General features: G+C 40.8%; 55 protein-coding genes and 1 other RNA gene (2 of these 56 running past the window's edge). 31 read left to right on the top strand and 25 right to left on the bottom strand.

Translation table 11 applies throughout. The features are described from left to right. The 7 genes from ABJD64_RS01200 to ABJD64_RS01170 all read left to right on the top strand — a co-directional run. Nucleotides 1-550: the 3' end of an acyl-CoA dehydrogenase gene (locus ABJD64_RS01200; RefSeq protein WP_348182221.1), read on the top strand. Its footprint begins 1,235 nt before the window's first position; only the last 550 of its 1,785 coding nucleotides appear in the window; its start codon lies off the left edge, out of view; the stop codon is at nt 548-550. Nucleotides 551-613: 63 nt separating this feature from the next. Beyond that, nucleotides 614-1,228, top strand: a complete 615-nt coding sequence (locus tag ABJD64_RS01195) for an RNA polymerase sigma-70 factor (RefSeq protein WP_348182220.1) — start codon at nt 614-616, stop codon at nt 1,226-1,228. 1 nt (nt 1,229) lies between these two features. Beyond that, entirely contained in the window at nt 1,230-2,267 is a 1,038-nt protein-coding gene (locus ABJD64_RS01190; RefSeq protein WP_348182219.1) for a FecR domain-containing protein, read from the top strand. Nucleotides 2,268-2,365: 98 nt separating this feature from the next. Beyond that, nucleotides 2,366-5,002 carry a TonB-dependent receptor gene (locus tag ABJD64_RS01185; RefSeq protein ID WP_348182218.1) on the top strand — a complete coding sequence of 879 codons (2,637 nt, stop codon included), beginning with the start codon at nt 2,366-2,368 and terminating at the stop codon, nt 5,000-5,002. A 45-nt stretch (nt 5,003-5,047) separates the two neighbouring features. Then, nucleotides 5,048-5,800 (top strand): DUF4249 family protein, encoded by a 753-nt coding sequence (locus tag ABJD64_RS01180; protein WP_348182217.1) that lies wholly within the window; start codon nt 5,048-5,050, stop codon nt 5,798-5,800. 175 nt (nt 5,801-5,975) lie between these two features. Further along, complete coding sequence (locus tag ABJD64_RS01175; RefSeq protein ID WP_348182216.1) at nt 5,976-8,378, top strand: TonB-dependent receptor; 2,403 nt, start codon at nt 5,976-5,978, stop codon at nt 8,376-8,378. 16 nt (nt 8,379-8,394) lie between these two features. Then, on the top strand, nt 8,395-9,192 hold the full coding sequence (locus ABJD64_RS01170; RefSeq protein ID WP_348182215.1) for a DUF4249 domain-containing protein: 798 nt from the start codon (nt 8,395-8,397) through the stop codon (nt 9,190-9,192). A gap of 107 nt (nt 9,193-9,299) precedes the next feature. Here ABJD64_RS01170 and ABJD64_RS01165 read toward each other — a convergent pair whose 3' ends face one another. Then, nucleotides 9,300-9,956, bottom strand: coding sequence for a hypothetical protein (locus ABJD64_RS01165; protein ID WP_348182214.1), 657 nt, complete (start codon nt 9,954-9,956; stop codon nt 9,300-9,302). Between the two features lie 107 nt (nt 9,957-10,063). Here ABJD64_RS01165 and ABJD64_RS01160 point away from each other — a divergent pair, with 107 nt between their 5' ends. The 3 genes from ABJD64_RS01160 to ABJD64_RS01150 all read left to right on the top strand — a co-directional run bounded on the left by ABJD64_RS01160 (nt 10,064) and on the right by ABJD64_RS01150 (nt 11,509). Then, nucleotides 10,064-10,633 carry a hypothetical protein gene (locus tag ABJD64_RS01160; protein ID WP_348182213.1) on the top strand — a complete coding sequence of 190 codons (570 nt, stop codon included), beginning with the start codon at nt 10,064-10,066 and terminating at the stop codon, nt 10,631-10,633. Beyond that, nucleotides 10,630-10,917: a transcriptional regulator gene (locus ABJD64_RS01155; RefSeq protein WP_348182212.1), complete on the top strand. Its 288-nt coding sequence runs from the start codon at nt 10,630-10,632 to the stop codon at nt 10,915-10,917. Before ABJD64_RS01160 ends, ABJD64_RS01155 begins: the two co-directional genes overlap by 4 nt. Nucleotides 10,918-10,978: 61 nt before the next feature. Continuing rightward, nucleotides 10,979-11,509, top strand: a complete 531-nt coding sequence (locus tag ABJD64_RS01150; protein WP_348182211.1) for a hypothetical protein — start codon at nt 10,979-10,981, stop codon at nt 11,507-11,509. A gap of 100 nt (nt 11,510-11,609) precedes the next feature. Here the strand turns inward: ABJD64_RS01150 and ABJD64_RS01145 are convergent, their stop codons facing one another. The 4 genes from ABJD64_RS01145 to ABJD64_RS01130 all read right to left on the bottom strand — a co-directional run bounded on the left by ABJD64_RS01145 (nt 11,610) and on the right by ABJD64_RS01130 (nt 16,413). Continuing rightward, on the bottom strand, nt 11,610-11,786 hold the full coding sequence (locus ABJD64_RS01145) for a hypothetical protein (protein ID WP_348182210.1): 177 nt from the start codon (nt 11,784-11,786) through the stop codon (nt 11,610-11,612). A 56-nt stretch (nt 11,787-11,842) separates the two neighbouring features. Continuing rightward, a complete protein-coding gene (locus tag ABJD64_RS01140; protein WP_348182209.1) occupies nt 11,843-12,481 on the bottom strand; it encodes an outer membrane beta-barrel protein in 639 nt (212 codons plus the stop codon). A 415-nt stretch (nt 12,482-12,896) separates the two neighbouring features. Next, nucleotides 12,897-15,581 carry a carboxypeptidase regulatory-like domain-containing protein gene (locus ABJD64_RS01135; protein WP_348182208.1) on the bottom strand — a complete coding sequence of 895 codons (2,685 nt, stop codon included), beginning with the start codon at nt 15,579-15,581 and terminating at the stop codon, nt 12,897-12,899. Between the two features lie 10 nt (nt 15,582-15,591). Further along, entirely contained in the window at nt 15,592-16,413 is an 822-nt protein-coding gene (locus ABJD64_RS01130) for a GLPGLI family protein (protein ID WP_348182207.1), read from the bottom strand. Between the two features lie 116 nt (nt 16,414-16,529). Between ABJD64_RS01130 and ABJD64_RS01125 the strand changes: the two genes are divergently transcribed. Beyond that, entirely contained in the window at nt 16,530-17,957 is a 1,428-nt protein-coding gene (locus ABJD64_RS01125; protein ID WP_348182206.1) for an ATP-binding protein, read from the top strand. Continuing rightward, nucleotides 17,954-18,634 (top strand): response regulator transcription factor, encoded by a 681-nt coding sequence (locus ABJD64_RS01120; RefSeq protein ID WP_348182205.1) that lies wholly within the window; start codon nt 17,954-17,956, stop codon nt 18,632-18,634. Before ABJD64_RS01125 ends, ABJD64_RS01120 begins: the two co-directional genes overlap by 4 nt. 27 nt (nt 18,635-18,661) lie before the next feature. Here the strand turns inward: ABJD64_RS01120 and ABJD64_RS01115 are convergent, their stop codons facing one another. The 7 genes from ABJD64_RS01115 to ABJD64_RS01085 form a co-directional block, all read right to left on the bottom strand. After that, nucleotides 18,662-19,234 (bottom strand): hypothetical protein, encoded by a 573-nt coding sequence (locus tag ABJD64_RS01115; RefSeq protein WP_348182204.1) that lies wholly within the window; start codon nt 19,232-19,234, stop codon nt 18,662-18,664. Nucleotides 19,235-19,432: 198 nt separating this feature from the next. Next, a complete protein-coding gene (locus ABJD64_RS01110; RefSeq protein ID WP_348182203.1) occupies nt 19,433-20,047 on the bottom strand; it encodes an START domain-containing protein in 615 nt (204 codons plus the stop codon). 12 nt (nt 20,048-20,059) lie between these two features. After that, nucleotides 20,060-20,470, bottom strand: a complete 411-nt coding sequence (locus ABJD64_RS01105) for a hypothetical protein (RefSeq protein WP_348182202.1) — start codon at nt 20,468-20,470, stop codon at nt 20,060-20,062. A 79-nt stretch (nt 20,471-20,549) separates the two neighbouring features. Next, nucleotides 20,550-21,122, bottom strand: a complete 573-nt coding sequence (locus tag ABJD64_RS01100; RefSeq protein ID WP_348182201.1) for a Crp/Fnr family transcriptional regulator — start codon at nt 21,120-21,122, stop codon at nt 20,550-20,552. A gap of 146 nt (nt 21,123-21,268) precedes the next feature. Continuing rightward, a complete protein-coding gene (locus tag ABJD64_RS01095) occupies nt 21,269-21,718 on the bottom strand; it encodes a hypothetical protein (protein WP_348182200.1) in 450 nt (149 codons plus the stop codon). Between the two features lie 217 nt (nt 21,719-21,935). Continuing rightward, a complete protein-coding gene (locus ABJD64_RS01090; protein WP_348182199.1) occupies nt 21,936-24,266 on the bottom strand; it encodes a DNA topoisomerase 3 in 2,331 nt (776 codons plus the stop codon). 113 nt (nt 24,267-24,379) lie between these two features. Next, nucleotides 24,380-24,865: a YchJ family protein gene (locus ABJD64_RS01085; RefSeq protein WP_348182198.1), complete on the bottom strand. Its 486-nt coding sequence runs from the start codon at nt 24,863-24,865 to the stop codon at nt 24,380-24,382. A 1,276-nt stretch (nt 24,866-26,141) separates the two neighbouring features. Here ABJD64_RS01085 and ABJD64_RS01080 point away from each other — a divergent pair. Both ABJD64_RS01080 and ABJD64_RS01075 read left to right on the top strand, forming a co-directional pair. Further along, a complete protein-coding gene (locus ABJD64_RS01080) occupies nt 26,142-26,306 on the top strand; it encodes a hypothetical protein (RefSeq protein ID WP_348182197.1) in 165 nt (54 codons plus the stop codon). Nucleotides 26,307-26,373: 67 nt separating this feature from the next. Then, the gene (locus ABJD64_RS01075; protein ID WP_348182196.1) at nt 26,374-27,666 is read left to right on the top strand and encodes a tetratricopeptide repeat protein; all 1,293 of its coding nucleotides are present in this window, start codon (nt 26,374-26,376) and stop codon (nt 27,664-27,666) included. A gap of 12 nt (nt 27,667-27,678) precedes the next feature. Here the strand turns inward: ABJD64_RS01075 and ABJD64_RS01070 are convergent, their stop codons facing one another. After that, on the bottom strand, nt 27,679-28,074 hold the full coding sequence (locus tag ABJD64_RS01070; RefSeq protein ID WP_348182195.1) for a hypothetical protein: 396 nt from the start codon (nt 28,072-28,074) through the stop codon (nt 27,679-27,681). 469 nt (nt 28,075-28,543) lie between these two features. Between ABJD64_RS01070 and ABJD64_RS01065 the strand changes: the two genes are divergently transcribed. The 3 genes from ABJD64_RS01065 to ABJD64_RS01055 all read left to right on the top strand — a co-directional run bounded on the left by ABJD64_RS01065 (nt 28,544) and on the right by ABJD64_RS01055 (nt 32,869). Further along, entirely contained in the window at nt 28,544-28,759 is a 216-nt protein-coding gene (locus ABJD64_RS01065; protein ID WP_348182194.1) for a hypothetical protein, read from the top strand. A gap of 325 nt (nt 28,760-29,084) precedes the next feature. Beyond that, nucleotides 29,085-31,487, top strand: a complete 2,403-nt coding sequence (locus ABJD64_RS01060) for an ABC transporter permease (RefSeq protein WP_348182193.1) — start codon at nt 29,085-29,087, stop codon at nt 31,485-31,487. Between the two features lie 137 nt (nt 31,488-31,624). Further along, nucleotides 31,625-32,869: a hypothetical protein gene (locus ABJD64_RS01055; RefSeq protein WP_348182192.1), complete on the top strand. Its 1,245-nt coding sequence runs from the start codon at nt 31,625-31,627 to the stop codon at nt 32,867-32,869. Nucleotides 32,870-32,962: 93 nt separating this feature from the next. Here ABJD64_RS01055 and ABJD64_RS01050 read toward each other — a convergent pair whose 3' ends face one another. Further along, the gene (locus ABJD64_RS01050; RefSeq protein WP_348182191.1) at nt 32,963-33,511 is read right to left on the bottom strand and encodes a DUF2911 domain-containing protein; all 549 of its coding nucleotides are present in this window, start codon (nt 33,509-33,511) and stop codon (nt 32,963-32,965) included. 18 nt (nt 33,512-33,529) lie between these two features. Beyond that, nucleotides 33,530-34,678: a family 16 glycoside hydrolase gene (locus ABJD64_RS01045; RefSeq protein ID WP_348182190.1), complete on the bottom strand. Its 1,149-nt coding sequence runs from the start codon at nt 34,676-34,678 to the stop codon at nt 33,530-33,532. A 184-nt stretch (nt 34,679-34,862) separates the two neighbouring features. Between ABJD64_RS01045 and rpe the strand changes: the two genes are divergently transcribed. The 3 genes from rpe (at nt 34,863) to ABJD64_RS01030 (ending at nt 38,106) form a co-directional block, all read left to right on the top strand. Next, nucleotides 34,863-35,522 (top strand): ribulose-phosphate 3-epimerase, encoded by a 660-nt coding sequence (rpe, locus tag ABJD64_RS01040; RefSeq protein ID WP_348182189.1) that lies wholly within the window; start codon nt 34,863-34,865, stop codon nt 35,520-35,522. Nucleotides 35,523-35,651: 129 nt separating this feature from the next. Continuing rightward, a complete protein-coding gene (locus ABJD64_RS01035) occupies nt 35,652-37,322 on the top strand; it encodes a glutamine--tRNA ligase/YqeY domain fusion protein (RefSeq protein WP_348182188.1) in 1,671 nt (556 codons plus the stop codon). Between the two features lie 79 nt (nt 37,323-37,401). Further along, nucleotides 37,402-38,106 carry a hypothetical protein gene (locus tag ABJD64_RS01030; RefSeq protein ID WP_348182187.1) on the top strand — a complete coding sequence of 235 codons (705 nt, stop codon included), beginning with the start codon at nt 37,402-37,404 and terminating at the stop codon, nt 38,104-38,106. Between the two features lie 5 nt (nt 38,107-38,111). Here ABJD64_RS01030 and ABJD64_RS01025 read toward each other — a convergent pair whose 3' ends face one another. The 3 genes from ABJD64_RS01025 to ABJD64_RS01015 all read right to left on the bottom strand — a co-directional run bounded on the left by ABJD64_RS01025 (nt 38,112) and on the right by ABJD64_RS01015 (nt 39,656). Next, nucleotides 38,112-38,477: a hypothetical protein gene (locus ABJD64_RS01025; RefSeq protein ID WP_348182186.1), complete on the bottom strand. Its 366-nt coding sequence runs from the start codon at nt 38,475-38,477 to the stop codon at nt 38,112-38,114. A gap of 185 nt (nt 38,478-38,662) precedes the next feature. After that, nucleotides 38,663-39,025 (bottom strand): response regulator, encoded by a 363-nt coding sequence (locus ABJD64_RS01020; RefSeq protein ID WP_348182185.1) that lies wholly within the window; start codon nt 39,023-39,025, stop codon nt 38,663-38,665. 22 nt (nt 39,026-39,047) lie between these two features. Further along, nucleotides 39,048-39,656, bottom strand: a complete 609-nt coding sequence (locus ABJD64_RS01015) for a hypothetical protein (RefSeq protein WP_348182184.1) — start codon at nt 39,654-39,656, stop codon at nt 39,048-39,050. A 300-nt stretch (nt 39,657-39,956) separates the two neighbouring features. On the opposite strand from ABJD64_RS01015, the gene ABJD64_RS01010 reads away from it, so the two are divergent. Further along, nucleotides 39,957-40,529 carry a DUF1572 family protein gene (locus tag ABJD64_RS01010; RefSeq protein ID WP_348182183.1) on the top strand — a complete coding sequence of 191 codons (573 nt, stop codon included), beginning with the start codon at nt 39,957-39,959 and terminating at the stop codon, nt 40,527-40,529. Between the two features lie 10 nt (nt 40,530-40,539). Here the strand turns inward: ABJD64_RS01010 and ABJD64_RS01005 are convergent, their stop codons facing one another. Continuing rightward, on the bottom strand, nt 40,540-42,123 hold the full coding sequence (locus ABJD64_RS01005) for an amidase (RefSeq protein WP_348182182.1): 1,584 nt from the start codon (nt 42,121-42,123) through the stop codon (nt 40,540-40,542). 139 nt (nt 42,124-42,262) lie between these two features. Further along, nucleotides 42,263-45,493 carry a TonB-dependent receptor gene (locus tag ABJD64_RS01000; protein WP_348182181.1) on the bottom strand — a complete coding sequence of 1,077 codons (3,231 nt, stop codon included), beginning with the start codon at nt 45,491-45,493 and terminating at the stop codon, nt 42,263-42,265. Nucleotides 45,494-45,834: 341 nt separating this feature from the next. On the opposite strand from ABJD64_RS01000, the gene ABJD64_RS00995 reads away from it, so the two are divergent. Next, nucleotides 45,835-46,386, top strand: coding sequence for a hypothetical protein (locus tag ABJD64_RS00995; RefSeq protein WP_348182180.1), 552 nt, complete (start codon nt 45,835-45,837; stop codon nt 46,384-46,386). 1 nt (nt 46,387) lies between these two features. Here the strand turns inward: ABJD64_RS00995 and ABJD64_RS00990 are convergent, their stop codons facing one another. The 3 genes from ABJD64_RS00990 to ABJD64_RS00980 are packed head-to-tail and all read right to left on the bottom strand — an operon-like array spanning nt 46,388 to nt 47,690. Continuing rightward, nucleotides 46,388-46,657, bottom strand: coding sequence for an acylphosphatase (locus tag ABJD64_RS00990; protein ID WP_348182179.1), 270 nt, complete (start codon nt 46,655-46,657; stop codon nt 46,388-46,390). 1 nt (nt 46,658) lies between these two features. After that, nucleotides 46,659-47,321, bottom strand: a complete 663-nt coding sequence (gene deoC / locus ABJD64_RS00985) for a deoxyribose-phosphate aldolase (protein WP_348182178.1) — start codon at nt 47,319-47,321, stop codon at nt 46,659-46,661. An 18-nt stretch (nt 47,322-47,339) separates the two neighbouring features. Continuing rightward, nucleotides 47,340-47,690, bottom strand: coding sequence for a hypothetical protein (locus tag ABJD64_RS00980; protein WP_348182177.1), 351 nt, complete (start codon nt 47,688-47,690; stop codon nt 47,340-47,342). Nucleotides 47,691-47,792: 102 nt separating this feature from the next. Between ABJD64_RS00980 and ABJD64_RS00975 the strand changes: the two genes are divergently transcribed. Genes ABJD64_RS00975 through ABJD64_RS00960 form a run of 4 tightly spaced genes read left to right on the top strand, consistent with a single transcriptional unit; the run spans nt 47,793 to nt 51,350 of the window. Continuing rightward, nucleotides 47,793-48,887: an amidohydrolase family protein gene (locus ABJD64_RS00975; RefSeq protein ID WP_348182176.1), complete on the top strand. Its 1,095-nt coding sequence runs from the start codon at nt 47,793-47,795 to the stop codon at nt 48,885-48,887. Nucleotides 48,888-48,929: 42 nt separating this feature from the next. Next, nucleotides 48,930-49,817: a sugar phosphate nucleotidyltransferase gene (locus ABJD64_RS00970; protein ID WP_348182175.1), complete on the top strand. Its 888-nt coding sequence runs from the start codon at nt 48,930-48,932 to the stop codon at nt 49,815-49,817. Next, the gene (locus ABJD64_RS00965) at nt 49,786-50,883 is read left to right on the top strand and encodes an aminoglycoside phosphotransferase family protein (RefSeq protein WP_348182174.1); all 1,098 of its coding nucleotides are present in this window, start codon (nt 49,786-49,788) and stop codon (nt 50,881-50,883) included. The genes ABJD64_RS00970 and ABJD64_RS00965 overlap by 32 nt, the downstream gene beginning before the upstream one ends. Before the next feature lie 2 nt (nt 50,884-50,885). Beyond that, complete coding sequence (locus tag ABJD64_RS00960) at nt 50,886-51,350, top strand: peroxiredoxin (protein ID WP_348182173.1); 465 nt, start codon at nt 50,886-50,888, stop codon at nt 51,348-51,350. 13 nt (nt 51,351-51,363) lie between these two features. Here ABJD64_RS00960 and ABJD64_RS00955 read toward each other — a convergent pair whose 3' ends face one another. Further along, the gene (locus tag ABJD64_RS00955; RefSeq protein WP_348182172.1) at nt 51,364-52,218 is read right to left on the bottom strand and encodes a hypothetical protein; all 855 of its coding nucleotides are present in this window, start codon (nt 52,216-52,218) and stop codon (nt 51,364-51,366) included. A 123-nt stretch (nt 52,219-52,341) separates the two neighbouring features. Here ABJD64_RS00955 and ffs point away from each other — a divergent pair. The 5 genes from ffs (at nt 52,342) to ABJD64_RS00930 (ending at nt 54,890) form a co-directional block, all read left to right on the top strand. After that, nucleotides 52,342-52,439, top strand: an RNA gene (gene ffs, locus ABJD64_RS00950) — signal recognition particle sRNA small type. A 136-nt stretch (nt 52,440-52,575) separates the two neighbouring features. Beyond that, nucleotides 52,576-53,232 (top strand): fructose-6-phosphate aldolase, encoded by a 657-nt coding sequence (gene fsa, locus ABJD64_RS00945; RefSeq protein ID WP_348182171.1) that lies wholly within the window; start codon nt 52,576-52,578, stop codon nt 53,230-53,232. Nucleotides 53,233-53,268: 36 nt separating this feature from the next. Further along, on the top strand, nt 53,269-53,472 hold the full coding sequence (locus ABJD64_RS00940; RefSeq protein ID WP_348182170.1) for a fructose-6-phosphate aldolase: 204 nt from the start codon (nt 53,269-53,271) through the stop codon (nt 53,470-53,472). A 5-nt stretch (nt 53,473-53,477) separates the two neighbouring features. Beyond that, nucleotides 53,478-54,188 (top strand): ATP-binding cassette domain-containing protein, encoded by a 711-nt coding sequence (locus ABJD64_RS00935; protein ID WP_348182169.1) that lies wholly within the window; start codon nt 53,478-53,480, stop codon nt 54,186-54,188. Nucleotides 54,189-54,365: 177 nt separating this feature from the next. Continuing rightward, a complete protein-coding gene (locus ABJD64_RS00930) occupies nt 54,366-54,890 on the top strand; it encodes a hypothetical protein (protein WP_348182168.1) in 525 nt (174 codons plus the stop codon). Between the two features lie 13 nt (nt 54,891-54,903). On the opposite strand, the gene ABJD64_RS00925 is transcribed toward ABJD64_RS00930, so the two are convergent. Beyond that, nucleotides 54,904-57,671, bottom strand: the 3' portion of a protein-coding gene (locus ABJD64_RS00925; protein ID WP_348182167.1) for a glycosyl hydrolase. Its footprint extends 91 nt past the window's final position; 2,768 of the gene's 2,859 nt are visible here — the last part of the coding sequence; its start codon lies off the right edge, out of view; its stop codon occupies nt 54,904-54,906.

Raw genomic sequence — 57,671 nt, 5'->3', positions numbered from 1 at the left:
CGGCCTGCAAGTATTAGGCGGCTATGGATATATGATGGATTTTATTCTGCAGCAATACCTTCGCGATATCCGTATCATTTCGATATATGAAGGGACTACTGGTATCCAGTCCTTGGACCTGCTCGGTAGGAAAATATCCATAGAGGATGGCGCTGCGCTGAAGCTACTAGCCAAAGAAATGGAGACGACCATTAAAGCCGCCATGCAAAAAGGGGAATTAAAAAATTATGCCATGGAGCTTGCAGAAAATTCAAAACTGATCGAAGCAAGTCTTGCGCATTTGATGCCATTTGCGATGAAGGGAAATCATGAAAGATACCTCGCAGATGCAACTATCTTTATGGAGCTTTTCGGAACCGTCGTCATTGGTTGGCAATGGCTCAAAATGGGAATTGCTGCATTGGACCAAACTGAAGATGCTTTCAAAGAAAGCAAGCTGCATACACTGGACTATTTCTATAAATATGAAATGTCAAAATGCAAAGGATTGCAAAAGACCATCTGCCATGATTCAGAGGTTACTATCAACATGAAAGCCGAACTATTTTAAGGAGCCAATTTCTTTTTAAAAAAGATCAGCTTCAATTCAATTTAGGCTTTTATCTTTGGCGCAATGCACCTACAAGACCAATTAGATGACGCCTCTTTTGAGACCCTTTTCAGAGACAGCTTTGAGGTGCTGAACAACATTGCCTACACGGTGGTAAAAGACAAAGATGTATCCAAAGACATTGTTCAACAAGTCTTTTACAAGCTCTGGAATAGCAGAGGTCATTTGACCATTAATACATCGATCAGATCCTACTTGCACAGAGCAGTTATCAATACGGCTTTGAACCACTTGGAAAAGCATAAGCGCATGATTCCTTCCCAGGAGGAGCAATTGATCAATTCTGGCGGTGCATCTCATACCAATGTACTGGATCAGTTAGATCACGACGAGCTTGAGTCTGCTTTGCATGAGGCCATCGATGAATTACCCCCGCGTTGTCGGTTGGTATTTACCCTTAGTCGATTCGAAGGATTAACCAACAATGAAATTGCTGACCGAATGGACACCACGACCAAAACGGTCGAAAATCAAATGGGAAAAGCACTCAAGCACTTACGTGGAAGCTTAAAGCCGTTTTTGAGCAACAATCTCATTTCCATCACAGGACTCATTAATTATTTTTTGGTTGGCGTGGGTGTTAACGATTACTTGTCTGTCATAAACCAAATGCTATAACATGGATACCCAAATCTGGAACATATTAGGCAATCATCTCAAAGGAGAATCTGATAAGGACGAAGAGGCCAGGCTTAAGCAATGGCTTGAGCAAAGTCCTGAAAACCAACAAATTCTGGAGGATGTAAAGCAGATCTGGGAAAAGACAGGAAACCTGGATACTTCCAAATGGGCTCCTAAGGTCGACTTGGATGAAGAATGGGGCGCCTTCAAAAACTTAACAGAAGAAAATGATAAAGTAGAAAAATCCGAACCGCTTGAAAACGACTCGTCAAAAGGAAAAACCCTTGCATTTCCCGCATGGATCTATAGAGTGGCGGCCGCATTAGTATTAGGTTTAGGCTTGGCCTATTATCTCAACTACACCGGAGGGCCAACGTTGAACAAGAGCATGATTGTACATAACAGTCATCTGGAGAAAATCAAAGTTCTTCTACCCGACCAGTCAGAAATTTGGCTCAACCAGCAAAGCGAGATTTCCTATGATTCTGATTTTGGTATTTCGCATAGAATACTATCACTGCAAGGTGAGGCCTTTTTTGATATTCAAAAAAGTGAGATTCCCTTTGTCATTAATACTAATCAGACTAAAACTGAAGTCCTGGGTACTGCCTTCAACTTAAGGTCCTTCGCTGAAGAAACCGAGCTCACCCTGATTCGTGGTAGTGTAGCCTTCTCGGAAAAAGACAACCCCAGCAACAAAGTAATACTGATCCCCGGAGAAAGGGCCATTCATCAAGTCGGATCCGATCAGATACTTAAGTCCGAAAATTCAGACGCTAATTTCATAGCCTGGAAGGAAGAGGTACTTGTATTTGACAAGACAGAATTAGACGAGGTTATTACAGCCTTGGAAAAGTACTTCGATATCAAAGTCGAGGTAAATAATCTCCAATTATACAACTGTCGTTTTACAGGCAGATTCTATAATCCCAACCTTGATATAATTTTGGAAGTGTTGTCAGCTTCCCTGAATATAAAGTATACTTTGAAGGATAACAACGTATCTCTAACCGGAGCGGGATGCCCCTCAAACTAATCTTTGTCCTCTTTTCCTAAAATGCAGGTACAATTGCTAAATCGCTTCTGAGACCCTGCTATATTTGTATTATGCCCTCGCAGAGAATTCTTTTTTGGATGCTTTTATTGCTGCCCTCACTGGCCATTTGCCAAACCGATATTCTCTCCCAGCAAGTTTCTCTTAGAGTGGAAGACACTTTGTTAGAAGAAGTCCTAAATAGGTTATCAGATGAATTCTCGGTTGAAATTTCTTACAGCGACAACCATGTGCCTTTGAGGAAAAATGTGAGTCTTTCATTTGACGGATCACTTGGAAATGCGCTCAAATTATTGCTGGCTGACAGTGGAGTAAGTTTTAAGTTAATTGGCGGACAGGTCGTACTCATCCCGGAATCTCAGTTTGTGAGACAAACACATGTATTGAGCGGTTATGTCAGGGATTCATTGAATGGAGAAGATCTTATTGGCGTTAGTATCAAGGTCAAAGATGCAGACACAGGAGTGATAACCAATAATTATGGTTTCTACTCTCTCAGCCTTCCTGAAGGATCGTATGAAATCGTTTACTCTTATCTGGGCTTCCAACAGTTATCCAAAAAAATTGATCTGACCTCTGACAAGGAACTCAGTATAGGCCTACCTCAAAGTGCACTGCAACTCAATGAGCTCGTCATTGAGTCGGATACTGAAGCGGATGTCATAAGCAGTGTCGAAATGAACAATGCAGTATTGACCGTCCAGCGACTAAAACAGATGCCAGCCTTGTTAGGCGAAGTAGATATCGTACAGAGTCTGCTATTATTGCCCGGCGTGCAATCTGTTGGGGAAGGCAAAACCGGACTATATGTCCGTGGGGGAAGTGCGGATCAAACCCTCATACAACTGGATGAAGCCACCATATTTAATGCTTTCCACATTGGTGGGCTCTTCTCGGTGTTCAACCCGGACGTGCTAAAAGATGTCAAACTGCATAAAGGAGGAGCCCCCGTTCAGTATGGCGGTCGTTTATCTTCCGTACTGGATGTCAGGATGAAAGAAGGCAATAAGCAAAAATTCTCTAGTTCCGGAGGGATAGGTACCATTTCGAGTCGGCTAAGTATCGAGGGGCCGTTGTCAAAGACCAAAGGTGAACTAAAAACCAATAAAGGATCATTTATCCTTTCAGGGAGAAGAACTTATTTGGACCTCCTGTTGGGACTTTCAGGAGATTCAGAAGTCAACGGAAACAAACTCTTTTTCTACGATCTGAATGGAAAAATCAACTACTCGATTAACAAAAACAACAGAATATTCGCATCAAGCTACGTAGGTCGTGATGTCTTCAGACTCAAAGATGACGTCAGTTTGAAATGGGGCAATTTTATTACTTCACTCCGCTGGAACCACTTGTTCAATTCCAAGCTGTTCTTAAATACCACTTTCCTATATAGCAATTTCAACTACGGGTTTTCTCTCGAAGACAACCTATTTGGGATCAATTGGGAATCAAGCCTAAAGAATTACTCACTTAAAACTGACTTTTACTACTACATCAATCCTACACTAGAGCTTGACTTTGGTTATTCTATCATATGGCATCACTTTTCTCCCGCCGATATTGTGCCTCTTGAAAACTTCGCTGCCTTTGAACCGATAGAAATTACTACCGAAAATGCACTGGAACAAGGACTATATACTTCTTTAAAAAAGAAAGTATCAGATAAACTCGAAGTCAATCTTGGCTTGAGATTTTCATTGTTCCAGAATTATGGGCCGGGAGAGTATTATGTCTATGAAGATGGGTCATCAAAGGTGAATTCGAATATCACAGATACACTTCGAGCCTCCAAATACGAATTGATCAATACCTCCTTTGGTTTCGAACCTAGAATCAATGCTCGGTTTTTAATAAACAGCTCTACTTCAGTCAAAGGTTCCTACAACAGAAACAAGCAATACATTCACGTGCTGGCCAACAATACTGTGGGATTTCCAACCGATCGGTACAAACCCAGCAATCCTAATTTAAGCCCACAAACCAGCGACCAGTTTTCATTGGGTATCTTTAAGAAGATTAGAAATCTCACCTGGTCTGCAGAAGGCTACTATAGAATTATGCAAGACCTTGCTCAAATCAATAGCGACCCCAATGCGATCATAAGTAACTCATTAGAACAAAAACTATATACCGGGAAAGGTTGGTCTTATGGTCTGGAAATGTCTCTACGGAAGGAAAAAGGAAAAACCACCGGATGGGTAAGTTATACCTGGTCTCGCACCTGGCATCAACTGGCCAATCTAAACGGAGGCAAGAGGTTCAACCCCTTCTATGATAGAACACATGACGTCAACGTTGCAGTAAGTCATATGCTCAAACCTAGAATATCAATATCGACCAACTGGGTATTTAGCTCAGGACAAGCCTTGTCCTTACCGATCGGAAAGTATGAAGTAGACGGCAAGTCAATTCCCTTGTTTGACGATACTAACCTGAACGGTGACAGAGGACCTGCCTATCACAGGTTAGACCTATCCTTCGAGATAAAAGGCAAAAACAAAAAAAAGCGTAGGTGGCAAGGGAGTTGGAACATTGCCTTTTACAACTTGTATTTTAGAAAAAATCTGATTGGGTTTCAGTACAGAGATGTCATCAACGGAGACCCGGAATTCTCGGGTTCTGAAAAGGGTTTAAACATTGAAAGTCGTGAATTCAGAGCTGTAGGAAGTTACCTATTCCAGTTCATACCATCGGTTACCTATAATTTTAAATTTTAGCGCATCAGAAGACAACTCCTACATATCGGCTTTTTTTTCCTGCTCTTGTCTTGTCAGGAAGTATCTACCTTGGATGTTTCGGATGCTCCTCCGCAGTTGGTCATCGAGGGTAAAATCACAGATCAGCCTGGGCCCTATACAGTTAAACTGCATCTATCCACTTCATTTGAAGAGCCTGTGGATAAGAACCTCATCGAAAATGCTCAAATTCGAATTTTTGATGATCAGGGAAGCGAAGAAATCCTTTCTCAGTCAGCTCCCGGAATCTTTCAAACAGCAACACTGCAAGGTGTGGTTGGGGCGAATTATACGCTGGAAGTCACTTACGAAAATGTGACCTATACAGCCACCTCCTATTTGGGACCTGTCGGTGAAATCGATTCTCTTATCAGCACTTTCAATCAGGAAAGCACCATAAAAGACGAAGGCTATTACGTCTCCCTATTTGCACAAAAAAGCTCAGAAGAAGAGGTGAACTACTATCGATGGCGCTTATTCAAAAATGATTCCTTATTCAATGGAAGAAGCTTTCTTTATGTCGACTCTGATGAGTTCGGCGCTACACTAGAGGGCATTGAATTTGACTATGCTTTTGATGTTGGTGACACGGTAAAATGTGAGATGGAATCTCTGACCAAAGAGGCCTACAACTACTACGTGCAACTCAATTCAATACTTAACAACGATGCCATCGTAAACAAATCCAGATACTTCAATCCACCGACTAATTTTACTCCAACCACCCTGGGTATTTTTCAAACCTCAGCGGTAAGTACCGAGGAAATCATAGTAAAATAGTCATTGATCAACTGCATAATTAATTGATTTTGGGACATATTTAAAATACACAACATACTGTTGTTCAGTCGATTAACAAAATAAATTTAAACAAAAATCATTTTTTTTCATATCCACGTGGGTGCTGACAAGGACTTCTCGGTCATAAGCACGAATTCAAAAAACATAACAGGATATGAAGAAAATAATATGGATCTATCTGCTCGTGATTTTCACTGGGATAGCGTTTCCAAAATCAATTTGGGCCCAAAAGGGAACCTTCACCATCAGCGGTTACATTAAGGATGTTCAGGATGGAGAAAGTATCATCGGTGCAACGATATATGTACCGGCTTTAGAAAAAGGAGCAGTCACGAACATCTATGGTTTCTACTCTCTGACCTTACCCCAAGGCACCTACGACGTGAAATATTCCTACCTGGGATATCAGTTGCAACAAAAAAGTATCTCTTTCGATCAGGATCAAACTTTGGATGTCGAACTCAAATCTGAGATTCTTGAGATGGACGAACTTGTCATTACCGGTGAGCGGATGGACAAAAATGTAAGTGAAGTGAAAATGAGCACGGAACGGCTGGAAATCAAACAAATCAAAAATATTCCAGCGCTCATGGGCGAAGTAGACATCATTCGTGGGGTACAACTACTTCCCGGTGTACAATCTGCCGGAGAAGGTACCACAGGCGTATTAGTGCGAGGCGGATCGGCGGACCAGACCCTAATCCAAATGGATGAAGCTACGGTCTTTAATCCTTCTCATTTCATGGGGTTTTTCTCAGTATTTAACCCGGACGCAATCAAGGACTTGGAAATATACAAAGGAGGCATTCCATCAAGATACGGTGGCAGACTTTCATCGATTATGGATGTCCGGATGAAAGAAGGCAACAAAAAGAAGTTTGCAGCCTCTGGCGGAATAGGTATGATTTCCAGTCGCCTGACTGTAGAAGCACCCATCATAAAGGACAAGTCTTCTTTTATCATTTCAGGCCGAAGGACTTATGCGGATATGTTTGCTAAATTATCAAAAGACACTTCAGTAAGAAAAAACAAGCTCTTTTTCTACGATCTCAATTCAAAAATCAACTATACCATCAATGACAAAAACAAGGTTTTTGTTTCAGGATATTTCGGGCGAGACGTTTTTGACTTTGATGACGAATTCAGGTTGGAATGGGGAAATAAAACTGCCACAGTGCGCTGGAATCACCTTTTTAATAATCGTTTGTTTCTCAACACGACAGTGCTGTATAGCAACTTTGATTACCTGATCAATATCGACGATCCCGCAGAAAGCTTCAACTGGACTTCCCAGCTGCAAGAATACAGTGGTAAACTTGACTTTACCTTCTTCGCCAATCCAAACAATCAGATAGACTTCGGCTATCATACGATCTACCATAAATTCTCCCCTGCGGATATTAAACCGACAAAGAAGTCATTGATTGGCGCATTCAAGCTTGCCGACCAATTCGCGCTGGAACATGCTTTGTATGTGGGTAACAAACAAAAAATCAATGATAAGCTATCTGTTGAATATGGTGTAAGATATTCTCTGTTTCAGAATTTTGGTAAAGCAGATGTTTATACCTACAGCAATCCAAACGACCGGAAAAGAAACGAAATCACAGATACCGTCAGATATGAAAGCAGAGAGTTGATCAACTATCACGGGGGCTTCGAACCAAGAATTGCAGCTCGATATTTACTCAATGAAACCAGCTCGCTGAAGGCCTCATACAACAGAACCCGACAATATCTTCAGATCGCTTCCAACTCTACCGCCGGGCTACCTATTGACAGATGGATACCTAGTGATAGTTACATAAAACCTCAAATTGCCGATCAGATCGCATTGGGCTACTTCAGAAATCTGAACGAAAACAAATTCGAAATCTCGGTTGAGGCCTATTACAAAAAGATGCAAAACCAGATCGACTTCAAGGACGGCGCCGAGCTCTTACTAAGTGAAAATATCGAAACCGAGATACTCTCAGGAAAAGCCTGGTCCTATGGAGCAGAATTCCTCATCAAAAAGAATCAGGGAAGAACGACTGGGTGGATAGGCTATACCTTGTCCAAAACCAGAAGGCAAGTGCCTGGAATCAACGGTGGCAAGGCCTATAGCCCGAGATACGACAGAACACACGATATTTCGGTGGTCGTATCTCATGAGCTTAACGATAGAATCACACTATCCGGAAACTGGGTTTTCACAACGGGCAGTGCCGTTTCCAGACCTAAGGGAAAGTATACATATGAAGGACACTCTGTAGCCTACTACGACCCATTGGATAGAAATGGAGCTAGGATGCCCAACTATCACCGAATGGACTTGTCCGTCAATATTGAAAGCAAGAAGAATAAAACCAGAAGATGGCAGGGCAGCTGGAATTTTTCGATCTACAACGCCTATATGAAAAAGAACCCTTGGTCTATTCAATACAAGGACGTAATCAATGGCAATCCGAATCTTGACGAAACCGATAATGTGACGGTACAATCCAAAGAATTCAGACCTGTCAGTACTATCCTATTCAAAATTGTACCCTCTGTTAGCTACAATTTCAGATTTTAATTAAATGACTATTACGATGCAAAATATCATATATACATTCTTGATTGTCTGCCTGCTGAGCTCATGCCTGGAGGTAATAGACTTAAAACACGACGATAACGCTCCGGTATTGATCGTAGATGGGCTAATCACTGACCAGCCCGGTCCACACTTTGTAAAACTAAGCACGACCATTAGTTTCAATTCGAGTGAGCGATCATTTGCGGTAGAAGATGCCACAGTTACCCTATCCAATGACTTGGGAGAAGAGGAACAATTACTCCATATTGGTTCGGGAACTTACCAAATCACAACCATACAGGGTGTGGTAGGTCGGACCTACGATCTCAACATTGACTACGATGGACGGACGTATACCTCGCGATCGACCATGCTCCCCGTGAGCGAGATTGCCGAAATGGCTTCAACCTTCCGAAATGCTACAAGCCTGTCTGACGCGGGTTATTATGTATCAATGGCAGCACTTGTCTCTGTTCCGGACAAGATCAATTACTATCGCTGGAAAGTATATAAAAGCGACTCCTTGTTCAGTGGAAAGGAAGATATCATTGTCGCTGAAGACGAATACGCAGATGGCTCCTTCGAATTTGAGTTTGAATACCCTTTTGAACTGAATGACGAAGTAAAAGTGGAGATGTCTTCACTAAACAAAGATGCCTATGAGTACTACAATGGACTAGCAGAGGTGCTATCAAGTGATGGTGGGTTGTTTAGCCCACCGCCGGTCAACGCACCTTCGAATATCAGTAATGGTGCACTGGGGCTGTTTCAAGCCAATGCGGTTTCTTCGGATGTCATCACCATTACAGAATAAAAAAACTCTCGTGAGTGATTTAGGTTTCAGTCGTGGGTCAGGAGTGGCCCACGACTTATTTTTTCAGCAACACATCAGTTACAGTCAATGCAGGCATTTTTGAGTACTCATGCATTCTTTTTCAAATGATACTGAATGTCCAATTGCTGGTTTTGTAATCGAAGTTCCTCGCCCCAAAACCATACATCCCAATGCATGTTATCTTTCACAAAGATGACCTTTCGATGTCTCGTATTAATGATTGATCGACCCTGATCCTGAATGCCCGTATCATCATAAATGGTATAAGCACCGTCATCATCTATGGTAATCCACGTATTTGCTACCTTTTCAGGAATTCCCTCTTTCATAACCAGGTAAAGCTGCCACTTGCCCACTACCTGTTTTTCGAAATCTTCAAAATCAGGAATTTTTTCTACCTTCTTGAATTTCAATTCTGTGACCCTGAATCCAAACTCAACACCTTCCATCATGAGGTAGTCTTCCAATCTTTTCAAAGTCCAGGATGTATTGAACCAGCTTTTGTCCTTGCCTTGAAAATGAATCCTCGTGGCACCCAGTTGATACACGCCACTCATATCTCCCGAGGTCCGAGATACGGCAAAACTGTTGTTCTTATCTATTCTCAGGTAAGTGGCATCTTGTGGTCTCAACATGCCATCTATTTTTACCTGGCTCAGTTGCCAAAGCCCTTCTATTTCTTCTTTTTGTAGCTTCTGACAACCTACTTGTAAGAACATCAGCGTAAGTATAAGGTTTCTCATAGGTTATTGCGAATAGGCACAGCCCGACCTACTCATTGTGCCGTCATCAACAAGCAAATTTCCTTCCATAATTTGGTTTATAATATAAACTAGTTTATAATTACATTATGGAAGACAAATTATCACATACAGAAAGCCTGAAAATCATCAACGAAATGATTGCTCAGGCAAAAAACAATTTTGATAAAAGCGGGAGTTTTTACTTTTTGTTGTGGGGATGGGTGGTCATGGTTGCCAATCTGGGCCACTATTTATTGGTTCGATTTACTTCATATGAATACCCGTTTGCCGTTTGGTTGCTCACGATTCCAGCAGCCCTGGTAGCTGCATGGTATGGCGTGCGCCAAAAAAACAAAGCATCGGTCAAAACTCACTTTTCCGGACTCTACGGAGATATCTGGATAGGCGTAGGTATTTGCATAGTCTTGTCTTTGGTTTTTATGCCAAAAATCAATTTTAATCACGGCGCCATAATTATGATGCTGGCTGGAATAGGCACTTTTATGTCCGGCAGAATGCTCAAATTTCAGCCCCTCGTAGTAGGTGCCATTGCACTCTGGATAGCTTCAGTGGTATGTTTCAATCTGCCTGAAACAGACCAGTATTTGGTAGGAGCCATTGGCATATTGGCGGGTTATATCATTCCAGGCTATCTATTGAAGTCAGCTGAGCAATGAAAGATCTTACGCCATTAGACCCGCTTCTACATTCACAATTGCGGCTCGGTATTATGAGCTTGCTGATCAGCCTTGAGTCGGCTGAATTCACCTTTATCAAAGAGAAGACAGGAGCTACTGCTGGAAATATCAGTGTTCAGCTAGACAAGTTGTCGACGGCAGGATACATAGAGATTATCAAAAGTTTCAAAGGCAAAAAACCGCTCACAACATGCAAGGTGACCAAGGTTGGCATTTCAGCCTTCGAGACTTATGTAAAAGCACTTAAGAACTACATTGAATAATCACCCCACTCCGAAGGAGTTCCTTTCGGAAAGGGATATCTAAAACATAAATCACTTAAACATGAAACGAAATATTTTAATACTCGCACTGAGTCTACTGCCATTGACTATGGTGGCTCAACCTGATTTCTCCGCATTGGCCAAGGAGAAACTCGCAGCACTTGAAATGATGGTTGGCACCTGGAAGGGCACCGGCTATATATACACTCCTGCCGGCAAAGAATCGTCGAGCGTGACTGAAAATATCCAGTATAAACTGGATGGCACTGTAATAGTAGCTGAGGGGAGAGGCATCAAAACGATGGAGGATGGCAGCGAAAAGGTCGTTCATGACGCTCTTGGCGTTATTTCATTCAACCCGTTTACCAAACAATACCAGATGAATTCTTTTATTTCAAAAGGCATGAGTACGAATGCCAAAGTAGAAATCAAAGACGAAAACAGTGTCGTCTGGTGGATTGAAGCAGGTCCTACCACCATCCGCTATTCGTTAACGATCAAGAATGGCCAATGGACGGAAATAGGAGAACGCTCAATGGACGGTGAAAACTGGCAACAGTTTTTTGAGATGAAATTAGAGAAGGTGGGTTGATTATATCCATCAGATAAACCTTCATTGCCCGGCTTAATCCGGGCAATCTCAGTTCATATTGTGTATGTTGGTCTTCAGATGTGATCCGAGGCTGGGAATCTTATTTCATTATCAAATATATCGTGTAGATCAACCCAGCAAAAAACAGAACCACTCCCCCGACATATAATATATCATTAAACGGACCAGGCACAGCATCTCCATAGCCTATTCCAATAAGGAACCAACCTACAAAAAAGACAATCAGGGCTATTATACTGGGTTTGGTGTTTTTCATGATTTGATTACGCCTTGCAAACGTGACTCGTTAGGTGTTGTCAAATTGAACATTTTTTACTCCTCCTTTTTACCCAGGTAAACTTGAAGGCCAATATTAAAGTTAATTGAAGTTGTCTCAGTATCAGGCCCAAAGAAATCTTCATTGTCGAATTCATTTTTTTGGTAAGAGAAAACTCCCTCTATCCCCACATGGCGATTAATAAAATAAGCTAGCCCCACTCCCACCTTTAGATTATTTGTTTTTGTAGTAGCCTTTTGGTCCTCTAAACTTCCGCTGGTAAATGAATAGTTTGAGAACTTGTGCATTTGACGTCCTAAGGTGTAATGAACTTCCGGAAATACCGCCCAATTAGCAAATGGGAAATAATATCGCAATTTAGGGCCAACTGCATAAGTTGTTGATTTTGATGTTGGGTCTATATCAGAAAATTTAGTTCTGCTGTAGGACAACGGAAACACAATTCCTAATGAAAGACGCTCAAACAATAGATAGGAAATTTCAGGATTAAAGTTGAAGCTGAATGTTTTTTGTGTTCCAAAATTAGAGGGAGACGAAGACAAAATTTTATATTCAGAATTACCGAGTCCGATGGATCCTCCCAATAGGATATTTCCTTTCTGAAGTTGGGAATAACTATTTTGCGCAAAGCAAACCAAGGCAAAGAACAAAAAATAAGTGATTGAGCGTTTCATGAGTTCTACTATTTAATTACAGATTTTTTAAAAAAATATGACACCAAATGGGCAATGAAATAATACAGCAGAGGGCCCGGCAGCAATGCAACAAACTCTATGCCGATTATCCGTCTTTTTGATGATTACCCTTGGAGTCCTTACAATAACGAGGTGGAAAAAGGACAGTAGAAATCATATTTTGGTTGCATAAATAAAATACAAAACCGTCCTTGAGAGAAGAATAATTTACTACTAAGTCAATTTAACGACGCGACAATCTCAATATCATGGGCAAGACTCTTCGCAGCAGTAGGAACCCGATGGGGATTGCCACAAACTCCATAGTTGTTTTCCCATGAGGTCAATGATTATCTTAGGAGTTTTCGCAATGATGACGTGAAAAGGTGGTAGTAGAAAACCTCAACCTGACCGTCTATATATCATACTTGACCGAAAAGGTGAAATACCGAGGCTGCACAAAATAGCTATAGGTGCCTACCAGGTTGTCCGAAAAGCTATCTCGTCGGATGGCTTCTGTATCCAATAAGTTGGTTCCCTGCAGGGTGAATAGCCAGGGACTCTTCTCCTTTTGCACCCTAAGGGCTGCATTAAAAAATTCATAAGTGGATTGGCTACTGCCGTCCGCTGCCCGATAGTTGTTGTACCTGTAGTCTGACGACAAGGTGAGCCAGGGCCTGATCTTGATATCAACATCCACAAAAGGTTGATCATTGAGGTAGTCGTTGGATGTGCTGCTACTACTATACTGATTATTGGTCCGCTCATAGCCCAACTCTAGGGTAAACATTTGCAATAGATTCGTCTCCAGCGACACCTCATACTGCTGCGTGTAAGACTCATTCTTGTTGGCTATTTGATTGATCAAATTGGTGGTAGACGAGTAGTAAATATTGGCACCAGTACTGATCTTGAGCTTCTTGAACGTCTTTTCGAAATTTCCATAAAACATGGCCATCTCATTCGGATCGATCACATTGATGGATGTACTGATTCTCTCCAGGTTTTCGTATTCTACCGACTCGTTGATATTATCAAGTATCCTTTGATAATTCAAGCCGCCATAAATGCTGAAGTGGCTGAACAGACTGTAGTTGGTGTAGTTCAAATTGAAATTGTGAAAAGTGCTGTTCGAGAGATTTTGATTACCGACATACAGGTTGTTGTAGTTTTGCACCAAGAGGCCTTGTGCCACTTTTTGAACGTCCATAAAGCGAGCTTCCAGGTTGTACCTAAAGCGTAAGGTTTGAGAGCTTTGGATGTCGAAATTGACCGTGAGCTCAGGGAGCCAACGTACCTGCTCTGCTATCAAATCCAGATCACCTTGCTTGTCGGTAGTTCTGAATCGATGCCCGTAGATGCCTGGATTAATGATGAATTTACCTAAACGCGATCTCCAGTTGACACCCGCATAGACGTCACTAAATAGATAAGTGAAATTGTTTCTGTAATTCTCATTGTCGAGTGCGGCATTGCCAACCTGATCTATGCTGGTCTCCATCCGTTGATTCACATAACTGTTGCCAAATCTAAAGTTGAGGTGATTGGTACGGTTGAGAATATAGTACCAATTGGCAGCAAACTCCTGCTGATGAGTTACAATGCTTTTTGATTGCTGAAAATTATATCCATCGGTATCCACTATGGGCAGCGTACTGGCAAAAAGCGGTCGGTCTGACGTATAGTTACTGAATGGATTCTGTCGATTGTACTCGTAGCTCGCTTCCATAGAAACGATGTTTTTGTCATTGAGTCCGATGTAGGCATCCAGGCGCTGTCTGACATTGACTGGTTTTTGATCTGCCTCATCGCTGATCACATTGGTAATACCCAGATTGTCCGATATTCTGTTGATGTCGTCTGTGAGCGTGCTGCCCTTCGCAAATAGCTCATATTCCAGCTGTGTGTCCGCATTGGGGGTATATTTAGCTTTAAACTTGGCCAGTCCCGACACGTTTTTCTGATATTCACTCGTAGAGAGTATTTCCTTATTGTTGGTCTCATTGGCATTTACATAGGTGCGATCGGACAGTGATTGGAGGGTAGTACGTGCCCCGGATACAATACCGAATCCTGACAGGTTCCATTTTTTGTTGGGGACATAATTGAAGTTGAGCGCTCCTAACTCAGTGTCTACCGATCTGGCTCGATCATTCTGGAGATTCATAAATCCCATATTGTCGTCCGTGAGGCTAAAATTGGAACCAGATTGCGACATCATATTTCTCATACCGCCCATAAACCTGAAGTAGTCCCTGGGTGTAAAGGCCTGTCGGCCAATATTGTTGGCATCGCCGATAAAGTTGACGGTAGATTTAGGCGTATAGCGAAACAGGTTGGCATGCGCCAAATACCTGCCATCCAATCCAACACCGGCTTCTACATCGCCAAAGGTCATGTTCTTTTTGTCCTCCGCCAATTGAATATTGATCGCCAGTCGGTCTTCGTTGTTTCCCAAGGAACTCATGGGTGATATATCTGAAAAGTTTCGCAGCACCTGCACCCGCTCAACTGCGTTGGATGGGATATTCTGCACCGCCAGTTTGGTATCTCCTTCGAAAAACTCTTTACCGTCTACGAGTACCTTTTCGACTGTTTTTCCCTGAATTTTGATTTCTCCGTTTTCGTCTACATCTATCCCCGGGATATTTTCCAGCACATCTTCCAGTTTTCTCTCATTGCCTTTGTTGAAGGCATCCGCCTTGTAGGAAATAGTATCTCCTGAAATCATCACCGGAAACTCTTCCTCAATGGTAATGTTTTGCAGTTTTTTCACGCTTTCCTTGAGCGTGATCACATAAGGGTTGTTTTCATTGGCCCGGCCAATGATGGTGTCCTGACTGGTTTTGTACCCAATGAAGGTCGAACGCATCACGTAGGTCGTGCCATCTTCCAGTTTCAGATAAAACCTACCTTCCTCATCTGTCACCGCATAGGACGTGATTCGATCAGTTTCCGCGTGATAGGCCACTACATTAGCCAGTTCAACGGGACGCAACAGACTATCCTTTACAACTCCTGAAAAGTTTACTGTTTGTTGAGCCAGGGTGAAATGATTCCACCCCAGCATCATTATGAGAATTACTATTATCCTGTTCATGCGATTTTTATCAACCTCCGACTCTTATCATTCGCCTTTGTGGCCCATTACCATTGTATTGTTGCTGCATTTCTTTCATCTTTTCCTCTCTCAGCTTGGCAAATTCAGCTCGGGAAATAGGCTTCCCTCCTTTTGGTACTTTGATCTCGACGGCTTCCTGTGGGTTGAGTACTACTTTGGTGCAAATGATGGTGAAGTTGCCACTATTGACTTCCAGGATGAGTCCGGGTAGGCCCCAAAAATCATCCGGTCCATGATTGACAGGTATATCCATGGTAAACCAGGCTGAAACCTCCACTTGACGAATAATTTCTTTGGGTTCGCCACTTTCTGAGTCTACTTCCAGCATTCGTGATTCAGTCATGTAGGTTGCTTGCTGACATTCGTATTTACCTATCTGCTTCGTTTTTCCAGTCATTGCCCAATCACGAGACTCCAGTTCGTCGTCAATCAGAAAAGGTTTGCCAAACAAATCAGCACCTTCCAGGTAGCGTTTTTTCTTTGTGTTTTTGTAGGTCAGTGATGAACTATTAGCTACCCTGACCATGACGCCTCCAGCCTGTGCTGCTTCTTGTCTATCTAGTGACTCTACCTGCTTGTAGTTCGATTCGTGATTCTTAAAGCTCAGTGTGTATTCGCGCTGCATGGCTTTTCTCACTTGTTGCTGTATCATCTCCTGCTGCGTGGGACTCATGGTACTGTCGCCACCCAGGTTAATCATGGCCGCCGTTTTATAAGTGGCTATGCCTTGTAGAACACCTTTTTGCGCGAAGCCTACCTGTTGGTAAAGCAATGCGAATAGAAGAAATAATAGTTTTGATAATGTTTGCATGTCTGTGTGTTTTGATTATTCTTCAAATCAAGCATACACACCCATTGAAAACTGTTATCGTGTGTTAACGAGTGTTAACCGCTACCCAAAGCCCTCCATTCCTCTTATCTTTGGGTATGGACAATAGAAAATTTCAGGTCTTGTCATGGGTGATCATGATTACCATATTGGTAACGGTGATGGTGCAGGGCTATTGGAATTGGCGTAACTATGAAGAGAGTAAGAAGCACCTGGTTTCAGAGGTTCAAATCTCACTCGACAATGCCGTAGAGCAATATTATACGCAGTTGGCTAAGGTTCATTTTGTAAAAATTGATCAGAACCAATCCATATGGAATGAGAAGGTCGTTCGTTCGTTTCCTGATTCCGGTACTCAGGATTCTGTTATCAGACGAACTTATAAATTAAGAACCCGTACCCCGGAACTTCATGAAGTGAAGCTCAATATTGATTCTCTGATTGGTACGCATCAGACGAACATGGTGGTAGTGAGTAAATTCAATGATACTGACTCATTCGCCTTAGGTGAACGTCGATTCATTAAGTTAGCCTCTAAACTAGCCATGTCCCTGGAAGCTGATTCGCTGGATTATGGCAGACTAGATAGCCTGGTAGAAGAGGAATTGAAAAGAAAAGATGTGGATGTCGTATTTGATCTTAAGCGCAATGGCATCACTGACTTATCTCCTGAAGTAGTTGCTATCTACGCCAACTCCGCTTATTTCCCACCGGGTACTGAAGTGGCGCTTACTATCGAACCCAGCTTTTTGGCGGTTTTGAAAAGAGGAATGAGTGGCGTGATCGTTTCACTGCTTACCGCTGCCGTGATTGTATTCGTATTGATGTATTTGTATCGATTCATTCAACATCAAAAAAGCCTTGATCTGATGAAAAATGATTTGATCAGCAACATTACTCATGAGTTTAAAACACCTATCGCCACAGTGAGTACGGCTTTGGAAGCCATCGAAAAATTCAATACCGAACAAGATTTTGCCAAAACATCCAAATACCTCAAACTCTCCAATATACAACTTACCAAACTGAATGAGATGGTAGAAAAACTGCTTGAAACTGCCACTTTGGAAGAAAACGAATTAATCCTGAATCGCGAGAAGGTCAACCTGAATGAGATGATCAGAGAAGTCATAGACCGCTATGAATCTATAGATGGCAAACACATCGCCTGGCATGAGGGGTCGCCTGTAAGTGTACAAATAGACGCATTTCATTTTGAACATGTGGTGTCCAACTTGATTGACAACGCCATCAAATACGGTGGCAATGAAATTGAGATCGAGTTGGCGCTTGAGGAAGATCTGATTAGCCTGTCCGTCACCGACAACGGTAATGGCATTGCAAAAAACGAGCTGTCCCGGATCTTTGATAAATTTTATAGGATATCTCAAGGTAACTTACATGATGTAAAGGGCTATGGGATCGGGCTCTATTATGCCAAAGTAATTGTGGAAAAGCATGGTGGCCAGTTGACTGCGACCAGCAAGAATAGAGAGACCACCTTTAAAATTACAATGAAGGCATGAGCAAGCAGCCCAAAATATTGCTGGCTGAGGATGAATCAGCACTCGGTCTGATTGTGAAGGAGAGCCTGGAGTCACGGGACTTCAGTGTAGAATGGTGCGAAGACGGAGAAACGGCCTTTAGAAAATATCAGGAGTTCCATCCGGATATTCTTGTGTTGGATGTCATGATGCCAAAAAAAGACGGTTTTACCTTGGCCAAAGCTATTCGAAAGATCGATAGTCGCACACCCATTATTTTCCTAACCGCCAAGTCGCAGGCCAAAGATGTGGTAGAAGGCTTTGAAATGGGTGGCAATGACTACCTCAAGAAGCCTTTTAGTATGGAGGAATTGATCGTCCGAGTGAAAGAACTACTGCTGCGCAGAGAAAGAAAGTCTGTTGATGAGCAAATCCAGATCGGCGGCTATATGTTCAACTACCCTAAACAAAGACTCCATTATCACGGAGAAGAACAGCTCCTCACACATCGTGAGGCGGAGGTCTTGATGAGTCTGGCCCTCTCCCCCAACGAGGTGGTCGAACGATCTGTCATGTTGAGTGAGATCTGGGGAACTGATGATTTTTTCAATGCCCGCAGCATGGACGTTTTTATCACGAAGCTCAGAAAAAAGCTCGCCAAAGACGGCAGCGTAGAGATCATCAACGTGAGGGGGTTTGGGTATAAGTTGTTGTGCTGATTAGAAGAATGACAGCGGGATACGCTCCTATCTGGCATTTTCTTCTTTCCATGTCATAGCCAATTCCAAAATGGTTTTTGATGAATTGGAGTCCATCGATGATAACTGGTCATATTCTTTTGGGTAATGGAGTGCAATCCAGTCAATCAATTCAGATAAATTTTTATTGTATATGCTGTCTATTATTTGGTATTCATTTTGCAATTCCAGTATCCCTTCCATTTCTATTCTCATGATTAAAGAATTGGAAATGTTATATCTGTATAAATATGCTATCGTGTCTAGCTCAAAAATGGCCTGTAATTTATCATACTCAAGAACTTGTATTTCAACTGTGGAATCGTTTGGCTGAATCAAAGAGGTAATGCTATTCCAAGGTTCATAGGATTGATAAAAACTATGATTAGAAACAATGTCCTTCTTATAGATTGAATCATTAATGTCTTTGAAAATACAGACAACATCTTCGTCTAAATAGCTTGAGTATTCATCCAAAGATCCCTTCATCGCAGCTTCATTGAATTTAATCACTACTTCTTTGTTGGTAAGTTGATTACATGAATAAAAAGAAAACATTGTCAATACTGCTAGTAGTTTCATAAAAGTCTAAATGAAGTTAATTTCCAAAAAGGCACCTGCCGCATAACTCACCCTGTTGGTATGTTTAGTGTGACGAAACTCATCCTGACACTCTGGCTGAACATCCCAATCCTGCCCGATAAAGGAGCTATAACTATGGCAATCTACCACTCAGGCGTTTGCTTAAATTTATCAATAATATAGACCTCTTCGTATAGATCAGTGGTTTTCTTCTTCGAGAATTTCTCTTAAACCCATCAATGTTTTGAAAGGAAGTTCAGCTATTGAATTGTTGGCCAACCAGAGTGGGATTTTCTCACCTGGTTCGGAGTGAAATATGTAAACTATTTCTGTACTGTCTCCATTTTGAGCATTAAGTAGTATGTATCCTTCAGCCTTTTTCATCCTTACTATGTCTGTTTTATCAGGAATATATTCTGGAATTCCTTTTAGGGATATTTTTGTTGTTGCCTGATTCAACCTACTTATTGACATTCGATAAACCATGTCTCTGTTCCGATAAGGCCAAGGAAATATGGTTTCAACATAATTAAATTGAGTGTCTCTTTCTTGTTTTATGAGTTGTGACGTTTTGGTATAACCATACCATTTTGAATAATTGTCTGCGTCTTTGAAGGTTTTTAATATCTTATCGGTAGTCGCATTAACCTTCACAACAGCTTTAAAAGACTTAAAATCAGAATCCCTTTCAATTCTTGTATAAACTATTATTCCATCTTTGTTTTTATCAATCTCCCACGGGTTTTGAGCATAACCTTGATGCACAAAAAGGGGAGACATAATCAGAAATAAGATGAAAATCTTATGGTGCATAACCCTGATTTATTAAACTATTTTTTCATTCGCCCTATATAGCTGAACGAAGTAATACACAAAAAGGAGCGAGAAGATAAAGTCTCCTATGATCACTATGAAAACAACGGAATTGGCAAGTCCTGCCAAATAAAATTTGAATAGGGAAATGGCAAATCCAACTTTACCAATACCTCCGACAATGACTATACCTGTGTGTTTAACAGGATTATATGCAACAATCGAGTAGCCAATAAAATAGACGAGTGTTGTCCCCCAGGCACCTTGATAAATGGTATAATAAAGTGGGTCTGTTAATTCTCTGTCGAAAAATCCATTAAATGTATAAGCCGTATTGAAGTAGCCAAAAATTGCTCCTATTAAATTCCATAACGCCGCGGTTATAAATATGACTTTGAATGTGGTAAGCTCTTTATTTTTCATCACAATATGTTTCTATTAAAATCATATTGTAAATAAAGAGTATAAATAAAGTGCATGCATTTACATATGTAAAGAAATGCTATTGAGTCAATTTTCTTCTGATTCTGCTCAATTGCGTCGGTGAGATGCCAAGATATGAGGCAATATGATATTGTGGTATTATCAGTTCAATTCCGGGGTATTCATTACGAAATATCAAATAGCGCTCGTCAGCATCTAACATGGCCATTTCAAGTTCCTTTTTCTCATTATTTAGAAAATACCGTTCTGCAATAATTCTCCTTAATCGTTCAATTTCATAATTCCCATCTGATAAAATTTCAATTTTATGAAATGGAGCTCTCCAAATTTTACAATCAGTAAGTGCCTGCTGGGCCACTTGGTTACTTTGTTTGCTGATTAATGACGCATACGAACCAATAATTGAGGGTGAAGAGAAGAACTGCTTATTGTATTCTTTGCCCGAACTGTTGACATAAAAAGCTCTGACAATACCTGTTTCCAAAAAAGCAATTTCTTTTGCAAACTGTCCTTTCTTAATAAAGAAATCCTCTTTTTTCAATACATCAAAAGTGAAGTGCTCACCCATTAAGCTCAAAGTCTTTTCAGAAAGCGGAATAATATCATTAAAGAATGAAATCAGTTTTTCCATAAATTATTAAATGAGTCATACTTACAGACAACAATTATAATAATAGTTTTTTTTGGGTATAAGGTCAAAAGGTATGAGTAGTAGAAGATAGAGAGTTCAGTGGGCATATGCTCACGTTCCCGTAGCACTCAATTGTGCTAGTGGAATCAATTTACAATTACCTCAATGTTAATATTTTCAGATTCACACTTTTCTATAATGTACCACTTCTTTGCCACCTGTAAGTTCCTCTCATTATTAGTTTGCGTCGCTGTAAATATCACCTTCACTTTTCCCGATTCTTCGTTTTTCATCACTCGGAGTGCCGTTTTTGGGGGAGATCCTCCTAAGTGCGCTGTCACATGTATGAGCGTCCATTTGCTAAAATCTATTTGCGGAGCTATGTATGAATCACATTCCCTGGCAGGCCATTGATTATCCCACCTGAGTTGATTGTATTGCTTGCTGCTATTAATTATCTGAATTTCATCCTTCGGACTAAAGCATTCAATTGACATTACCTCAGACCTGATGGGTATCCAATCATCATGAATATTCAAATCTGAATTAGCGACAGATAAGAGAGGAAGTATAAATAATAGATGGAATAACTTCATGGTGACCAAATAGCTTTTAACGCTTTTGTACGAATCCTGCGTTTCGGTGAATATAATGTTTACTTTACCAAATAGCCAAATTGGCGAATCGGAGTTCCAGCTCTTATCCTCATGGAATGAAAGAAGATTGAAGACCTAACTAGGACACACCGACGTTTCCATTGCACGAAAACTCGTGCTAGAAGGTCTAATTATTCTCCTAGCAATGAACCTGGTTTTATCGAGAAATGGTTCCGCTGATAATTTCCAAAACCAACTCCCTGGATAAAGGTTTGCCGTTCGCTTTCGTCTTAATATCGTCGAAGGTGAATCTAAAATCACAGCCTGACTTCCAATCGCTACAGCCATAGGCGGTCTGGCCTTTGATCAGGGTGCCTTTGCCACACTTGGGGCAGGCAGGCATGTCTCCTTTTTGTTTGATTGGCATAGGAGATTTGTTCTCGAATTGGATGTCAAACGAATCTGAGAGCTTTAGTATGCCTTCGACTTTTTGTCCGTCTAAAACGAAGCCTTTGATTTTAGTGGTCGCATTCTTTTCTACCAATCGCTGAACCTGCTTCTCTGTCAATTTTTTTTCCATAAAAACGAAAGGCAGTCTCAAATCACATCCTTCTTTCCATCCGCTGCAGCCATAGGCAGCCTGTCCTTTAAGAATGGTTCCTTTGGCGCATTTGGGACAGGTCATGCCAATCAGACTGGTCTTTGATTTGGCGACTGGTGCTTTTTTGGCCTTGGTTTCGGATGCTGTCTCCAATCTTGGCTTACCGGATTCCATGCGGACTTCATATACCAGGTCATCCACCATTTTTTTCATGTTAACAATAAATGACTTCGCGCTAAACTCACCTTGCTCAATCTCTTTCAATTGCTTTTCCCACTGTCCGGTGAGCTCTGCGGACTTGAGTAGTTCATTCTGAATGGTACCTATGAGCTGGATACCCATCTCTGTGGGAATCACTTGTTTCTTTCTGCGTTGGGTATATTTTCTTCTGAAAAGCGTTTCAATGATATTCGCTCGAGTGGACGGTCTGCCAATGCCATTAGCTTTCATCAAATCTCTCAATTCGTCGTCTTCTACTTGCTTACCTGCCGTCTCCATGGCACGAAGTAGCGAAGCCTCGGTATAAAATTTTGGTGGCTTGGTGGTTTTTTCTATAAAAGAAGGTTCGTGAGGACCCTGCTCGCCCTTCGCAAACGAAGGCAGTATGTTTTCTTCCTCTTCTTTGTTTTCATCGTCGTCGCTCTCCTCCTCTTTTTTCTTCTTCTCCTTTGGAAATAGAACCCGCCAGCCATCATCCAGAATCTCTTTTCCCTTAGCTACAAACTTGACAGTCTCTACTTCAGCACTTACCTGAGTCTTAGCCACCTGACAATCCGGATAAAAGACTGCTATAAACCGCCTGACGATGATGTCATATACTTTTTGCTGATCTCCATTCAGCGGCTTCTCCTCTCCGGTAGGGATGATGGCATGGTGATCAGTGACCTTCTTGTCATTGAATACCTTGGCCGATTTACGAATGGTTCCTCCCAAAATGGATTCAGTAAAAGACGTATAGGCTGAAAGTCCCTTCAAAATACCCGGAATCTTGGGGTACATGTCGTTGGGTAGAAATGTGGTATCTACTCTGGGGTAGGAAACCACCTTCATTTCATAGAGGCTTTGTACCAGCTTTAGCGTAGCCTCGGCAGTAAATCCAAACTTATTGTTGCAAAACACCTGAAGACTAGTCAGGTCAAATAGCTTAGGTGCATATTCTTTGCCTTCCTTCTTTACCACATCCATGATCACCAGGTCCTTTCCTTTTACCTGATCAAGGAGTTTTTCTCCATCCTCTTTCGTAAAGAACTTGCCTTCTGTGTGATTGAATTTTGTGTCGCGATAGAGGGTTTGCAATTCCCAGTAAGGCCTGGGTTGAAAATTTTCTATTTCATGATGACGATTGACCAACATGGCGAGTGTGGGTGTTTGTACACGTCCGATGGAAAGCACTTGCTTGAATCCCCCATACTTCAAAGTATACAATCGGGTGGCGTTCATACCCAGCAACCAATCTCCGATGGCCCTGGAGCTACCTGCATAATATAGATTGTCAAAATCTTCGGCAGGTTTCAGGTCTTTAAACCCGGTTTTGATCGCCTCTGTGGTGAGTGAAGAAATCCAAAGTCTTTGCACCTCACCGTTGTAGCTGGCCTGCTTGATCACCCACCTTTGAATCAACTCTCCCTCCTGTCCTGCATCACCACAGTTGATCACGAGCGCCGCTTTGTTGAGTAATTTTTTAATAATTCCGAATTGCTTTTTCACTCCGCCATCATCCATGATCTTCGTTTCAAAGCGATCCGGGAGCATGGGCAGCGTATTGAGGTCCCAACGCTTCCAATGTGGTTTGTAGTCTTCAGGTGGATAAAGCGTACAAAAATGTCCAAAGGTCCAGGTCACCTGATAGCCATTGCCTTCAAAATAGCCATCCATGCGAGTAGAAGCACCTATGACTTGTGCAATTTCCTTAGCTACGCTTGGTTTCTCGGCAATACAAACCTTCATATAATTAGAACAGATCTTTTTGAGTTAGTGCTTCTTTCGTTTGGACTCCAATTTAAATGAACAGATTTAATTTGTCAGTATAAGCATCCCATAAGTGGGTAGCTGATCCTTATCTATCCACAACATTTTTTATACTTCTTTCCACTTCCACAGGGACAAGGGTCATTTCTGGTAATCTTCTTCATCAAATCCACTTCTTGCGGATTGATATCGCCCTCCAAATAATACCACATCCCGTCTTCTTTTAAGAAGGTAGATCGTTCGTGATGCACCTGAATCTTCTCTTTGCTATCTCTAAAATAGGCCTTGAACTCTACCACACCTCTCTCGTCAGACGCGCCACCATGTTCGACGCTTACAATCTCTAATTTAGTCCAGGTGTTTTCATCGGACCATTTCCTGATCTCATCTATTTTATATTCAGCACGGTGCCTCGCATGAGTAGTTTCGTATAAGTAGTCTGCTTGTCCGGATTGATAGGCTGTATATCTTGATCTCATGAGTGCCAGTGCCGTAGTGGCCGTTTGGCCCTTTATTGTTGGATTACAGCACGTGCTATACTTCTTCCCTGATCCACAAGGACAATCGATCTCATTCATTTATTAGTTTTATTTTCTCCTTCGCTTTGCTCTTTTCCTCTAAAAAATGTCATATCAGAATGCTGATAAAACAGGCCTTTAAAAGTAATAAGTTTTGGTTTGGATGCTAATCAACTTGCCGAAGAAGGCTGAAGGAGATTGCCATAAACTTCTTTCCGTCATTGCGAGTATTGCAATTCGATGCTAATCGAATGCGATGCGTGGCAATCTCATTATTCGATGTCTAATGCTTTGAAGAATTGTAGAAGAAGGCCGATGGGGATTGCCTCATATTCAGGTAGTTTCTTTATCTCATTGGTGTTCTCCAAGGAATCCTCGCAATGACGAGGTGAAAAGGATTGAGGTAGAAGGCCGTGGGAGATAAAAAATCAAAGGAGAAAAGCACAATGCTCAACAGGTTGGATTTGGATGGCTAAGTTGTAAAGCAAGACGGTTAAATAGTGCTTTCGAACTTCAAACCTAATGAGACTGTTTTGTGCTTTTCTCTCTTTGTTCACTAAGCAGCGAAATCGAGAAAAATTAATTATTCAAAGCTATATGTATAGCCATTTCCAGGCAATAGGTACTGATACTGGAATCCAAAATAGGCCGAGCGCCTAGAATTTGGAGGTTTATCTAGGTATTTATACCTATGCCTGAGATCAAAAGATTAAACCAGGCAAACTTTAGATTTTCCAAGGTTTTGTTTTAAGAAAATGAACCTAATATCGAGTAGTCAGAAAGGTTACTAGCCATCATTTTGATAATACGTTTACGTCACCCTAAAAGCTCCTCAGTTCAATAGCGTTATCGTCTTTCAGATAATTAAAAATGTGAAAGTTGACGTTTGTCCAGTAATATGGATTGATACCCAAATAAACGAGCTAGGAAAGGGAAAGACAGCAGCCTGATTGGTGAAATACTGCTACCTTATTTAGCGAAAGCCATCAGCGCAGCGATTGGCAAAATAAAAAGAAAAGCACAAAACTTCGTCTGGTAGAGGTATGAGAGATTTTGCGATTTGCATGGCTGACACCTATGACCAAGTATTCATTGTGCTTTTCCTGATATATAGCAACTACATTTTTTATTAAACCAAAAATACAAATCCTACCATCCAAGTGCAATAGGTATTGATACCATAATCCAAAATGAGTCAACTACCTAGAGGTTTATATGATCATTTTAGGTACAACTACCTATTTCAAAACGTACATTCAAGCTATAAATTTGCCATTTTAGTCCTCTCAGCACTTGGTTTTATTTTTTAACTAAATCTTAAATTAAAATTAAAACCATGAAAAAAATCACAACACTAATGTTAGCAGCATCATTCTTACTGGCGATAGCCTGTGAGAATAAAGAAGAAGAGGTGTTTGAAAATGCCGCCAATAATATTCAGCCAGAAAAGAACGCAGACGGTGGACAAATCGGCGGAGGTGACATTGATGATGGGCCTTAAACCTAATAGTAGATTGGGGGTATTTCTGCACTAAATGGCATTTTTGAGATAGAAAACTTTTAATACTATGCAAAACCTAACCATTGCTATTTTATCAGCATCACTTTTATTTTCTTGTGCAGAAGATACTCCTTATCACGGCTCAAAAAATTATCAGCAAGCACTTAAGTTATATAAGAGAGAAAAGTACGCTGAGGTAAAAGAGTTAACCGATTTTATACTATCATCAACAACTGACGCATCCGAATTAGCTCTTACCTATTTCTTGCAAGGGTATGTATTTCATAATCAAGATTCATTAGAACTTGCTTACAATAACTATAAAAAGGCCAAACAATATTTCTCTTCATTAGGCGATGAGCTTTACGTTTCAAAATCAGCTAATCGTTTAGGACAGGTTTTTTATGAACTAGAATCCTACAATAATGCCAAGGATTACTTTAATATAGCACTCACGCACTCCAAATTGTCCCGTGTCAAAAAACAAGTCATTAACGATTTATATGGTGTTGGAAAATCAAATAAACGGCTAGGCCATTATGAGCAAGCTCTTAAATACCTTTTTGAGGCTAGAATGCTGGGACAAGAAATTCAAGATTTGAATAAATTCCTGAGCATACAATTGGAAATTGGCTTAGTACAACAATTAGTAGGTAATGAACAACTTGCCATCGAACACAATTGGATGGCCATAAATTCAGCTACAGGCACTAAACATGAGGATGTAATAAAAGGAAAAGCTTATAACAACCTCGGGGATATCTATTTTGAGCAAGAAGAATACAAGAAATCAAAGCAGTTTTTAGAAAAATCACTGGAGCATCCAGGTTTGACCGACGTGCAAATTGCTGTTACCTTTAATAATTTAGGTAAGCTTCATAACAAGCTAGGCAATTACAAACTTGCCTCTGAGTATTTTATACGAAGTGTTAAGCTCAATCAAGGAAAAGTTGACTTGGAAGAAATTGTTGTCGCTTTCGATCATGTCAAAAACATGCTGGATATTAAATCGAATTCAGACAGTTTAATACACTATATAGGCTTGTTTACTAATACTGTTGCTCCTATTCTTTCCGCTAGAGAAAGATTGGAAACAAAAGATCTTCGCTACCGACTTGAAGGTCTTGAACTCGCCGAAAATGAAAAAGCAAGTCGGGAGACCATTCCGCTCTGGGTACTTGTATGTGCGATTGCCGTTTTACTCTTGTTCGTTCTATTTCTGTATTTTAGGGTGCGTTTTCAGTTAAATAGACGCTCTAGCGATATGCGCAAGTTTGACGAATACATGAAGATCAAACAAAAGGAAAATGCAGAATGGATGAAGAAGATCAAAAAAGATCAGGATATGCTATTGTCTTAAACAGTCAAGGGTTCAGTTGTTTTTCTTAAGATTTTCGATCAGCTCGTCCTGGACTTTGATCATCTTTCCACGTTCGTCCAGATTTTGCTTAAGCTGGCTTATCATAGCTTCGAGCTCCTTTTGTTTGATAGCACTGGCCTCCGGGTCTTCTTCAAGCATCTTATCTGCTACTTTGGCTTGTAGCTTCTGATTCTTCAGTTTTCCAAATCCGTTGGTCAGCCACACAATATTTTCATATCCAATCACCTCAAGAACTTTCACCAAAAACGAAAGTTTTGGGTCACTCTTTACCCCATTCGCAAATTCAACAACCGATGTGTACGGGATACCTGTTTTTTTAGAGAATTTCCTTTTGTTTCCATCGAACTGACTATCAATAACTTCGGTAAGTCTTCCACTAAATGGCATAATAAATATCGTGAATAAGTTTGTTTTTAACGTAATTACGTTTAATATTGTCGTGACCTTAAAAGTAAATATATGCAAAGCGCATGAATCCTTGTCGGATTTATTCTGGCATCTTAAGGATGAGTAATGCCTCATCATTAAGAAGGTCTTTTACTACCTGGCGTTCCCTGCGCCGGGAAATAACAAGCGGATATTCATTCAATCAGACAACTACGCAAATTGATTGATCACAGCTCATTTGAGAAAAATTTAAGCTGAAAAAATGTTTAATTCTAACCTATTAATCAATGAAAGGAACAATAGATCATATTCCCTATCGGGAACCTTGGTAAAATCAAAGATTCATATGTCAGGCAGGGAAGTATAGCAACTTTCAACCCTGCCTATAGCAGGTAATCATCACTCATCACCTGCAGTTCACTCGGTTGAATCGGTACGATCGTCCAGATCGGATCACATTGATCGGATCGTGTCACACGGACCATGTTCACTGAGACTTGTTGACCTGGCAAGCTGCACCGATGATTTACCTGTAGCCCCCGGGGGTTCGGCCCTGGGGGTATTTTATCCTGTAGCACAATCTAAGGTTTTGAATTTAGGTGAGTACAGGGTGCACCGACAGTACGAAGTGGCGGCATTCAAAACATTGAGAGACACTTCCGGTTTTGGTTTTCCGGTCGTGTGATTACTCTCAATTCATGTGGTTTAGTTAATCACGCAGCAGTAAGTAGTAGATAGCAGTGAGATCAGACGGATCTCACTGCAATACTGGTTTGTGCTCCACAAGCCATTGAAGCAGTTTAGTCAGCCTCTAGTTTTTGTCCCACCTCTTTCGGATTTATTCATTGGCTTACATCATCTCTAGATGAGTAGGCTCAAGGATACCGCTCATGGAATTTGTACTTCATTTTCTACTTTCCGACCCTCAGAATCAACCATTCGTGTAAAACCAGCATAACAATTGGGTTTGAACCGTTGACATTTACAGCCAAACTCAAAAATTACTCACCATGCTCAAAAACTATTTCATTGTTGCCTTCCGCAGCCTTTTTAGAGACAAGTTTTACAGCGCCATTAATATTCTCGGCCTGGCGTTAGGTATTACCTGTTGTCTGCTCATCATGATCTATATCAGCGATGAGATAAGCTACGATCGCATGCACAGTAAAGCAGATCGCATATACCGGATCAACGAGTTTATGGTTGACGAAAGTGCCGGCGAAAGATCATCCAGTTTACCCTTTCCGGTTGGCCCTACATTAAATTCAGAGTTTCCTTCGATTGTAGAGACACAAGTGCGATTCTTTGACTATCAGTCTCCTTCACTCATGTTGGAAAACAAAGAAACTAATAAGGCTTTCAACGAAACCAGGATTTTCTTTGTGGATTCTACCTTCTTTGATGTATTCGATTTTGAACTAGTCAAGGGTGATAAAGAAACGGCATTGGATGAGCCGAACTCACTGCTTATCACCGAGACGATGGCAAAAAAATACTTTGGCAATCAGGATCCAGTGGGTAAAATTCTTCGTTTTCAGGCCGAACGGGATTTGATTGTGAAGGGTATATTGGCTGATACCCCGCTCAATACGCATTTTCAATTTGACTTCATCGGGTCGATGTCGACGGTACGCCAAAGCTTCAATGGCAGACTGCCGCGTACCTGGTACTGGAATCCATGCTGGACCTATCTGGTGCTCAAGGATGGGAGCACACCAGCTGACCTGGAAGAGCTGTTCCCTGATTTCATTCTCAAATTTTTCCCCGAGTTTCTCCATGGAGATGTGGTTATGAGATTGCAGGCGCTTACCGATATTCATCTGACTTCTGATCTGGAGTTTGAAATTCAACCCAATAGCAGTGAGAACAACGTGTACGTGTTTTCCATCATCGGTGGGCTGATCTTGTTCATAGCCTGTTTCAACTATATGAATCTATCCACAGCCAAGTCGGCCAAGCGGTCAAAGGAAGTGGGTATTAGGAAAACCCTTGGAAGTAAAAAAAGGTATCTGGTCACTCAGTTTCTGCTCGAATCAATCATTATTACAGGTATAGCCGTATTGGTTTCGCTCCTGTTCTTTTGGATTATTCTACCTTCATTCAATGCTTTTACAGAAAAGTCAATTGGTTTTGCTATGCTTATCCAACCACAGATCTTACTCGGGCTTTTGGCTGTTGTTCTGCTCATCGGAATAGGTGCGGGCATCTATCCTGCTTTTGTTTTAAGTTCATTCTCTCCAATCAAAGGACTGAAGGGAGAACAAAAAGGAAAAGGTGGTCACTTAAGACAAACCTTGGTCATTCTGCAATTTTCAATCTCCATAATCATGATCATTGGCACGTCAGTAGCCACGAGTCAATTGGATTTCCTTAGACAAAGCGACACTGGGTTTGATAAAGAACAAGTCTTGTATGTATCCGCACTGCGAACGCCAATTGCACAAAAATATGAGGCTTTTAAAAATGAAATTCTCAGGCGCAACGACATCAAGCATATGACTGCTGTAGTAGATGCACTGGGTGCCAGACATCAAGGAGATAACTTCAGATTTGAAGGTATGGAGCGATCAACGCTATTTTCAGTTTTCTGGTCGAAACACGATTTCTTCAAAACTTTCGGTCTGGATATCGTACAGGGCCGGCCCTTTAAAGAAAACATACTTTCTGATGACACCGCAGCCATAGTCATCAACCAGGCCATGTGCAAAAGAATGAAATGGAGAGATGATGAAGCAGTAGGTAAACCTTTTGAATACGGCAGAAGGAACGGTAAGATTATCGGTGTGGTTGAAGACTTCAACTTCGCTTCAAAGCATAGGAATATTGAGCCTTTGGTCCTGCAACTTAGAAATGATCCTCGAAATTTTAATCTTCTGATCAAATACCTGGCGATCAAGCTTGATACAGAAAACATGAAAGAAACACTGGCTTTCATTGAAGACAAATGGAACCACTTTGCACCTGGCCGCCCTTTCGATTATTTCTTTCTTGAAGATGAGTTGAATACACTCTACAAGGATGAGGACAAATTGAGTAAAGTAGCCAGTTTGTTTTCAGGTCTGGCAATCGTAGTCGCATGCCTGGGATTATTTGCTCTAGCCTCATTCACCGCTGAGCAACGAAAAAAAGAAATTGCCGTCAGAAAGGTGCTGGGCAGTACGATTCCACAAGTCATTTTACTCTTATCCAAAGACTTTACTAAGTTGATCACCATCGCATTTGTGATTGCTTGTCCACTTGCCTACCTCTCCATTGATAGTTGGCTCAATAATTTTGCTTTTAGGATAGGCATCAATCCACTGGCCTTTATTATAGCAGGATTCGGAACACTGGTGATTGCCTTAATCACGATTAGTTTTCAATCATTAAAGGCGGCTTCTGCAAATCCTTCCACAGTATTGAAATACGAATAAAGATAATAGCATAGTTTGGTATAATGAGTGAAGTACCCCGGGGAGCCGGGGTACTTTTTTATGCCACTCAAATAAATCATACAACCTCCAACGGCAAATACCAGTTTATACAACCTATCAACTAAATACGCTACTTCGTGAACCAAGACTCGGCACTGGACTATTGCAAAACAAAAATTGAAGGTATCTTGAATTGGGGTTCTTCTATTCAATGGGAAAATCAGGAATTTGAAGAGCTCAGCCAAATCATTTTTAATAAAACCGGTGTAAACCTCAGCCATACTACACTTAAACGAGTTTGGGGAAAGGTCAAATATGACAACCGGCCTAGTATTAGTACGCTCGATGCTTTGGCTAAATTTCTTGACTACCCGAGTTGGTCTGCGTTGAAACGAGCGCGCGAAATCAACAAAAAAGGCGAACCAACCAGACCTTCTCTCGTTATCCGTTCGAAAAAATTTGCTCTTATAATGGTGCTTGTGATTATGGCTAGTTTTAGCAGCTGGTATATCATCACCTCCAATGTTGCCAAGAACCCCAAATTAGCAGAAAATCTGAAATTCGAAGCCAAGTACTCTTCCTTCGGGCTGCCCAATACTGTTATTTTTTCCTTCGATGCGACCGAGCTTTCAGCTAAAGAATTTGTTATTCAACAATCCTGGGACAAATCAAAACGCATTAATGTTACCAATGATCAAACCAAAGCCACCTGTGTTTACTACTATCCAGGCTATTTCAGATCAAAATTTGTAGCCGATGAAGTGGTGCTCAAAGAAACTGACGTTTACATTGAGACTGAAGGGTGGCAATCCACCATCAACACAAACCCATTGCCTGTCTATTTATCTGATAAGGACTTAATTAAAACCGGCGCACTTAGATTATCCGAAAATGGATTGAAGCATTTAGGCCGTCATTACGAGCCGGTGAGCTTTCATTATTATAAAAGGGAAAAAAATATCTCAGGTGACCATTTCAATTTTGAAACCTCTATTCGGTATGATATGGCCAACAAGGTTTCGGCCTGTAAATATGCCAAGGTGGTATTGCATTTCTCTGAAGGCGTCTTCTTAATTCCTTTTGTGATTCCAGGTTGTGTGGGAGAGGCAAATCTCCTGGTTATGGACAATTTCATCTCCGGCCAGAAAAATGACTTGTCTGCATTTGGCATTTCCCTGGATGACTGGCAGAAAATTGCGATAAGCAGTCTCAACAAACATTTGAGCATATATATCAACGATCAGGAAATATACTCGGCGAAATATCAGATGGAACCCGGACATTTGGTGGGAATAAGCTATCAATTTGATGGCGCCGGAGAAGTGGACTATCTCACCTTATCTAACGATGACAATAGCTGGGAATTTGATCAACAATTTTAAACCAGAATTAAGTCAACAAAAAGAGGAAAGTGCCATAACCGACCACTCTCCTCCTACTCAAAATAAACCCAGTCTTAATAACCTGAGCTCAGGTTAATAGGAAAACGGGATCAATACTTCTACCTCTTCCCAGGCCATCAGCAGCTTACCATTTCCTCCTTGCCCATCGAATGCCATGCCGAATGCCTCACGAGTTTTGCTAGCCTTCTTCACAGGAACATCGATAGTCATTACATTTTTGGATGCATCATAGTCGAAGGCTCCCCAAGTGTAGAGGTTCGAATTGAAAATGATAGTCCATGAATTCTCATTGGGAATAGCATACATTGTATAGTTGCCCGCTTTCAATTTTTTCCCAGCAAAAGTCATGTCTCTATATAGATTGATTTCTGTGGTTTGATTGGCACCTAATCTCCAAACTTTCCCATAAGGCTCCTTATCCCCCAACATCTTTCTGCCATTTTTCATCGGACGACTGTAAATAATTCGAACTGCCGGTGTGGTTCCTCTTCCATCCGGACGAAAGACTGCCAGGTCCAACGGACTTTTGTCCAAGGCTCGAATCTCTTGCGCATTTACTTCGACACTCAAGATCAGTGCCATTGCTAGTACAAAACCAGATACTTTCATTTTGTTGTTCATATTCATAATTATTGATTGTTAATCTCCTTTTATTCTAATTCCTTCTCTATCAATTTGGCCCATTACACCCCAGCCACCAAAGCTTTCTGACACTGCGCAGTAGACCACATTCTTCCCCTTTTTCAACGGTAGATAGATTTCGTCAAAGAGCCCTATTGTACCCAAAAACCGGAAATCCCTGGTCCTATACCCGTTGGTACCCGCATAGATTTTCTGTCCATTACAGAAGACAGCTACTCTATCACTATATCCTAATGTAAATGCCTTAATCATATCTTGATTCGCTTGAATTTCCAGCTTGGTGATCACGGTATTTTTTCCATCTTTGACCCTAGCCACTCTCGAAAGGTTGGTGATTCCTGAATTCTCACTGGCCAGTTTCTTCCATTTGAGTTGGCCTAAAAGCTCATCAGAAAGCAGTACATGCTGAATTTTAGCTTCTTCCAGGGTATTGGAGACTTCCCATGATTCAATTCTATTCTCTAGTGGTTCCGAAACAATCTTACGCTCGCTTGACAATCGTTGACTGTCATTGCTTGTCACGGAAAAATTGGCAAAATGTACGCCGCCCCAGCCTGTATAAATTCCAACGGGGCCTTTAGCATCAGGTCCCTTGAACTCATTAATAAAGAAACTTGGAGATTCTTCCCTGTCCAGATACAGTTCCGCTTGGTTTCCAGCTACCACCAATTTCACATGCATCCAACGATCTAAGGGCAAATCAATCTTTCCGTTGTAGCCCTGTAATTCTTCGGCAGGATAGAATTCCGGATTTCCCGTAAAAACACCTTTGTGTTGATCGTGGTACAGTTGCCAGCTCGCTTTTCCGTTAATTTTTGGACAATATTGATAAGCATCCGGCTTGCCACGACGATGCGGTCGAAAATAGAGTTCTTCATAGTTGGCTTCATCTTGTACCCTAAAGTAGAATCCCGAGAACGTCCATAAATCCTTGAAATACATATCAAATTCAATGACTCCATTCTTAAATTGAGCATCGCTGATGAGAGCTCCTGACTCTTTTAAATACAAGGCTGACTTCCCCTCATAGTATTCCTGAATCACTCCTTTCCCTTTAAAGGTCCATGCAGGGGAATCGAAAGGAATAACTTGCGCGCTTATCGACCCTGAGAGGGCCAGAGCAAATAAGAAAAACGTTTTTTTCATGCTTTGATATTTTGATTTGACAAATCAATTCTACCTGAAAGCATCCATTTAAGCCATTCAAACTCATTCAATTCGATTCAATACGAATCAAGTGGCTCCAGTTTTTGAATCCGTGGATAAATAAATTTGTGCGGGGAAGTATCTTATTTTGGAGCCTCCTATATTTGCGAAAAAAATATAGCCCATGCCCAATTCAGTAAAAATAGCTCCCTCCCTCCTTTCAGCAGATTTTTCACGCCTTGGTTCTGATATCGAAATGGTCGAAAAAGGAGGAGCCGAAGTCATTCATTACGACGTAATGGACGGCCACTTTGTACCCAATCTTACCATCGGCCCTTTGGTGCTGAAGGATATTAGAAAATGCACCAAGTTGCCTATCGATGTGCATTTGATGATAGAAAATCCGGATCAATATATTCCCGATTTTGCGAAGGCCGGAGCCGATTGGATCAGTGTACATGTAGAGACCTGCCCACACTTGCATCGCACCATTCAGCTTATAAAAGAATTAGGCAAAAAAGCAGGTGTAGTCTTGAATCCTCATACGCCACTCAGCAGTATTGATGAGATTTTACCAGATTTGAACTTTGTACTGATCATGTCTGTCAACCCAGGATTCGGTGGCCAAAAATTAATCCCATCTTGTATTGACAAAATTGCTAAACTCAAGGCTACTCTGAAAGAAAGAAATCTTGAGCATATTTTTATTGAAATAGATGGAGGAGTGAAATTAGACAATCTCAAATCCGTGATTGATGCCGGAACTGATGTTGTTGTTTCTGGCTCAGGTATATTTAATACGGAGGACCCTGTGGCCACCATTCAACAAATGAAACAGGTCTAATAGGCCAAGTCCGAAATTGACGGGTTTGGGTTCGAGGGTACAACCACATACCCGATTAAAAACAATTCAAATCAGCGGACAAATTGCATCAGATTAATTGACTAAAATTGCATTCCAAATTTTATGAGTATGAGTAGTGAGAAAGAAATACAAGCGCTGAATTTTATTGAGCAAATGATCGATAAGGATCTGGCAGAGGGCAAGCATGACGGTCAAGTTCATACGCGCTTTCCTCCTCACCCCAACGGCTATTTGCATATCGGTCATGCCAAATCCATCTGCCTGAATTTTGGCCTGGCTGAGAAGTACAATGGAAAATGCAACCTGAGATTTGATGATACCAATCCTGAGAAAGAAGACATTGAATATATCAATTCCATCAAAGAAGATATCAAATGGTTGGGATACAGCTGGGACAATGAGCTGTATGCTTCAGACTACTTCGGAGAATTATATAACTACGCTGTTCAACTCATAAAATCTGGCAAAGCTTATGTAGATGATAATTCTGCCGAGAAAATCAGTGAGGAGCGCGGTACACCCACAGCACCCGGAAAACCAAGTGAATATAGAGCACGCAGTATCGATGAGAATTTATCTCTATTCGAAGCCATGAAAAATGGCGAATTCGATGAGGGTGTTCGTGTACTTCGAGCTAAAATAGATATGGCTTCTCCCATTATGCAAATGAGAGACCCTGTCATATATAGAGTAAAAAAGGCCAACCATCATCGTACAGGTAGTGATTGGTGTATTTATCCTACTTATGATTTTGCACACGGGCAGTCTGATGCATTAGAAAAGGTTACTCATTCACTCTGTACCCTTGAATTTGCCTCACACAGGCCGCTGTACGATTGGTTTATCAATGAATTGGACTTGTACCCTTCCAAGCAGACAGAATTTGCCAGATTGAATCTAAGCTATACCATTGTAAGTAAAAGAAAATTAAAGGAACTGGTTGAAGGAAACCATGTAGAGGGGTGGGACGACCCTCGTATGCCAACACTTGCCGCAATCCGAAGAAGAGGATATACTGCAGACGCTATAAGAAACTTTGCATCAAAAATTGGTGTAGCCAAAAGAGATGGTGTAAGTGACGTAGCATTGCTCGAACATAGCGTTCGTGAAGATCTGAATAAAAAGGCCAGCCGAGTGCTTGGTGTTTTGAATCCAATCAAACTAATTATCACAAATTATCCCGAAGGGCAAACAGAAATGCTTCCCGCAGTAAATAATCCTGAAGATGAATCTGCCGGTAAACGAGAAATCCCGTTTGGGAGAGAAGTATACATAGAGCGAGACGATTTTATGGAAGATCCCCCAAAAAAATACTTCAGAATGGGCCCGGAAAGAGAAGTTCGATTGAAATATGCCTATATCGTGAAATGTACCGGTTTTAAGAAAAATGAGGCCGGTGATGTTGAAGAAGTTTATGCTGAATATGACTCGGATACAAAAAGCGGGCAGGATACCACTGGTAAGAAGGTAAAGGGCACTTTGGGTTGGGTCTCTGCTGAGCATGCTGTAGATGCTGAAGTACGACTATACGACAGACTATTCAGTACAGAAAACCTCAATGATATTGACGATGACTTCAAAAATCACTTGAATCCCAATTCATTGACCATCATGTCAGACGCTAAAGTAGAACCGTCAGTTGGCAAAATGGCTTCTGGCACACAATTTCAATTCGAAAGACTGGGATATTTTATCATTGATAAGGATTCATCGGATAGCAAACCGCGGATTAACAGAACTGTATCTTTACGCGACAACTGGGCGAAACAGAATAAGTAACTTTCAAATAAAGTAAATCCTCCGGACAATTGTTTTGAGTATATTAATGCACGAAAACAAAAATCTAATCGGAGGTATTATGAAATTCACTGTAGGTCTACTTGTTGTTTTAACATTCTTCTACCCTTCAATTGGACAGGAGTCCAGGTCCATCGATGACTGGCTTAAGGTATTAAGTTATGGAGTTGGAAACCAAACCAATGCAACCGAATTGAGCGACGAAGAAGTACTGGCTCGCAATGACTATTGCCTTCCACAGGAGTTTGTAAGCTGCAGTCTTCTGCTTGGCAATGAAACCGTATTAGAAAAGATTAGTGCGAAATACGACTATAGGGGAAATATCGTTTTGATTAATCATAATGATAAAAACCTGATAGCCGCACCTAATATGATCAAGGAAATAAAATTTTCTTATCAACAAAAAGAGTTTAAGCTTATAAACGTAACCCAAATGGGTAGGAGTTTTGGAAGAAAGGGTTTTTATGAGGTACTACTTGAGGATGAAGAGAATAAGTTAGTTAGTCACAGGTTTGTGGAAACTTTTCTCCCATCCTATAATGCTACTGTGGATGCTGGGGTAAAAGATACTATTTACTCTGAGAAGAAGGAATTCCTGATTTTTGATAGTCAAAAACTTTATCCGTTAGAGAATTTCAAATCTAAGACCTTGGGTCAATTCGATGAAAAGGCTAACCCACTTAAGGCCTATATCAAAAAAGAAAAATTGAAATTTAAGGAGGAGGAAGACCTAAAAAGGTTCGCTCAGTTCCTCTGGTCACTCTAAGGCGCCTAACCTGTTGTTTTGAAATAAGTAGCCAAGTGTCGTCTTACTATTCCTGGCAACTCCTCTGTACTGGCCACCTGATCAATTCCACGCTGAACCAGCATCTGGTCGATCATCTCATCATTAGTGTAGGTTACGGCGATGAGTTCGATTTCCGGAAATTTCCTTTTAAAATACTGTATTCGATCGATGATCCCCGGAGTATATACTGATAGGTCGACGATAACTAACTGATTTTCCCGAAGCGTAATTATATCTTCCAGCTCGTTGATAACTCTGACATGCAAAGTCTCGCTGATTTTTTTTAGTTCCTTACCTATTCTTTTAATAATAAGGTCACTATTGCTCCCTATCAATATTTCATTCTCCATTTTTCCTCTCTACTGCCAAATAGAATGCAATAAAAAGCAGATTTAGAGTCAAATTCAAGAGTAAAAAAACCGAATATTGGATTTAAGAGAATTGCGTAAGACTTAGAAACTTCCTTTATATAGAGTCATAAAAAAAACCATTCCTGAGGTTGGAATGGTTTTATACATTTTCTTATTATTATCTACTAGCCAACTACTCGGTTAACGACATCTATAAGGTCGTCTCCAGTAAAGGGTTTAACTATGTAGTCTGCAGCTCCTAGTTCAATACCTTCGTTGATCACGGATTGCTGACCAACAGCACTTACCATCACTACTTTTGCAGAAAGGTTTTGGCTCTTAAATACTTTCAATATATCTGTTCCAATCATATCTGGCAATATATTGTCCAGTGTAATCAAATCAGGGTTAAGTTCTAGTGCCAGGTCGATCGCTGTTTCTCCATTTGGTGCTTCTCCAATTATTTCATAGCCTGCTTCCGTAAGTGTATCCTTAATAAGGGTACGCATATAAGCTGAATCATCAACGACTAATACTTTTTTGCCCATTGTTGTGGTATTTATATAGTTATTATTTTAATGCTAAGTTTTTTATTTTCTGAATAAACTCCTCCTCCAACAGCCAAATAAAATCAGATTTAATATCAATGTCATCAGTATGAAACACAGAACTAAACTGTATTAATGGACTCAATGTTACGGATTCAGCATGAATATATTTATTCACCTCCTTGGCTTCCATGACGTGCAAAGATGGCACATTTCCGTAAATTCCCACCTCTAAGCTATTAGCAAATTCTGTAATGACTGAAGCAGCCATTATATTGTCTATCTCTTTCAGAAGCTCCAGTCTCATTATCTGTGCATCTGAATTGTCGCTAGAAATAACACTTTCCGGTAGACATTTTGAATATATTTTCTCCACTTCGTCGCTGGTAAATATCAAATGGCAGATACCTCTCAACTCACCGGCAAGCTCAGTTCTCAAAATGTGAATCTTGTCATCCTTTTTACTGGAATACTGTGGCTCGTCATTGAGGACCGCAATTTCAAAGTCTACATTAGTGACTTCTATCGCACTATTTAGAATCATCTTCAACGAAACAGCTGCTCGATCAAGCCCCCTATTGATCATTTCAACAGCCACGGCCATTTCCTGCTCTGTAAATTTTTCAATCATAAGATTACCCATTTTGTTTTTTTTGGTGTTCCAAGCATTTTCCTGGTATCCGCTAAGCCTTACGCTGACGTGGTTCTTTTTGTATGACTAAAAATAAAAGGTCTCTTCCATACATCAAAAAATACCTGACGTTTAATACTTGTGTTATCAGTATTGAGTGCCAAATTTACCCAATCACATTATAGCGCACAATTGGTGATTTTACTTAATTTGAACTACGAATTTATTAGTGCTTTTTCCTATAACCTTAAGACTGATGACAGAGTAAACTACAATGAATACAATTATTTATAGTCAAAAATGAGAAAGAACTACATTTCAAGTATTAAAAAACAATTTCTGTATAATAGAGAACTGGGCTGGAAAACAATCGAGCAAGTCCCTGAAGAAGCGCTAAACTGGCAATATAACCAGGAGAGCAATAGCATAGTTATGCTTGTAAAGCACCTATCATCCAATATGCTATCCAGGTGGACAGATTTTCTGAATTCTGATGGAGAAAAGCAATGGCGAAACAGAGACGAGGAGTTTCAATCCGAGGAATTTGATTTTGATAAGACAAAAAATACTTGGAACAAAGGGTGGGACTGTCTATTGTCAACAATAGATAACCTGGAAGAAGGAGACTTAGAAAAAATAATCTATATCAGAAATCAGGGGCATACAGTGGTCGAAGCTATTAACAGACAGTTGTCTCACTATTCATATCATGTTGGGCAAATTATTTTTATCGGTAAAATGATCCAGGATAGTCAATGGCAATCCTTGTCTATCCCTCGAGGTCAGTCTGCAACTTACAACAAGGAAATGTTCTCCAAGGAAAAAGAAAGAGCACATTTCACCAAAGACTTCTTACCTAAGAACAAGGGCTAATAGTTTGGTACTAGGGCAATTCCAATGTAGGCAATAATTTAGGTACTATTCTGGCTTGTGTTTTTTGTTCAAAACTATAGGCTATTGCAATAAGTTCTGCTTCTCTGTAGGCAGTGGAGAAAAACGAAATGCCAATAGGTAGTCCAAAAACATCTCCTGCAGGAACCGTAATACTTGGATAGCCGGCCATGGCTGGCATGGACGAACTCGATATTCTATAATTGTCTCCATTTATTCTATCCGTTACCCAAGCCGGATCTCCTGTAGGGGCCACAATGGCGTCCAAATTATGCTGAGCCAGCGCCAAATCAATACCATCCGTTCTTGAAATTTTCCGGCAGAGAGCCAGCGCATCTTTGTATGCCTGATCTGACAAATCTCCCTTTGACTGAGCCAATTCAAAAATTTCTTGTTGAAAATAGGGCATTTCCTGTTGCCTATTCTCAAGATTGTACTTTATCAAGTCCTCAAGTGTTTTATAAGGAAAATCACTGCGTAAATCAGCCAGATATGCATTCAAGCCATCCTTAAATTCATATAGTAGCAATTCATACTCGGCATTTCCTAAATAGTGCATTTCTCCCAATTCTATCGAGTCTATCAATATGGCACCTGCAGCTTCTATAGCATCAAAAGATTCTTCCATGATGGCATCGACTCTCTCATGCATACCCATTGGTCCTCTAAAAATTCCAATTCTTTTACCCTTCAGTCCATCAATGTTCAAAAACTGGGTATAATCGGTGTGCACCACTGCAGCACTATCCTGTGTCATCTCATCATACTGATCTACTCCTACCAAAGCCCCCAGCAAGGTGGCAGCGTCTGCTACTGTTCTGCCCATAGGACCGGCTGTATCCTGGGTCTTGGATATTGGAATGATACCAGTTCTGCTCCAAAGCCCTACTGTTGGCTTGATACCTACAATTCCATTTAATGATGACGGGCAGACAATAGATCCGTTGGTTTCAGTACCGATGGTAAGGGTACACAAGTTGGCTGAAGCCGCCACGCCAGAACCCGAACTAGAACCACAGGGGTTTCTATCCAATATATAAGGGTTTCTCGTCTGCCTGCCACGACCACTCCATCCGCTTGAAGATCTTTCAGATCGGAAATTTGCCCATTCGCTAAGGTTGGTCTTGCCCAAAAGTACAGCCCCAGCCTCCCTCAGTCTGGCTACGATAAAGGCGTCTTTTTGAACATCACTTCCTATTAGGGCCAATGAACCCGCTGTGGTCTCCATTTTGTCACCGGTATTGATGTTATCCTTTATCATTACAGGAATACCGTGTAGGGGCCCCCTCACCTTTCCATTGGCACGTTCCTGGTCCAAAGCTTCTGCAATAGCCAAGGCATCAGGGTTCAATTCGATTACCGAATTCAAACCATCTTTACCCTGATCTATAGTTTTGATTCGATCTATATACAATTGACAAATCTTTACTGATGAATAGGTTCCTTCGTTCATCATTTGTTGAAGCTCGGCTATAGTCTTTTCCTCTAGTTCAAAAGGCGGTGTTTCTGCTGTTTTTTGTTCACAGGAGATATGAAGGATAATGAACAACAGTATAGAGAAGATTCTAATTATCATGGGTTGGAAGTTTAATCTGTTTTCGAACTAGAGCGATATTAGCCCGAATTCATGAATAAGTATAGCGAAAGTTACACGAACGGGCACAAAAAAACCTCCCTGATGAATCAAGGAGGTTTCAATTATTGATTTTTAAACCTTATTTTCCAAAGATATATCTAACGCCCAATTGCATTTGCCATCTTGAGCTTATAAGACCCGAATCGTCTTTCGTAAGAATATCTTGCTTTTCATTTATGCCGTCAGGGAATGAAAACGTTGGTACTGTTTCACCTGAAGAGTTGGTGATATTACCTTCGTAATTAAGTAGTTCAACAGATGTCTCATCTCCATTAGGTACCCCGTATCTTCTACCCCAATCTTTATTTATGAGATTCCCAAAATTGAATATGTCGAAAGTAACTTGTAGTGTATTACGCTTACCATCGGCTAATTCAAGATAAAACTCCTGCATAAATTTCACATCCATGACAGCCGTAAAAGGTGTTCTCGCTTCATTTTTCTCCGCGTATCGTCCTCTTCTGTTTTTCAAGTAATCATCATTTTGGATGTAAGCGTCTAAGTCAGCCCATTGCTCTGCAGCCGTTCGGTCAGTTTCATCAAAAACAATTTGAGCAGCACTAGCTGGTACAAACATTAGCGCTCTTTCTCTTGAATCTTCATTAGAAATATCACTATCATAAGTATAAGAGAATGGACTTCCAGACTGAGCGTTGAGAAAGAAGGACACTGTAGATGCTGCAAAACCAGCATATTCCTTTCTGTAGGACGCATTTAGCATAAACCTATGCCCTGCATCAAAATCAGACCTACCCACCTGCGCATTATTTCTACCTGTTACGGAATAGACCCCTCTCCACTGTGATGAGTTCTGCGATGAAGTACCTTCAAATATTGAAGTGGCCGTTCCAAAGTTATAGGATAACCCGGCTGTGAATCCGTTTTCCCAAGGCTTAGTCAGGGAAACCGTAAAGTTTGCTGTGTGCCCCTTACTTGTATTTGATCCAAGTAGAATTCTGGTATATCGAGAATCAATTTCATCTCCGCGATCAAAAATTGGTCTCGTATCTGGAGTTCCTCCAAAATTTTCTACGGAAGGTTTCAAGTTCACATTCTCATAAAAAATATTGTTGATTGTTTTGGTGTAGATAAACTCAACCGAACCTATCATACCCCATGGTAATTTTTGATCAACAGCTGCACTCATTCTGAATACCTGCGGATATTTGAAATCTGAAGCAAACAAATCAAGCTGACCTTGAGGAGTAGCATCTGTTCCACCAAAACTTCCTAGTGTTGGCTGATTGTTTGGATTTGGTTCAAATGTTAGACCAGCAAATTGTCGTGTTCCTCCTACTGATACGCCATTATTGTTGTACATTCCTCCAGGCCAGACAAATGGAATTCTACTTGTAAATATTCCCAAACCTCCTCTTAGCTGAGTAGTTTGATCTCCGTTTACATCGTAGTTAAATCCCAATCGTGGCGCAATTAACAATTGAGCACCAGGTGCTTGTCCCGATTCGGCCCCTTTCAGATCGTATCCAAATCCTTCTATGGCCGCTTTTGTTGTTGCCCAATCTACGGTGGCTGCAGGATCCTCTGAGAAGAACGGGATGTCCACTCTAAGTCCTCCGGTCAACCTTAATTGATCATTGACCTGGATTTCGTCCTGAACGTAAAAACCAATCTGCATGGCTTTGAAAGCTGCTGCCGCAGACGTACCATCACCCGTCACGTTATCTATCAGCGAATAACTTCTGTCAAACTGTGTAGGAGTATTGGCTAAAAATCCGGCAATATCTGCAAACCTGTAAGAGCCAAAATTTTGACGGATGAACACGTTATTGATATCGTAAAACTCATTGTGTGTTCCGAAAGTCAAAGTATGCCTGCCTTTGTACAAATTAAAATTGTCCGTCAAAGTCCATATTTCCTGCTCCAAAAGGTTAGCGGTTGAAAACTGCTCGCTGCCTGCTTCGATATCACCAGAGCTAATATCCACATAAGGAAAATTTGCTCCTAAAGGATCCCTGTTATCTTTCACGCTGGTTCTACCGATTACCAACTTATTGGATTTGTCTCCAAAATTACTGTTCAATTCCAGTGCAGAGGAATGTGTTTTGGATGGGAAGAATACGCCACTATTGGCAAATCTAATTCTTGATGAACTGGAGTTGCTTGGGGAAAAATTTTCACCATTGTTATAGCTATGTCTCGCAGTTAACTTATGCTTGTCGTTGATATTCCAATCAAACTTTACTAAGAACTTTTCTGCCTCAAGTCTTTGGACCACGTCCTCATAACTTCCGGGATCGTAACCATAAGCATTAAGTTGACTTACTAATGCAAGTACGTCTGCTTCGCTCACCCCTCCGCTATACGTACCAAAATCAAAAGGCTGCGGCGTTTCGTCACGTTGAATCTCTGCATTAATGAAGAAAAACAATTTGTCTTTAATTATTGGACCGCCTAGTCTGGCTCCGTAAGTCTTAGCTGTAAAATCATCCAACTTTTCCCTATCCTCACCGTCCACTTCCAGGAATCCCGGCGTCTTTCCTGCTAAACTCTGATTTCTTATAAAATAATAAGCCGAGCCTTCAAACTCATTAGTTCCACTTCTGGTAACTGCACTGATACTACCTCCAGTAAATCCACTTTGTGTAACGTCGTAAGGCGAAACCGCCACTTGGATCTGCTCCATAGCATCTATACTGATCAGAGACAATCCATTCAGCTGACCTCCATTTTGTCCATTACTAGCGAGTCCAAATACGTCATTGCTCATGGCACCGTCAATAAATATAGAGTTATATCTATTGTTAGTTCCTGCAATGGATAAACCTCCTGTAGCAGTAAATGTGGTCTGAGGGGTCAATCTGGTGAAGTCATTCAGTGACCTGGAAGCATTAGGCATTGAGGTTATTTCTCTTTGCGAAATGGAAGTTTCTGCACCATTTCTGTTTCCATCAAATATTTCACCCTCTGCAGCAGAGACAATTACCTCCTGCAATTCAGTGGCTCCAGAGGCAAGTGTGGCATCCAGTTTATACGTTTGCCCTAAGGTAAGATAGACACCTTGTTGTTCAAAGTTTTCAAATCCTACAAAAGAGATAGTCAAATTATAAGGCCCACCTGCTTTCATGTTTGGAATCCTATAGAATCCATTAACATCAGTGACACTACCATATTTAGAACCAGTAGGTGCGTGTATGGCTATCACAGTTGCTCCGGGTAATTCGGCCCCATTTTCATCTGCCACTTTTCCGTTCATACCGGAAGTTGTGACACCCTGGGCCAACAGGCTCTGACTGGCCAGTAACAAACTGACAGCCAGTAGTACGCGAGAAAGTAGAATTTTCTGCTTCATAATGAGATTTAATTAGTTAAATAATGGGTTTTTACGAGTATTATGTTACTCTATTAAAAATAGTTCATTTATTAAGCAATATGATAGATTACCTAATTTAATTTGTTAGGCGAGCATAACATATTTCTTTTCGGTGCAAGTTTAGCAAATCATTTGCTCCTGTCTAAATCATATTTTATTATCAAATCATTACCTTTCTAAGGAGGTCTTATAACATTCAATCGAACTTAGGTACCCTCGTTTTCATCTATTTGTTTTATTGACAAGGTTTTTGCAAATGGTGGTTTCAATTGCGATCAAACCTGCCTACTTTTGTGTGCATAACTTGTTAATAAAGTACATTGAATAAAGTCATCAATCAGACAGAGTTTCTACAAAATTTTGAAAAGGACAAAAATGTTCTGCTCAAAGTAGCACAAGATCAAATTTTTAATGATTTGGCGCGGCACCTGGTAGAAATCACCATTCACAAATACAGTCTTTATTTCAATCCATTAGGACTGGTTGACGATACTTTTCAGCAAATTCTGGATTACAAAATTGGGAACGTTGAAGAACTGGAAGGCATCTATGAAAATCTCTGCGTGGCTTATAGATACAAATATGGTGATAACCAACTAGAGATCATCTGGGATGGTAAGTCACATGAAGACAAATACAAAGAAGAGTGGAAAGAAACTTTTGACCGGTGGACGAATGACTTAACCGAGAACCCAGCAGTCATCAAAGGTATCTTGCAATTGACAGTTTTTAATGAGACTAAGAAAAACCTTACGTTTGTTCGAAATGCGATCAAAGGATTGATCAATGATTACTTTGAGATAAAAATCCTCAAAAAGAATGGCATTAAACGTGTCTTCGTAAAGGAAAAACAGCTTAAAAAAGCTTCTTAAATCAATAAACAACTCGAAAAGGAGCTTCTTCTCGAAAGGCAATTTCTTCGACTTTTATACTTGTTACACTAGCCATTGGAGGGCCGTGTTTGCACCATGCGATCAGTTCCTGAACCGCAGACTCTTCTCCGAAGGCCTCTATTTGCACGTCTCCGCTTGGTAAATTCTTCACCCATCCTCTTAATCCCAAACTACTTGCCTTATCACGTGTGGAAGCTCGATAAAATACTCCCTGGACACGACCACACACCGTTACGGATTTTCCAATCATCTTATCCATTCTGATATTCCCTCATAATTTTTAATCCCGAAGAAGTACCTATCCTTTCCGCACCCGTTTCAACCATCTTCATTAAATCGCTCAATGTCTTTATCCCTCCGGAGGCCTTTATGCCCACATTGGAAGAGATATTGGCTTTCATTATGCGTATATCGTCCAAATTCGCCCCTCTTGAAGCAAACCCACTGGACGTTTTAATGAAATCAGCACCTGAATCAGATACAATTTTTGAAACTTCAACCAATTCATCTTTCGTAAGCAATGCGGTCTCTACAATTACCTTTAGCATTTTTGAATGTTCATGGGCAATCTTTGCACATTTGGCCATCTCAATTTTTGGCCAGTTCATACCGGATTTGAAGGCCGAAACATTCATCACCAAGTCTAACTCATCAGCACCATCTGCTATGGCCAACTCAATTTCTTTAATCTTGGACTCGGTGCGTTGATAACCCAGGGGAAATCCAATTACAGTGACAAGCTGAATTTCCGACCGCTGCAGTTCTCTACTTGCCTTTTTTACCCAAAATGGAGGAATGCAAATACCTAAAAATTGAAATTCAAAAGCTTCGGCAATGAGCTGATCAATGTCACTATCTCTTAAATCTGGTTTGAGTGCTGTATGTTCTATGTAGGTATTGGGAGGTGAATTCACAAAAGAAATATAATCAAGCTAGTGAACGATTCCACACTCCTTGCAAAATTTCCTTTTGTCTTTGGGCCGTTTTTTTGGCGGTTTCTTGTGTCCAAAATAAGTAGGGTCGGAATATTGAGGTTTTTCCATCCCCTTTTCCATTTTTTTGTACTTTTTCTTATTCGCCTTCATCAAGTTTTCATAATCCTTGATGCCCTGATCATAGTTTTTATTGTACGCCTTTTTGGAACCCTTTTTCTTTTTTGAAAAAGTCTGAGTAGCACTTGGAGCAACCGGTTTTGTTTCCGATTCCCGAGAGGTTTGAGCCAAGGACTCGTTGGAGATAAGAAGAAAGAATATTCCTAAACAGAATAGAATAAGAAATCGCATAGGTGCTTCGTAATTTTACAAAATAACGCAAATTAACTCTATTATTGCGCAACTCTCCTTCCGATTTTTGGTTTACTCATGGATTAACTAATTATTCTCTATATGAAATCACACGTTGCATCGCTGTGCGCACTTCTACTCTTTTCGAATTTGCTTCAAGCCCAAACCATGGACTTCGAAACGTACGACCCTCCTTCGACCTTAGTCGTTCCTGAGCATTTTATTACAAAAGCAAAATATCCTTTCATCGATGTTCATAATCACCAGTTCAGTATGAATAAGCAAGACCTGACTCCGCTCCTGCAGGACATGGATGATCTAAACATGGCGGTTATGGTGAATCTAAGTGGTAGAGGACGCGGTAGCGATGCTCATTTCAATGGCGTCATGAAAAACGTCAAAGAGAATGCTCCAGATCGATTCATTGTTTTCACCAATATCTCATTAGACAATATAGATGATCCCAATTGGTCAAAAAAAACAGTTGCACAATTGGAAAATGATGTAAGGGCCGGAGCAAACGGATTAAAAATCTATAAGAGTCTTGGTTTGAGACACACTGACAACAACGGTAAGAGAATAGCAGTAGACGATCCTCGTCTCGACGCGGTATGGGCTAAATGTGGTGAACTTGGAATCCCTGTTTTAATTCACTCAGCAGATCCTAAACCATTTTGGGACAATAATGATGAAAACAATGAAAGATGGCTTGAACTCAAAGTAAGACCCGGACGAAAGCGTGGATCCAATGATCCCGCACCTTGGGAGCAGATTATAGCCGAGCAGCATCACATATTTGAGAAGCACCCTAACACCAAATTTATCAATGCGCACCTGGGATGGTATGCCAATGATCTTGCTACGCTAGGTAAGTTGATGGACAAATACCCAAATATGTATTCGGAAATTGGCGCTGTCATAGCAGAACTTGGACGCCAGCCTCGTGCTGCTAAGGCTTTCTTGACCAAATATCAAGACCGTGTCATGTTCGGAAAAGACTCCTACAACAAAGAACAATACTACACCTACTTCAGGGTACTTGAAACCGCAGATGAATATTTTCCTTACTACAAAAAGTACCATGCGTTTTGGAAAATGTATGGGTTGGATTTGAGTGATGAGGTACTGAAAAAATTGTACTACAAAAATGCTTTGAATGTGATTCCCAACATCGATCGTTCTTTATTTCCAGAGTAATATTATCTTGCGGGCTATTATCTAATTCAATACGAAATTTTAATGAAACCCACATTACTCATACTCGCGGCCGGTAGAGGCAGCAGGTTTGGCGGTGCCAAACAAGTAACCCCAATGGGGCCACATGGTGAAACTATCATGGAATACAGCATTTACGATGCCTTGAATAGTGGCTTTGGCCAGATTGTCCTGGTTATCAATAAAGAAGTTGAACAGGATACTTTCGATCTCATAAACAAAATGAGTGCGGCCAAAGACAAAATATCTTACGCTTATCAAGATTTGTATACCGATATGATTCCTGCAGAGATCCAATCAGCAAGACTTAAGCCCTGGGGAACAGCGCATGCGATCATGAGCGCTTCAAATTTGATCAAAGGCAGCTTTGCTATGATCAATGCTGATGACTATTACGGTAAAGAAGCATTTCGTACCATGGCAGAATACCTTCAATCATATACTGGGGCTGATAATTATAGCATGATAGGATACGATCTTATCAATACCTTGTCTGAAAACGGTACAGTCTCACGAGGAATTTCTATTAGCGATGACAATGGCTACTTATCTTCTATTACAGAAACCCATGGCATTCACGAAAAGGATGGTAAGATCTACGCAGATGAGAACCAGGAAATAACAGAAGGATTAGCTTCCATGAATTTCTGGGGCTTTCAAAACAATCTATTTGATGAATTGAGGCTTCAGTTTAAGGATTTTCTTTCTACTACAAAAGACCTCACAAAAGACGAATACCAAATCCCTACTGTAATTGATCAAATGATTAAAAAGGGAATGATAAAAGTATCTGTCCTTCATTCAGCAGCCAAGTGGTTTGGCGTGACTTACAAAGAAGATGCAGGATTTGCCGCAAAGGCTATTCAGAGCTACGTGGCAGATGGCAAATATCCAAGCCCATTATGGAACTAATATGAATGATGTCCTGGACATAGCTCAGCAATTCCGATATATAGAGTCTGCCAAGGCCACCAGATTGGCATCAGGCAATATTCAGGAAACATTTCTTATTTCAGGACCGGAAGGCAGCAATGATTTCAAATTTATTCTTCAAAAAATAAACACATCTATTTTTTTAAATCCTGAGCATTTAATAGAAAATCATCAGCGACTTGAGAAACATTTGGCCTCTGAAAAAAGAGAACTGATAATACCCCGGTTGATGAAAAATCTTGAAGGATCGATGGTTTTGCACCAAGGATCAAGTTGCTGGAGAGCACAGGAGTTTGTTCCGCAATCTCGTACTTTCGAACAAGTGCCTAACTCCGATATTGCCTTTGAAGGAGCATTTATGGTTGGCCAATTCACTGCTTCCTTTTTGGATTTGGACCCAACCAATTTACACACAATTATTCCGGAGTTCCACAACCTGAAACGATACTTAAACGAATTTCACCTTGCTATTGAAGCGGATGTGGCAAATCGACTTAGTTCCTGCGCCGATGAGTTAAACCGGATATCCGAGCTTGAAACAGCTATGGTAGCTCTGTTTGAAAACACCCGATCCTTGCCAAATCGTGTCTGCCACAACGATACAAAGATCAGCAATATCTTATTTGATATGAAATCCAATAAGGCCATCAAGGTTATTGATTTGGATACAGTCATGCTAGAAAAAGTAATTTTTGACTATGGAGATATGGTAAGGTCCTTTTTATGTCTTGCAGATGAAAATGAAACAGACATATCCAAGGTTGTGGTAAGAGGTGATATTTTCGAAGCAATGACCAAAGGTTATCTATCTGTTACTAAAAGCTTGCTCGAAAAGAATGAAAAACGTGAGCTTTTTAGCGGCGGTCTTCTTATAACTTACGAACAAGTCGTACGATTTTTGGGTGATTACTTGCGTAATGACACTTATTATCACACTGACTACACTAATCACAATTTAGACAGAGCAAAAAATCAGATTAGGGTTCTGGATCAACTGTTGGAAAGGGAAGCAGAATTCATCAAGATAATAGAAAAGTATAGTTAATAATGAAATTACAAATCGGTGAACTACTTCCAGGATTTTCACTTGCCGATCAAGATGATCAAATGATAGCCATACAGGATTTTGTTGGCCGGCCATTGGTCATTTTTTTCTACCCTAAAGATGACACCCCGGTGTGTACAATAGAAGCCTGTACGTTCGAATCTAACTATAATGAATTCAAAAATCTGGATGCCGAAGTATTTGGAATAAGTGCAGATAGCGTGAACTCCCATAAGAGGTTTGCAACCAAACACGGTTTAACATTCAAACTGCTGAGTGATTCAAAAAATGAAGTAGAGAAATTATTTGGAGTAAAACGTAATCTGTTTGGTTTACTTCAGGAAAGAATTACATTCATTTTCGATGAGAAGGGCATTCTAATACATTCGTTTCAGTCCCAACTGAATGGCAAAAAGCATATAAGAGAAGCACTGTTGGCATTAAAAAATGCTAACAGTGCTAAATGAGACTAAACTATGTTTAAAACCTGCCTATCTTAAGTGTGAGATAGTAACCCACCTCATCAAATTCATCAGCAGAAGTATTTACTAGTTGAAGATCTTGTGTAAATCTTTTGGACACACCAAAATCAATCCTGAAATTTCTGGCCACATTGACTTCCAGATTAGCACCTGGTTCGATATACCAAAAAACATCATCGTCGACCAAATCATCAGATTCATTGCTTGAGTTATGATTGTCGGGATCTTCATACCCCAACCACCCTGCACCAGCTGACACGGGGAAGGTGATGTGAACAACCTCGTTCGAGAAAAAGATTGGTTCCAACATAAACCCGCCATAACCTCCTAACAAACGAAGTCGCTTTTGAGCGTCATCTGGGTCAATGTTGTCATACTTGGTAGTTGGGATTATGCCATACATATCCACACCTATAGCCAGTGTTCGATTGACCACCCACGCACCGCGCAATCCTCCCATGACCAGTGTTTCGCCTTTAAAACTGGAAGACTTAAAACTCACAGCGCCATAGCCTCCACTGTGGCTCATTTTACCAGTCAGAGTCTTTATTCTGTTTTTATTCCTTTTTGGTTTTTCTTCCCTTTCGGGTTCCGGCACCTCTGTGGCCTGATAGTATTTGATTACCACAGGTTGCGAAGCGCTGCTATCTTTTTGTATCGATACTTGCTGAGGCACAGTACCTGATTCCAAAGGTTTGAGTGCTTCTTGAGCAGGTTTCTCTTCTTCCTTTTCTCCGTAATATTGAAGCTTCGGTTTTTGGTTGGTAGTATCCGATTTTTGTGGGATAATCGTCTGGCTAAACACAGAGAAAGAAAGCAGCAGTAGTCCGAGTGTTATTTGAGTTGTTTTCATTATTTGATTAAAATTCCAATCTAATTACAAGCAAAAGACAGGCACGAGAAACATAGGTTTCCAAAACTTAAAAAAATAATTGCAGGAAGTCTGGCTTTCGGTAAAAATCGTTCTAATTTTGTACCGGCAAATCGATACGACCAGCTCCTATCGAACTCCCCCAGGTCTGGAAAGAAGCAAGGGTAGGTAGTCGTAGCGGTGCGATAGAGATTTGCCATTTTTCTTTTCTCCTCTTTCCAATGATTTAATGAGCTAATGATTCCTTGAGTTATTAATTGCTTGATTCATTAATTCCTTGACACATTTCTTATATTTTTGCGGCTCTAGCAATTTCATTCACACACAAAAAAAGAAAATATGAAGTTTTTCATCGACACGGCCAATCTTGACGAGATTCAGGAAGCTTATGACTTAGGCGTATTGGACGGAGTGACTACCAACCCATCATTGATGGCCAAAGAAGGCATCACCGGTCAGGACAATATTTTAGCTCATTACAAAAAGATCTGTGATATAGTAGATAACAATGTAAGTGCTGAAGTAATTGCTACCGACTATGAAAACATGATGAAAGAGGCACACGTACTTGCCAAAATCGATGATAAAATCGTGGTAAAAGTGCCTATGATCAAAGATGGTATTAAGACCATCAAAGCTTTGAGTAGTGAAGGTATTCGAACCAACTGTACTTTGATCTTCAATGCCGGACAAGCTTTATTGGCTGCTAAGGCCGGTGCTTCTTATGTCTCACCATTTATTGGAAGGTTAGATGATATTTCAGTAGATGGATTGCAATTGATCGAGCAGATCGTGCATATCTATAGCAACTATCCTGAATTAGAGACTGAAGTATTAGCGGCCTCAGTAAGACATAATATGCACTTGATTCACTGTGCGGAAATTGGCGCCGATGTAGCGACTTGTCCATTGAAAGTAATCACTGGTTTACTAAAACATCCATTGACCGACAGCGGTTTAGCACAGTTTTTAGCAGATCATCAGAAGGGAAATTAAACCCTAAGTATCTCATCATCTCGTAGCCATAATCTTATGCACATCATTAAGGTAAAAGGAAAGGCCAAAATACCCGACTATATCCAGTTACGGGATGATGATTTCGTGTTAATTGCCTATTTTCGAGCTGATCGCCCGCTTAAAAAACTTGATAAATATGGCCTGGAGGGCAAGGAAGAAGAGCTTAGATCTATCATCGAAGCACTTCCTTTCGGTAAAATTCAACCTTTAAACATATAAGTACAATGGAATTTAGCTCGGACCCTGTAGTAGAAGTAAACGATGCAACCATCTATCAGGAATCTCAGGCTGTGCTTAATTCTATTAGCTTCAAAATTCAGAAAGGTGAATTTGTTTACCTTGTTGGCAGAACGGGAAGTGGAAAATCATCTCTTCTTAAAACTCTGTACTCGGATTTAGCACTTCGAGAAGGCACCGCAGATGTGGCTGGATTTAACATCAAGGATGTCAAATCGAAAGATGTTCCTTATCTAAGAAGAAAGATAGGCATCATCTTTCAAGACTTTCAACTTTTCCCTGATCGCACAGTAACAGAAAATCTTGTTTTTGTCATGAAGGCCACCGGCTGGAAGGATAAATCCAAAATGAAAACACGCCTGGCTGAGGTTCTCATGAGAGTAGGACTTGGCGCTGCGGCAGATAAGCAACCACATCAACTTTCCGGTGGAGAACAACAACGTGTGGTGATTGCCCGAGCCCTAATCAATGAACCGGTTATCCTGATTGCGGATGAACCTACAGGCAATCTGGATCCGGAAGTTTCAGATGGCATATTCAACCTCTTCCTTGAGATTAACCGAAGTGGTACGGCCGTACTCATGGCTACCCACAATCATCATTTCATTAATGACTACCCCCAACGCATTCTTAAGTGTGAAGATGGTAAACTCCTTGATTCAGAAAAAGAAGAGTTTGAGCTGAGTGGTCATTATTGATTACTTAGCAACAGGCATTTTTAACATCAGACCGGTAATTACTTAATTTCCGGACATTTACAATTCATATTTACGTTCCGTAAGATGTGATTTCTTATGGCATTATATTTGATTTTGGTGATTCCTAACAAATTTCTATTCACCATGCTCTCCAAAACAAACATTATCCTTTGCTTAATGTCAGTTATTACATTTTCAGGTTGTATCACATCCGAAAATTACTTTAAAACAGAAATTGTTGCAAAATCTGATGTTACATGTAAATCACGTGCTGAAAAGATGTACCTCTTCTTCGAAGGAGAAAAGGCAGAATTTAATTATGAGGTAATCGGTTTGGTCAAAGTCACCGGCAGGAAAAACTCAAATGGAGATGAGGTTTTGGATCATCTTAAATATGAAGCATGGACCAATTGCGCCAACGCCATCATCAATATAACTTCGGAAACAGTCACCAAACCATACATAAATACTGAATTGACACTTACAGATTCGTATAGCGTTTCTGCCTTTTCGGGACTGGCAATTCTTGTTAGTGAAGACGCAATATTCCGACAGGAATACCAAAATAAGGCCGTGGAAATAGATTTCATTCAACAAGTTGAAAGTCAGCTAAAATCTGACAAATCAAAACACCAAACTGGAGAATCAGTAGGTATTCTTCTACTTATCGGTGCAATAGTATTGTTGGCAATTACAATATGATTTAAGGAGATATCTAGTCATCGGTAATCTGAAGTTTGCCCATGACTTTCTTACCCATCTGTTCTAGTTCGATTTGATACTCACCACTTTCCAAATAAACCTTTCCGTTCCTAGCCGGAGGAGTACCATCTTCGGCCTCATCTCCAGATCGTGAAAGGTCATAGGAGTAGAAATTGAGTCCCGAAGAAATATCTAAATTCGTACTGAACATCGTCCGATCTTCGTACATCACTTTCAGCTTTCCCTTTCCTGGCGTCTGACTGTAGAAGATGATATTGCATGATGGTTCTTCAAAACCACTCCATCGACCACCGTCCTTATACCCACCCCAATTCTTATTATGTCCGACTTTATCAATTGATAAGAATTTAAGTGTTTCCTTTCTTTCCAATGCGGTCAGGTTTTGAATGGCCGTAATGTCACCGATATAAACCGAGCGACCATGTGTGGCTACAATCAGTTCGTTCTCTCTAGGATGAACAGCCAGATCATGAACAGCTGCATTGGGCAACCCTCCGCCTAGTGGCATAAATGTATTCCCTCGATCTGTTGACGTATAAGCGCAATGGTCAGTACCCAGGTAGAGTACATCTTCCTTGACAGGGTCTTCTACAATAACATTAACTGATTCTTTAGGAAGATTTAACCCTAATTGACGCCAGATTTTACCATAGTTTTCTGAAACATAAATCAGCGCATCAAATTGGTCCCAGCGATAGCCATTGAGCGTCAGATAAACTCTACCTTCTTTGTGTTTTGATGGTACAATACTACTCACCCAAAAATTCTTAGTCAGATTCGGATCAATGATCGTCCATGTTTGGCCACCATCTTGCGATACCTGTACGACCCCATCATCTGTACCAATATATATCAAATCTGCATTGGAGGGAGATTCGGCGATTACAGTCAATGTACCATAACTCACATTTCCTTTCTTACCGCCTTTGGTTAAATCCTTGGAAGGCTTGCCAAAATCATCTCCTCTGTTGTTAGACCTATGAAACCTGTTCGATCCCATGTAGACTACGTCTTGATTGTGTTTGGACAAGAGGATTGGTGCTTCCCAGTTCCATCGAAATGGCTTTCCACCGAGATCATGCATAGGCGTAATCTTCGTTTCTTCACCAGTCGATTTGTCTATTCTATAATAGTGTCCAAACTGATAACCGGTGTAGACCGTATTGTTATCTCTTGTATCGATCTCTGTCTGCATGCCATCTCCCCATAGCAATAATTGCCAAGGGTACTTACCACTTATCTGCCATCCCGTGGAATATTCGTATTGGCTAGAACCCCACCAGACCCCATTATCCTGCAACCCGCCGTAGATATTGTAGGGTTCGTCCATGTCATAGTTGATATCATAAAACTGACCTACCGCATTCGGATTACTTTTTAACCAGTTTTTGCCATCGTCATGAGAGATATTCACTCCTCCATCATTGCCATTGATCAAATGACCCGAACCATTCGGATCGACCCAAAGCGCCTGATGATCTCCATGTTGATTATTTCCTTCTATATTTTTCCAGGTTTTTCCCCCGTCTTCTGATTTGATAATGGGTACACCTAAGGCATAGACATGCTCTGAGTTTTTGGCTGAGACCCGTACCTCTCCAAAATAATAGCCGTAAGAATAGTACATATTATCAATGTAATCCGAATGTGTTTTTCGCCAAGTAGCCCCAGCATCATCGGATCGATAAAGTTCTGCACCAATTACCGGCGTATTGAAAAGTTGGGCATTCGCGTCCTCGAAGTAATTTGCTACTTCCGACGGCCTCGCCTCGCTCGTTTGCACAAGCCGTTTCACTTCTTTTAAATCGTACCGTTCAGGGAAACCATTCTCTTTGAGATAATTGCTTAGTAATGAATCATCGAGTGCCAAGAAGGTTGCTTTATCCATAGTTTTGATTTGATCCCTTGTTAGTCCGTATTCAAACATTTTTTCCTCCTCAGGTCGGCGGTCTTGATTGTCCAGGAGAGCGTAGATTATTTTAGGGTTCTGAGGATAAATGGCCAAACCAATCCTGCCCGTGCCCTTCGTATCCGGAAAGCCTGAGTTTCCTCCTGATATTTCTGTCCAATGCTGGCCGCCATCTGAAGATTTATAGATCCCACTGCCCAATCCCGATCCATCAAAATTCCAAGCCTTACGATCTCGCTGCCACATTGCCGCATATAGGTTGTTCGCATTTACCGGATCAACGACCAGGTCAATAGCACCGCTCTTGCTATCTACAAACAGCGTTTTTGTCCAGGTTTGTCCTCCATTGTTGGATTTATATACACCTCGTTCGTTATTGTCTGAATACAAATGTCCAACAGCCGCCACCCATAGGATTCTATCATTGGTGGGATGTAATACGATCCGTCCTATATGTTGGGTATCGGCCAGTCCAAGATGGGTCCATGTTCTACCATTATTGCTCGATTTGAAAACCCCCGCTCCTGAATAACTTGATCTGCTCGAATTATTTTCTCCTGTTCCCACATAGATAACTTTGGTTTTCCAATTGACAGCTATATCACCGATGGACATGACCATCTGATCATCGAAGAGTGGTTCATATGACAGCCCTCCATTCTTGGTCTCCCAAAGTCCACCAGAAGCATAGGCTACATAGAAGTGAGTATAGTCTTTTGGATCTACAGCTAAATCAGCCACACGACCACTCATAATGGTGGGGCCAACATTTCTGAAAGGAATATCTTTGATCAAAGAGGCTTTCAATATTTCCTGTTTCAGTGTTTTATTGAGCATTCTCTCCTCAGCGG

The sequence above is a fragment of the Reichenbachiella sp. genome, from assembly GCF_039944555.1.
In the GTDB taxonomy this organism is placed as follows: Bacteria; Bacteroidota; Bacteroidia; order Cytophagales; family Cyclobacteriaceae; genus Reichenbachiella.
The sequence above is the reverse complement of the archived record's forward strand: the minus strand, read 5'-3'. Positions and strand labels throughout refer to the sequence as shown.

What these genes read in the sequence shown, in the direction of transcription:
- ABJD64_RS01150 (WP_348182211.1), top strand. Translation starts at nt 10,979, where the DNA reads ATGAAACGAAATATTTTAATACTCGCACTGAGTCTACTGCCATTGACT.
- ABJD64_RS01090 (WP_348182199.1), bottom strand. Translation starts at nt 24,266, where the DNA reads ATGAAGGTTTGTATTGCCGAGAAACCAAGCGTAGCTAAGGAAATTGCA.
- rpe (WP_348182189.1), top strand. Translation starts at nt 34,863, where the DNA reads ATGCCCAATTCAGTAAAAATAGCTCCCTCCCTCCTTTCAGCAGATTTT.
- ABJD64_RS01025 (WP_348182186.1), bottom strand. Translation starts at nt 38,477, where the DNA reads ATGGAGAATGAAATATTGATAGGGAGCAATAGTGACCTTATTATTAAA.
- ABJD64_RS01075 (WP_348182196.1), top strand. Translation starts at nt 26,374, where the DNA reads ATGCAAAACCTAACCATTGCTATTTTATCAGCATCACTTTTATTTTCT.
- ABJD64_RS01160 (WP_348182213.1), top strand. Translation starts at nt 10,064, where the DNA reads ATGGAAGACAAATTATCACATACAGAAAGCCTGAAAATCATCAACGAA.
- ABJD64_RS01190 (WP_348182219.1), top strand. Translation starts at nt 1,230, where the DNA reads ATGGATACCCAAATCTGGAACATATTAGGCAATCATCTCAAAGGAGAA.
- ABJD64_RS01060 (WP_348182193.1), top strand. Translation starts at nt 29,085, where the DNA reads ATGCTCAAAAACTATTTCATTGTTGCCTTCCGCAGCCTTTTTAGAGAC.
- ABJD64_RS01030 (WP_348182187.1), top strand. Translation starts at nt 37,402, where the DNA reads ATGAAATTCACTGTAGGTCTACTTGTTGTTTTAACATTCTTCTACCCT.
- ABJD64_RS01035 (WP_348182188.1), top strand. Translation starts at nt 35,652, where the DNA reads ATGAGTAGTGAGAAAGAAATACAAGCGCTGAATTTTATTGAGCAAATG.
- ABJD64_RS01015 (WP_348182184.1), bottom strand. Translation starts at nt 39,656, where the DNA reads ATGATTGAAAAATTTACAGAGCAGGAAATGGCCGTGGCTGTTGAAATG.
- ABJD64_RS00980 (WP_348182177.1), bottom strand. Translation starts at nt 47,690, where the DNA reads ATGCGATTTCTTATTCTATTCTGTTTAGGAATATTCTTTCTTCTTATC.
- ABJD64_RS01080 (WP_348182197.1), top strand. Translation starts at nt 26,142, where the DNA reads ATGAAAAAAATCACAACACTAATGTTAGCAGCATCATTCTTACTGGCG.
- ABJD64_RS01155 (WP_348182212.1), top strand. Translation starts at nt 10,630, where the DNA reads ATGAAAGATCTTACGCCATTAGACCCGCTTCTACATTCACAATTGCGG.
- ABJD64_RS01095 (WP_348182200.1), bottom strand. Translation starts at nt 21,718, where the DNA reads ATGAAGTTATTCCATCTATTATTTATACTTCCTCTCTTATCTGTCGCT.
- ABJD64_RS01020 (WP_348182185.1), bottom strand. Translation starts at nt 39,025, where the DNA reads ATGGGCAAAAAAGTATTAGTCGTTGATGATTCAGCTTATATGCGTACC.
- ABJD64_RS01140 (WP_348182209.1), bottom strand. Translation starts at nt 12,481, where the DNA reads ATGAAACGCTCAATCACTTATTTTTTGTTCTTTGCCTTGGTTTGCTTT.
- ABJD64_RS01170 (WP_348182215.1), top strand. Translation starts at nt 8,395, where the DNA reads ATGCAAAATATCATATATACATTCTTGATTGTCTGCCTGCTGAGCTCA.
- ABJD64_RS01135 (WP_348182208.1), bottom strand. Translation starts at nt 15,581, where the DNA reads ATGAACAGGATAATAGTAATTCTCATAATGATGCTGGGGTGGAATCAT.
- ABJD64_RS01050 (WP_348182191.1), bottom strand. Translation starts at nt 33,511, where the DNA reads ATGAACAACAAAATGAAAGTATCTGGTTTTGTACTAGCAATGGCACTG.
- fsa (WP_348182171.1), top strand. Translation starts at nt 52,576, where the DNA reads ATGAAGTTTTTCATCGACACGGCCAATCTTGACGAGATTCAGGAAGCT.
- ABJD64_RS01130 (WP_348182207.1), bottom strand. Translation starts at nt 16,413, where the DNA reads ATGCAAACATTATCAAAACTATTATTTCTTCTATTCGCATTGCTTTAC.
- ABJD64_RS01005 (WP_348182182.1), bottom strand. Translation starts at nt 42,123, where the DNA reads ATGATAATTAGAATCTTCTCTATACTGTTGTTCATTATCCTTCATATC.
- ABJD64_RS01195 (WP_348182220.1), top strand. Translation starts at nt 614, where the DNA reads ATGCACCTACAAGACCAATTAGATGACGCCTCTTTTGAGACCCTTTTC.
- ABJD64_RS01145 (WP_348182210.1), bottom strand. Translation starts at nt 11,786, where the DNA reads ATGAAAAACACCAAACCCAGTATAATAGCCCTGATTGTCTTTTTTGTA.
- ABJD64_RS01115 (WP_348182204.1), bottom strand. Translation starts at nt 19,234, where the DNA reads ATGAAACTACTAGCAGTATTGACAATGTTTTCTTTTTATTCATGTAAT.
- ABJD64_RS00990 (WP_348182179.1), bottom strand. Translation starts at nt 46,657, where the DNA reads ATGATTGGAAAATCCGTAACGGTGTGTGGTCGTGTCCAGGGAGTATTT.
- ABJD64_RS01110 (WP_348182203.1), bottom strand. Translation starts at nt 20,047, where the DNA reads ATGCACCATAAGATTTTCATCTTATTTCTGATTATGTCTCCCCTTTTT.
- ABJD64_RS01085 (WP_348182198.1), bottom strand. Translation starts at nt 24,865, where the DNA reads ATGAATGAGATCGATTGTCCTTGTGGATCAGGGAAGAAGTATAGCACG.
- ABJD64_RS01000 (WP_348182181.1), bottom strand. Translation starts at nt 45,493, where the DNA reads ATGAAGCAGAAAATTCTACTTTCTCGCGTACTACTGGCTGTCAGTTTG.
- ABJD64_RS00955 (WP_348182172.1), bottom strand. Translation starts at nt 52,218, where the DNA reads ATGAAAACAACTCAAATAACACTCGGACTACTGCTGCTTTCTTTCTCT.
- ABJD64_RS00935 (WP_348182169.1), top strand. Translation starts at nt 53,478, where the DNA reads ATGGAATTTAGCTCGGACCCTGTAGTAGAAGTAAACGATGCAACCATC.
- ABJD64_RS01120 (WP_348182205.1), top strand. Translation starts at nt 17,954, where the DNA reads ATGAGCAAGCAGCCCAAAATATTGCTGGCTGAGGATGAATCAGCACTC.
- ABJD64_RS01100 (WP_348182201.1), bottom strand. Translation starts at nt 21,122, where the DNA reads ATGGAAAAACTGATTTCATTCTTTAATGATATTATTCCGCTTTCTGAA.
- ABJD64_RS00975 (WP_348182176.1), top strand. Translation starts at nt 47,793, where the DNA reads ATGAAATCACACGTTGCATCGCTGTGCGCACTTCTACTCTTTTCGAAT.
- ABJD64_RS01125 (WP_348182206.1), top strand. Translation starts at nt 16,530, where the DNA reads ATGGACAATAGAAAATTTCAGGTCTTGTCATGGGTGATCATGATTACC.
- ABJD64_RS00965 (WP_348182174.1), top strand. Translation starts at nt 49,786, where the DNA reads ATGGCAAATATCCAAGCCCATTATGGAACTAATATGAATGATGTCCTG.
- ABJD64_RS01070 (WP_348182195.1), bottom strand. Translation starts at nt 28,074, where the DNA reads ATGCCATTTAGTGGAAGACTTACCGAAGTTATTGATAGTCAGTTCGAT.
- ABJD64_RS00930 (WP_348182168.1), top strand. Translation starts at nt 54,366, where the DNA reads ATGTCAGTTATTACATTTTCAGGTTGTATCACATCCGAAAATTACTTT.
- ABJD64_RS01105 (WP_348182202.1), bottom strand. Translation starts at nt 20,470, where the DNA reads ATGAAAAATAAAGAGCTTACCACATTCAAAGTCATATTTATAACCGCG.
- ABJD64_RS01175 (WP_348182216.1), top strand. Translation starts at nt 5,976, where the DNA reads ATGAAGAAAATAATATGGATCTATCTGCTCGTGATTTTCACTGGGATA.
- ABJD64_RS01185 (WP_348182218.1), top strand. Translation starts at nt 2,366, where the DNA reads ATGCTTTTATTGCTGCCCTCACTGGCCATTTGCCAAACCGATATTCTC.
- ABJD64_RS00940 (WP_348182170.1), top strand. Translation starts at nt 53,269, where the DNA reads ATGCACATCATTAAGGTAAAAGGAAAGGCCAAAATACCCGACTATATC.
- ABJD64_RS00970 (WP_348182175.1), top strand. Translation starts at nt 48,930, where the DNA reads ATGAAACCCACATTACTCATACTCGCGGCCGGTAGAGGCAGCAGGTTT.
- ABJD64_RS01165 (WP_348182214.1), bottom strand. Translation starts at nt 9,956, where the DNA reads ATGAGAAACCTTATACTTACGCTGATGTTCTTACAAGTAGGTTGTCAG.
- ABJD64_RS01010 (WP_348182183.1), top strand. Translation starts at nt 39,957, where the DNA reads ATGAGAAAGAACTACATTTCAAGTATTAAAAAACAATTTCTGTATAAT.
- ABJD64_RS01045 (WP_348182190.1), bottom strand. Translation starts at nt 34,678, where the DNA reads ATGAAAAAAACGTTTTTCTTATTTGCTCTGGCCCTCTCAGGGTCGATA.
- ABJD64_RS00960 (WP_348182173.1), top strand. Translation starts at nt 50,886, where the DNA reads ATGAAATTACAAATCGGTGAACTACTTCCAGGATTTTCACTTGCCGAT.